Here is a 55,353-nt window from a genome sequence, read left to right as displayed (position 1 = left end):
GCCGTCTTCCCCCTGCGGGGGCTGCTGGCCTAGGTGTTGCGACGGGACGGGTTTCCGCCCCCTCCGCCCCTGCCCGTCCCGTTCCCGGGAGCTTCGCCCCCGGACCCCCGGACCCCCGGACCCTTGCATCGCGCCGCGCGCTCGCCTTCAAGTGCCGGACGGGCCAACGTCCCACCGGTCGGGCTGTTACGCCAACTGTGCGGTGTTTTCGGGGTTTTCGGGGTGTGGTGGGTGGCGATGCGTCAGCATCGCTGGCGTGTTGAGCACCGGAGCATTGCGTGCGCATCTGCTGGCCGCCCGGCTGGCCGGACCCGTCGCCACCTCGCGTGAGGAGAGCCTGCGCAGCTATCGGCTCTTCGCGGCCCGCGACCCCCGGGTGCTGATCGGACTCGATCCCGAAGGGACGTGGGGGCAGCGGGAGTTGATCGGGCTGATGGCCGACAAGTGCGGAGTGTCGGCCGATCCCGGAGACACTTCAGGGCATGATGTGATCGACCCGGAGCGGACCCTGGCCGCGCTGCAGGCGTTCGCCGAGCGGCTCGGGAGGGCCGCCGAGCGCCGGGCACCGGTGCTGTTCGGCACCGGGCACCCGCACCGGCTGATGGATTTCTACGCCACGTTGGCGGACGCCCTGTCGGCGGCGGGATGTACTGTCCTCACCCCGGCGCAGGGTAGCTCTGTCGACATAACGACCCGGTTCGGCCTACGCACGCACCGCGTGGACTACGTACGAGGAGTCGCGCTGGTGCGGGAACCCGGGCCGCAGGCCCCCGGGCGCACGACCGGCGCACACACGCACTCACCGCTGCCGGTCCGGACCGTGCTGGCGGCCGCGGCGGAGGCTGGGGGCCCGCTTCCCGAACTGGTCGTCGGCGACCACGGATGGGTCTGCGGGGCAGGTCAGCTGGGGTTCGAGGCCATCGGGCTGGCGGATACGAACGATCCCGCGCTGTTCGTCGGGGAAGCCGAGGGGCGGGTGTCCGTCGCCGTCCCCCTCGATGACGCTGTGCGGTCTCATTACTACCGACCGCTTACTCGCTATGTACTCAATCGAGCGTGTCTGTCACAGTAGGCCGCCGATGGCAGCTCCTCTTCCCCACTCGCATCACCCGCCCCTACTCTGGGGAGTGAGCACGCAACGACGAAGTGTCACCGGAAGGGGAAGCCGGTGGCCGTCGAGTGCGGAAGGTTCAGGTGTGTCATGGCTGCAGCTGGCGAGAGGCCTCTGAACGAGGTTCAGTTCCTGACCGTGGCGGAAGTCGCCTCGGTGATGCGAGTGTCGAAGATGACCGTGTACCGACTGGTGCACAGCGGTCATCTGCCGGCGATCCGGGTGGGGAGGTCCTTCCGGGTGCCGGAGCAAGCGGTTCATGAGTACCTCCGCGAGAGCTACGTGGGGGTGGAGACCGCCTGACGGCGGCCCCGCGGGTTCCCCGGGAGGCCCTCGCGGCCCCGCCGGGGAGCCCCGGGTGACCTCGATTACGACCTCAGCGCTCGGACGGGTAGGCTAGCCCCTCGTAGGTCGTGTGGGCCCCGGCGCCCAGCACCGAGTGAAGAGAAGTGAGCGAGGGTAGTCGTGGGCTCTGTTATCAAGAAGCGGCGCAAGCGGATGGCCAAGAAGAAGCACCGCAAGCTGCTCAAGCGCACTCGCGTTCAGCGTCGCAACAAGAAGTAAGGCCGTCCCCGCACCCGCGGGGGATCGTCCTTACGGTTGCGCGACCGCTGCAACAGCGCGCTCTGTGGCCCCCCACCGTCAGGTGGGGGGCCACAGTCATGTCCGGATGTCCGGGCCGTGGAGGGGTGCCTGTGCGGCAAATGGCTGGGTCCGGTCGCACGTGCGGGGCTGTCGTGACGTGACGCATCGGGCGGTCGTCACAGCGCGACACCGACCCGCTAGGTTGGCGGCACACGGGGAACCCGGCAGGGTACGAGCAGCGGTACGCGGCGCGGGACGAGGCGGGAAGGAAGGCGCTGATCTTGGGGAAGGTCGTGCTGGTGACCGGAGTGGCCCGTCAGCTGGGGGGCCGGTTCGTCCGGCGGATCCAGCGCGACCCGGAGGTGGAGCGGGTGATCGCCGTGGACGCGATCCCGCCCGAGCACCACCTGGGAGGCGCCGACTTCGTCCAGGCGGACATACAGCAGCCCTCGATCGCGCGCCTGCTCGCGGAGCACTCCGTCGACACGGTCGTCCACCTGGACGTGACCGGCACCCCGCTGGGCAGCGGCAGCCGGACCTCGGTCAAGGAGACCAACGTCATCGGCACCATGCAGCTGCTCGGTGCCTGCCAGAAGTCCCCGACCGTCAAGCGCCTCGCCGTGAAGTCCAGTACGAACGTGTACGGGTCCGCGCCGCGCGATCCCGCCGTCTTCACCGAGACGACCACACCCAAGTCGCTGCCGAGCGGCGGCTTCGCCAAGGACACCGTCGAGGTCGAGGGCTACGTAAGAGGCTTCGCACGCCGCCGGCCCGACGTCGCCGTGTGCGTCCTGCGGTTCGCCAACATCCTGGGCCCGAGCGCGGACTCACCGCTCGCCTCGTACTTCTCGCTGCCCGTGCTGCCCACCGTCCTCGGCTACGATCCGCGGCTGCAGTTCGTGCACGAGGACGACGTGATCGAGGTGCTGCGCCTGGCCTCGCACGAGGCCGAGCGCGGGACGCTCAACAGCGGTACGTTCAACATCGCCGGGGACGGCGTCCTGCTGCTCTCGCAGTGCGCGCGGCGCCTCGGCCGGCCCACGGTGCCGCTGCTGATGCCCGCGGTCAGCTGGGTGGGGACGGCGCTGCGTACGCTGGGCGTGACGGACTTCTCGCCGGAGCAACTGCGGCTGCTCACACACGGGCGGGTCGTGGAGACGGACCAGATGCGCGACACCCTCGGGTACCGGCCGAAGTACACGACGGCGGAGACCTTCGCGGACTTCGCCCGGAGCCGGGGACCCGGACTCCTGCCTCCGGAGGCCCTCGCGGGGGCCGTCGACCGGATCGCCGCGCTGCCTGCCCTGGGCGGCGGCTCATCCCCGACGCAGAGCGCCAACTGAGGAGCGCATCAACGATGGCGGACGCCAAGGTCATTCCGTTCGACGACGACCGGTCACGCGGCGGCGCTGTGCAGCGCCCGCCGCGCCGCAGGAGCGCCGGGAGCAGGCACAAGGGCGAGCCCTCGGCGGTCCACGAGGTCCAGCCCCTGCCCGGCCCGGCGCCCGCGCGGGATGATGATCCCGTGACGCGAGAGAGCCCGCAGGCGCCGGAGCAGGCACCGGGCGGTGGTCTGGAGCGGCGGATCGCCGGCGGTCTGGCCTTCCTGCGCCGCCGGCTGACCGGTGACTACGAGGTCGACGACTTCGGCTACGACGCCGAACTCACCGACCAGGTCCTGATGTCCCTCATCCGCCCGGTCTACGAGAAGTACTTCCGGGTCGACGTGAAGGGCATCGAGAACATCCCGTCCGAGGGCGGGGCGCTGATCGTCGCCAACCACTCCGGGACGCTGCCGCTGGACGGCCTGATGATGCAGGTCGCCGTCCACGACAACCACCCCACGGGCCGTCACCTGCGGCTGCTCGCGGCCGACCTGGTCTTCATGCTGCCGGTCGTCAACGAGCTGGCCCGCAAGGCCGGTCACACCCTCGCCTGCGCCGAGGACGCCGAGCGGCTGCTGGCACGCGGCGAACTGGTCGGGGTGATGCCCGAGGGCTTCAAGGGCATCGGCAAGCCGTTCAGTGAGCGGTACAAGCTCCAGCGCTTCGGCCGCGGCGGCTTCGTCTCCACCGCGCTGCGGCAGGGCACCCCGATCATCCCGTGCTCGATCGTGGGGGCGGAGGAGATCTACCCGATGATCGGCAACGCGAAGACGCTCGCCCGGGTGCTGGGCTTCCCGTACTTCCCGATCACGCCCACCTTCCCCTGGCTCGGGCCGCTCGGCGCGGTACCGCTGCCGACGAAGTGGACGATCCAGTTCGGCGAGCCGATCCGCACGGACGGCTATCCGCCCGAGGCGGCCGAGGACCCGATGCTGATGTTCAACCTGACCGACCAGGTCAGGGAACAGATCCAGCACACCCTGTACAAGCTGCTGGTGCAGCGACGGTCGGTGTTCTTCTGACGGATACGGCGAGGGGGCACCCCCGGTGAACAGGGGCGCCCCCTCGCCGTACGCGCGTTACCTGTCGTCCTCGCTGTCGATGCCCAGTCCCGGGAGGAGACCCGGGAGGAGCGGGGGCAGCGTGACGTCCGGTTCGGCGGCCGGGGCGGTCCGGCCGGCCGAGGGGGACGAGCTGGTGTCGTCCTCGGGCGGGTCGAGCAGACCGCCCGTGTCGCCTCCGAGCAGGCCGTCGCCCTCGCTGTCCGACGTGGACGGCTTGGGCTTGCCGCTGCTGGAGTGGCGGCTGTCCGCGGAACCGCCGGTGGCGCTGGGCGCCGGACGGCCCGTGTCCGACGAGCCCGTGGAGGTCTCGCCGGGGGTCCGCCTGTCCGGTCCGTGCTTCGCGGGCGGCTGCGGCAGCAGCGCGCGCAACGGCTCGACCTCTTCGTCCATGGCGTCGAAGACCGACGACACCTGGTCGCTGACGTCGCCGAGCTGCACGGGCAGCCGGTCGCGCAGCGCGCCCCAGGCTTCGCGATGCGTCTGGGAGAAGGCGGACAGGGCCTGGATGGGGGCCAGCGAGCCGTCCCGCTCGTACTCCTCGTGCAGCAGGCGGTGTCCTTCGGACGCGTCGTGCTGCATGAGGGACAGGGCCCGCCGGATCTCGCCCAGTGACTCGTGGTCGAGCGGACCGGAGCGGTCCCGCTCCATCAGCCGACGTGCCTCGTTCAGCCTCGTGGAGGCGTGGTCGAGGTAGATCTGTCCGCGGTCGCCGGCGTCGTCGGCCAGCCCCAGCTTGATGTCCTCCATCCCGCGCTTGAGCCCGTAGAGCGAGTCTCCGGGCAGGGCATCGGAGCTGGCGGCGGCGACACCGCCGAACGCTCCGGCGGCCACGCCGACGGTGAGCCCGCCCGCGGCAAGGCCCTTGGACAGCCGGGACCGGGGTCGCAGCTTCCCGAGGCCGGTCGCCCGATGGGCGCCCCGGCGGTGGGAGCGCTGCTCGGGTACCGAAGAATCCCTCGCTTCGCCCAGCGGAGCCGTGCCGTCCAGCAGCATGGCCTCCATCGCGGCCACGAGCTGAGCCCGCTGGACGACCTTGACCTCAGGGTCCAGTACGGGTTTGGGCAGCTCGCCGAGACCCGTGGCGAGGGCCAGCATGAGGCCCTGCCCGGTCTGTTCCGCAGCAGCCGGGGGCGGTGCCGATCCATCTGGCTGCTCGGCCGCCGTGCCCCGGTCGGACTGCTCCTCCAGGGCCTGGGCGAAGGCGTTCGCCCGCCGGTGCGCCGATACGTTCGCGATCACTGGCGGCACCTCCTCTCGTCATGACGGTCGGCTCCCCAGGGGGTCCTGAGGGTCGCACGCCCTGAGCGCACCGACACGATCGGGTGATCGGCGGAGGTCAGGGTGTGACCACAGGGAGCCTGTATCCCGCACAACGAGCGTCGCGGCACTTGGGTTACGGACGACGGATGACCGGACCGCGAAGTCAACGGACTCTTACGGAAAGTCAGTTGACCGTTGCTGAACGTGCGGGATCGCTGGGTGATCTTTCCGGGTCAGCGGGCGTCGTCCGGGAGGAGCCGTGCGAGGGTGCGCACGGCCCGGTACTGGAGGGTCTTGATGGCGCCCTCGTTCTTGCCCATCACGCGCGCGGTCTCCGCGACCGACAGGCCCTGGAGGAAGCGCAGGGTCACGCACTCCTGCTGCTGGGGGTTCAGTCGCCGTACGGCGTCGAGCAGTGCGGCGTTGGACAGCGACTCCAGGACGGAGTCCTCGGGGCTGCGCTCGACCTCGTTCGCGTCGAGCATCTCGCCGGTCGTGACCTCGAGCCGGAAGCGGCTCGACTTGAAGTGGTCGGCGACCAGGTTGCGCGCGATGGTGACCAGCCAGGCGCCGAAGTCGCGGCCCTGCCAGGTGAACGTGCCGATGCGCCGCAGGGCCCGCAGAAAGGTCTCGCTCGTGAGGTCCTCCGCGGTCGCCTTGCCCCCGACGCGGTAGTAGATGTAGCGGTACACGGTGTCGCTGTACTGGTCGTAGAGGCGTCCGAAGGCGTCGGCCTCGCCGGCCTGGGCCCGCTCGACGAGATCCATCATCCGGGCGCTGTCACTGTCCGCGGCCGGGCGGCGCGCGGTGGGCGTGGCGGCCGAGCGGCCTCGTCTGCCCACCGCGGCGCTGCCCTCGGCCAGTGCGTAGCACGGGCCGACGGGTGCGGCGGAGACAGCGAGGGCGGGGACGGCGTACGCGGTGGGGACGAAGCCGCGCAGGCGGTCGAGGACCGTCGCGCGCAGCGTAGCCAGGCCCGAGGCGTCAACCCCGACGTGTGGGTACACGGGACTCCCAGAGGCAGAGCTTCCATCACGTGCAGTGCCGGATCTTTCACCCGTCGTAGCGACTGGTGGCGTCCGTCATGCGTTTGAGGAGAATAACGCTTCGTACAGGCGGCACTACACCCAGTTGCTCAAATCATCGATTACGTCGCTTCTCTAACTGATCGACGTCTGATCAAGTAGCGAAAACTGATCAGTTGTTGACCGAGTGAGTTCGACTTCCGCCTGGGTGCGGGGCGTGTTGTGCTCGTGTGCGTACGTCGGGACTGGCGGGGACGCTGCGGGGGTAGAACAGGCGGATTGCCACTTCCCGCACCCGTCCGGAACCCGGGTTCGCGCGCACTTCCGCACGGCGGCGTCAACGCGGCCGTGTCGGGAGGGGGAGTGAGGCGCGCTAGCGCCGGCGCCGGCTCAGGGCGATCGCCGCGACCGTGCCGCCCGCGACCGCGCCGACCCCGGCGGCCGCCGGAATGCCGACCTTGGCGGCCTTGCGTGCCGTGCGGTAGTCCCGCAGCCGCCACTCGGAGGACCGGGCGTGCTTGCGCAGCTTGGCGTCCGGGTTGATGGCGTAGGGGTGGCCCACCAGGGACAGCATGGGGATGTCGTTGTGGGAGTCGCTGTAGGCGGCGCAGCGGGAGAGGTCCAGCCGCTCCGCGGCCGCCAGCGCCCGGACGGCCTCCGCCTTCGCCGGTCCGTGCAGCGGCTCACCGACCAGCTTGCCGGTGTACACGCCGTCGACGGACTCCGCGACGGTACCCAGCGCCCCGGTCAGCCCGAGCCGCCGGGCGATCACCGTGGCGATCTCCACGGGCGCGGCCGTGACCAGCCACACCTTCTGGCCGGCGTCGAGGTGCGCCTGGGCCAGTGCCCGGGTGCCCGGCCAGATCCGCTCGGCCATGTACTCGTCGTAGATCTCCTCGCCGATCGACATCAGCTCGGCGACCCGGTGGCCCTTGACGATGGAGAGGGCCGAGTCGCGGGCGTCCTGCATGTGCTCGGGGTCCTCGATGCCGGCCAGCCTGAACCACGCCTGCTGCCAGGCGAACCGGGCGAGGTCGCGGGTCTCGAAGAACTTCCGCTTGTACAGCCCGCGGCCGAAGTGGAACAGCGCGGCGCCCTGCATGACGGTGTTGTCGAGGTCGAAGAAGGCGGCGGCTCGCACGTCGCCGAGCACCGGGAACGCCGGTTCCTCCACGGCGGCGCCGGGCGCGACCCCGTGCGTGAGGTCCGCGAGGTCTCCCAGCTCCTGGGAGGTCTTGCGTGCTGCCTCCGCCGAGGCCTCGCCTGCCAACACGCTCCGCGCCGTGGCGGAGCGCCTACGGGGAGTGAGCCATCCGAGAGCGGCCATGCCGTGAGCATAGCCAGTCTGTTCGGTCGTTCCGGAGTCGAGAGGATGCGGGGCTGTGAACTCTCCACGACCGTGCCGTGAAAGGGGAGGGCGTTCCGGCGCGCCGCGGCCGCGCCCTCGCGCCGGCGGGGGTACGGGGGCCTGGTCGGGGGCGTCGGGGCCGCGGCGGGGCGACAATGGCCGGCATGAGTCCCCTGTTCCGGCGCAGTGACCGCCCCAAGGAGAAGACGGACATGACGAAGGCGCCGCGTGAGCGGTTGGTCACCCTCATCAGGAAGCCCGGGTGCCATCTGTGTGATGACGCACAGGTGGTGGTGGAGAAGGTCTGCGCGGAGACCGGGGTCCCCTGGGAGGTGAAGGACATCACCCAGGACGAGGAGCTGAACCGTCAGTACTGGGAGCAGATCCCGGTCGTGCTGGTGGACGGCGCCCAGCACACCTTCTGGCGGGTGGACGAGCAGCGTCTGCGCAGGGCCCTGACCGCGTAAGAGATGGCGGGTTCCCGCGGGTTCCGCCGGCCGGAGCGTGACTGACTGATCAGTCCAAGTGGTCCGGAAAGTCGCTTAGGATCGAGGGTGGTTCAGATCTCGGGGGCGGGACGCGTAAGGAGTGTGTACGGTTTTGCCCCCATCCAGCGAGGAACGAAGGTGCGCGCGCGCCGGTTCCGTACGCAGCCCCGGGGGCGCGTGACCCCGGTCACGTTGGCCGGGCAAATCGGACACCATCTTTGTGCACGCGTTCACAAAGACATAGCCTGCTTTCGACGGGGCGGTCCGGGAACGTGTGACCGCCTGCAGCCCCGCTCTACCCGCAGGAGCACCGTGGCAACTGGCCGAACTCACCGACCGGCGACCCGCAGCCGAGGGATTCCCGAGGCCACCGTCGCCCGCCTTCCGCTGTACCTCCGAGCCCTCACCGCCCTGTCGGAGCGCTCGGTGCCCACGGTCTCCTCCGAGGAGCTCGCGGCCGCCGCGGGGGTCAACTCCGCGAAGCTGCGCAAGGACTTCTCCTACCTCGGCTCCTACGGGACCCGCGGTGTGGGGTACGACGTGGAGTATCTCGTCTACCAGATCTCCCGCGAGCTGGGCCTGACCCAGGACTGGCCGGTTGTGATCGTCGGGATCGGCAACCTCGGCGCCGCGCTCGCCAACTACGGCGGGTTCGCCTCCCGCGGCTTCCGGGTCGCCGCGCTGATAGACGCCGACCCCGCGATGGCCGGCAAGCCGGTCGCCGGGATCCCCGTCCAGCACACGGACGAGCTCGAGAAGATCATCGACGAGAACGGTGTCTCGATCGGCGTGATCGCGACGCCCGCGGGCGCGGCCCAGCAGGTCTGCGAACGCCTCGTCGCCGCCGGAGTCACCTCCATCCTGAACTTCGCGCCGACCGTCCTGTCCGTCCCGGACGGCGTCGACGTGCGCAAGGTCGATCTCTCCATCGAACTGCAGATCCTCGCGTTCCACGAGCAGCGCAAGGCCGGCGAGGAAGCCGCGGCCGAGGCCGTCGCCACGGCCCCGACGGAGACCGAGAAGGGACCGGACGGGGATCTCCCCGCCGTGATGCCGGCATGAGTCTCCTCGTCGTCGGGCTGAGCCACCGCAGCGCTCCGGTCAGCGTCCTGGAACGGGCCACGCTGCCCGCGGACACGCAGGTCAAGCTGCTCCAGGACACCCTCGCCGCCGAGCCGGCCACCGAGGCCGCGGTGCTCGCCACCTGCAACCGCATCGAGCTGTACGCCGACGTGGACAAGTTCCACGCGGGCGTCGCCGAGCTGTCCACCCTGCTCGCCAGGCACAGCGGCGTCGGGCTCGACGAGCTCACCCCCTATCTGTACGTGCACTACGAGGACCGGGCCGTCCACCACCTCTTCTCCGTGGCCTGCGGCCTGGACTCGATGGTGGTCGGCGAGGGCCAGATCCTCGGCCAGATCAAGGACTCCCTCGCCACCGCGCAGGAACTGCACACCGCGGGCCGGCTGCTGAACGACCTGTTCCAGCAGGCCCTCAGGGTCGGCAAGCGCGCCCACTCCGAGACCGGCATCGACCGCGCGGGCCAGTCCCTGGTCACCTTCGGCCTGGAGCAGCTCTCGTCCGGCGCCGCCGTCGACAGCTGGGCCAAGGGCAAGCGGGCACTGGTGATCGGCGCGGGCTCCATGTCCTCGCTGGCCGCGGCGACGCTGGCGCGCGCCGGAGTCGCCGAGGTCGTCGTGGCCAACCGCACGCTGGACCGCGCCGAGCGGCTCGCGCAGATACTGGCGCAGGGCGACGACACGGACGTGCTGGCCCGCGCGGTACCGATCGACTCGGTGCCGCGCGAGCTGACACGTGCCGACATCGCCGTCTCCTGCACCGGCGCGACCGGACTCGTCCTGACGGCGGACACGGTCGCGACCGCCGTCGAAGGGCGCACGGGCACACCCGCCGGACTCCGCGAAACCGCCCCCGCCGGGCCGGCCCGCGGAATCGCACCCGCCGGCGCGGGCACCGAGGAGGGCTGCCCCCTCGACCTGCCGGCCGTGCAGGGCGCCACCGGCTTCTCCGTGATGGGGGAGGCCGCGGTGGCCGGTCTGGACGCCGCCACCCTGGAACAGCACGCGGCCTGGGTGGACAACGCCCCCGGGGAGCGGCGCGACAACCGCCGTACACCCGAGGCCGAGGCCGCGCTGATCACCGCGCTGGCCGCCACCGCCGCCACCATCGGGCGGGTGCCCGAGCGGCGCAGGCTCGAGCCGGTCGAGGCCACCCGGCCCGCGCCCGTGCTCGCCCTGCTGGACCTCGCGATGCCGCGCGACATCGACGCCGCCGTGCACCGGCTGCTCGGCGTGCGGCTCGTCGACATCGAGTCGCTCGCCGAGGCGTCGGCGGACGCGCCGATGGCCGCCGACGTGGACCAGGTGCGCCGGATCGTGTCCGACGAGGTGGCCGCCTTCGGCGCCGCCCAGCGGGCCGCCCACATCACCCCCACCGTCGTCGCCCTGCGCACCATGGCCGCCGACGTCGTCGCGAACGAGATCGCGCGGCTCGACGGACGGCTGCCGGACCTCGACGACAAGCAGCGCGGGGAGATCACCCAGACCGTACGGCGGGTGGTCGACAAGCTGCTGCACGCGCCGACCGTACGGGTCAAGCAGCTGGCCGCCGAACCCGGCGGCGCCGGGTACGCGGACGCGCTGCGCACCCTCTTCGACCTGGACCAGGAGACGGTCGCCGCCGTCTCCCGGGCCTCCCAAGACATCAGCACCGAGAACGCCGAGAACCGAGGGCGACCATGAGTGAGCCGCGTGAGCCGAAGGGGCCGGCCGCACCGTCCCCCGGGCGAGCAGACGAAACAGGGCCACTGAGGCTCGGGACCAGGCGCAGCAAGCTCGCCATGGCCCAGTCCGGGCAGGTGGCCGAGGCCGTGAGCCGGGTGACCGGGCGTGCCGTCGAACTCGTGGAGATCACCACGTACGGCGACACGTCCCGCGAGAACCTCGCGCAGATCGGCGGCACGGGTGTCTTCGTGACCGCGCTGCGTGAGGCGCTGCTGCGCGGCGAGGTCGACTTCGCCGTGCACTCCCTCAAGGACCTGCCGACCGCGCAGCCCGACGACCTCGCCCTGGCCGCCGTGCCGGTGCGCGAGGACCCGCGCGACGTCCTCGTCGCCCGCGACGGGCTCACCTTCGCCGGGCTGCCCGACGGCTCGCGGGTCGGCACCGGTTCGCCGCGCCGCATGGCGCAGCTGAACGCGTACGCCCGCAGCCACGGGATGTCGATCGAGACGGTCGCCATCCGCGGCAACGTCGACACGCGGATCGGGTTCGTGCGCGACGGCGAGCTCGACGCCGTCGTGCTGGCCGCCGCCGGCCTGAACCGGATCGGCCGCAGCGACGAAGTGACCGAGTACCTGTCGGTCGACACCGTTTTGCCCGCCCCCGGCCAGGGGGCCCTCGCGATCGAGTGTGCCGCGGACCACGCGGACCTCGTCGCGGCGCTCGGCGAGCTCGACGACCCGTTCACCCGGGCCGCCGTGACCGCCGAGCGATCCCTGCTCGCCGCCCTGGAGGCCGGCTGCAGCGCACCCGTGGGTGCGCTCGCCGACCTGCTGGCCGACGGGCAGACTGTCAAGGAGATGCGCCTGCGCGGCGTCGTCGGCACGACCGACGGTTCCTCGCTGGTGCAGCTGTCCACCACCGGTCCCGTGCCCGGGACGTACGAGCAGGCAATGGAACTCGGCCGTGAACTCGCCGCCGAGATGCTCGCCAAGGGCGCGGCCGGTCTGATGGGGGAGCGAGCACTGTGAGCCCCACCAACCTTTCCGCCGGACTCGATCACGGGCACGTCACCTTCCTCGGTGCCGGACCCGGGGATCCGGGACTGCTGACCCTGCGCGCCGTGGAGGCGCTGGCGAACGCGGACGTACTCGTCGCCGAGCACGAGGTGCTCGACGTGGTGCGCACGCACGCCAGGCAGGGCGTCGCCGTGCTGGACACGGACGCCGCCGACGCGCCTTCGGGGGTGTCCGTGGCCGCGTCCGCAGGCGCGTCCCCGGATGCCCGATCGGGCTCAGGCACGCCTAGGCTGGCGGTGGTTGACGGCTCGTCAACGACCGCTGGTGCCCCTGCTTCGAGGGGTGCTGCCAATCTTGTCATGGAGGCCGCACGGGGCGGCAAGCGGGTCGTGCGTGCGGTGTCCGGAGACCCGGGCCTCGACGCGTACGCCGCCGAGGAGATGCTGGCCTGCGTCGCCGCGGGTGTGCCTTTCGAGGTCGTGCCGGGTGTCGCCGCAGCCGTGGGCGTGCCCGCGTACGCCGGTGTGCCGCTGCGGGACGCGCAGGGCGCGGACGTGCGCTTCGTCGACGCGCGTACGGCTTCGGACCGCTGCTGGACCGAGGTCGGGGTGTCGGACGGCACCCTCGTGGTGTCGGCGACGCTGGACTCGGTCGGCGCGGCCGCGAGCGAGCTGGTCGCCGCCGGGCGCAAGCCCGATACGCCGATGAGCGTGACGGTCGCCGGTACGACGACCCGGCAGCGGACCTGGTCCGCGACGCTCGGGACGATCGCGCAGACGCTGAAGCAGGCGAAGGTGCTGCCGTCGCCGGACGGCGGACGCCCGGTCATAGCAGTGGTCGGTGAGCGTTCCGCCGCCGCCCAGCGCGACCAGTTGTCGTGGTTCGAGTCCAAGCCGCTGTTCGGCTGGAAGGTGCTCGTGCCGCGGACGAAGGAGCAGGCGGTGTCGCTCTCCGACCGGCTGCGTTCGTACGGAGCGGTGCCGCACGAGGTGCCCACCATCGCCGTCGAGCCGCCGCGCACGCCCCAGCAGATGGAGCGCGCGGTCAAGGGCCTGGTGACCGGGCGGTACGAGTGGATCGCCTTCACCTCGGTGAACGCGGTGCGCGCCGTGCGCGAGAAGTTCGAGGAGTACGGGCTCGACGCCCGCGCCTTCGCCGGGATCAAGGTCGCGGCGGTGGGCGAGCAGACCGCCAAGGCACTCGTCGCGTTCGGTGTGAAGCCGGACCTGGTGCCGAGCGGTGAGCAGTCCGCGGCCGGGCTGCTGGAGGACTGGCCGCCGTACGACCCGGTCTTCGACCCGATCGACCGGGTGTTCCTGCCGCGCGCCGACATCGCCACCGAGACGCTGGTCGCGGGGCTGATCGAGCTGGGCTGGGAGGTCGACGACGTCACGGCCTACCGGACCGTGCGGGCGTCGCCGCCGCCGGCGGAGACGCGTGAGGCGATCAAGGGCGGCGGGTTCGACGCGGTGCTGTTCACCTCGTCGTCGACCGTGCGGAACCTGGTCGGCATCGCCGGCAAGCCGCACAACGTGACCGTGATCGCGTGCATCGGCCCGGCCACCGCGAAGACCGCGGAGGAACACGGGCTGCGGGTCGACGTGATGGCTCCCGAGCCGTCCGTGCTCAAGCTGGCGGAGGCGCTGGCGGACTTCGGGCTCCGGCGGCGGGCTGCCGCGCTGGACGCCGGGGACCCGGTGACGCGGCCCAGCGAGCGCCGGCCGGGGTCGCGGCGGCGGCGCACCACGTAACGGCGGCACGTGACAGCGACTCGCTGCGCGGGAGGCGACATCGCCCGTCACGCACCGGGCCGTGGGCCGGCCCGACGCAAGGGGCGGCACCGGAATCCTCCGGTGCCGCCCCTTGCGGCTCCCCGGGTCGTGGGCGCGGCCGTACCGGTGGACGTCCCTGTGCCGGGCGGCGCGACGGACCGCCGGTGAGGGGCCCGGACTGCTCCCGACCGGCCCGGCGTGCCGCGGGCCGGGTACCGGCACGGTGTCGGCAAGGGCATGCCGGGGGCGGGCGTAGCGTAGGTCCATGACCAAGTACGGATCCTTCCCCGGTACGCGGCCGCGGCGGCTGCGTACGACGCCCGCCATGCGGCGCATGGTCGCCGAGACCCGCCTGCACCCCGCCGACTTCATCCTGCCCGCGTTCGTGCGGGAGGGCGTGAGTGAGCCGGTGCCGGTCAAGGCGATGCCGGGGGTCGTGCAGCACACCCGCGACAGCCTGAAGAAGGCGGCCGTCGAGGCGCTGGAGGCCGGGGTCTCCGGGATCATGCTCTTCGGTGTGCCGGAGGACGGGAAGAAGGACGCCCAGGGCACGGCCGGGACCGACCCCGACGGGATCCTCCAGGCCGCCCTGCGCGACGTGCGCGCGGAGGTCGGGGACGACCTGCTCGTCATGTCCGACCTGTGTCTCGACGAGTTCACCGACCACGGGCACTGCGGTGTCCTCGACGAGCAGGGGCGCGTCGACAACGACGCCACGCTCGAGCGGTACGCCGAGATGGCCCAGGTCCAGGCCGACGCCGGTGCCCATGTCGTGGGCCCGAGCGGGATGATGGACGGTCAGATCGGGGTCGTCAGGGACGCCCTCGACCAGATCGGCCGGGAGGACGTCGCCGTCCTCGCGTACACCGTCAAGTACTCCTCCGCCTTCTACGGCCCCTTCCGGGAGGCCGTCGGCTCGTCCCTGCAGGGCGACCGGAAGACGTATCAGCAGGACCCGGCCAATCTGCGGGAGTCCCTGCGGGAGCTTGCCCTCGACCTGGAGGAGGGGGCCGACATGGTGATGGTCAAGCCGGCGGGCCCCTACCTGGACGTCCTCGCCCGGGTCGCGGACGCCGTCGACGTGCCCGTGGCCGCCTACCAGATCTCCGGCGAGTACGCGATGATCGAGGCCGCCGCGGAGAAGGGCTGGATCGACCGCGACAAGGCGATCCTGGAGGCCCTGACCGGCATCAAGCGCGCCGGAGCCCGGAACATCCTCACGTACTGGGCGACCGAGGTCGCCCGGCAGCTGCGGTGACGGCCGGACCACCGCCGGGCCGGTGACCGCCGCCCGGTAGCCGAGCGCGTCGTCCGGTGGCGGCCGCGGTGTCGTCCGGATCCCGGAATTACCGGTGCAGACGGCACGCAGTTGCCTAGGGTGCGGGCACGAGCCGCATCAAGGACAAGGAGCCGTCCTCGTGACCGTCACCGATCCCGTCTCCGCCCCGATCGCCGCCCCTCTTCCGCCGCTCGCCGCGCGGGCCGCGTCGGCCAAGGGGTCGGCGGTACGGGACATCCTCGCGGTCACCACCCGCCCCGGGATGATCAACTTCGCCGGGGGGCTGCCCGCGCCCGAGCTGTTCGACGCGGAGGGGATCGCCGCCGCCTACCGGGACGTGCTCGCGGAGACGCCCGGGCGGGCGCTGCAGTACTCCACGACCGAGGGCGAGCCCGCGCTGCGTACGGCCCTCGCGCAGCGCACCTCCGCGCGCGGGCTGCCGACCTCGGCGGACGACCTGCTGGTCACCACCGGGTCGCAGCAGGCACTGTCGCTCCTCGCCACCGCCCTGCTGGAGCCCGGCGACGCCGTGCTCGTCGAAAGTCCCTGCTACCTGGCGGCACTTCAGGCGTTCTCGCTGGCGGGCGCACGTGTGGTGGCCGTGCCCGGAGACGACGACGGGCTCGACCCCGACGCGCTCGACGCCCTGGTGCGGCGCGAGCGGCCCAAGCTGCTCTACACCGTGCCGACCTTCCAGAACCCGACGGGACGCACGCTGCCGGGCGCGCGCCGCGCCGCCGTCGCGCGGGTCGCCGCCCGGCGCGGGCTGTGGATCGTCGAGGACGACCCGTACGGCGAACTGCGCTTCGAGGGGGAGCGGGTGCCGTGGATCGCCTCGTACGACGGAGCCGGGGACCGCACGGTACTGCTGGGCTCCTTCTCCAAGGTGATGGCACCGGGGATGCGGCTGGGCTGGCTGCGGGCGCCGGCCGTGCTGCGCCGGGCCTGCGTCGTCGCCAAGCAGGCCGCCGACCTGCACACCCCGACCGTCAACCAGCTGGCCGCCGCCAGGTATCTGGCCGACCGGGACCTGGACGCGCACGTGGCCCGGGTCGCGGACGCGTACCGCGAGCGGCGTGACGCGATGCTCGCGGGGATCACCGACGCCCTGCCCGACGGCTCCACGTGGACGCGTCCCGCGGGCGGCATGTTCCTCTGGGCGCGGCTGCCCGGCTCCTGCGACACCACGGACCTGCTCCGCCGGGTGGTGGAGCAGGATGTGGCCTACGTGCCCGGGGCGCCCTTCCACGCGGGTCCGCCGGACCGGGCGACCCTGCGGCTGTGCTTCGTCACCCAGACCCCGGAGGAGATCGGCGAGGGCCTGCGGAGGCTGGGGCGGGGCCTGCGGAGCTGACGGCCCGGCAGGCCTGCGGGGCCTGCCGGCCTGATGGCCCGACGGGGTGCGGGGACCGCCCGGGCCCCGGTGCGGGCCTGTCAGTCCCAGTGGAAGGACCAGACCCGCTTGCCGAGCACCTCGTGCGCCGCGTACGCGCGCAGCGTCTCGTGGCCGCCCCGGGTGACGTTGTCCGGGCAGAGGGCGAAGTGCTCGGCGGCGACCGCCTCGGCCTCGGCCGTGGTGGCCGGCGGGGCCGCCACGGACACGGTCAGCCGGTCGGCGGCGAGCGCGACCACCCGTATCCCGAAGCGGTCCTCCCACGAGCGCAGCACCGCCGAGAGCCGCGCGACGTCGTTCTCGTGATTCACCGCGCCCGACCAGCCGATGGCCGCCGGGAGGTCCGCGCTGCGGCGGGCCGGGACGAGTGCCGGACGGGGCTCCTTCAGCCAGGAGTCACCGCCGGCGAGGGAGTCGGCGACCTCGCCGGCCCGGGCGTCCGGATCGGCGTCCAGCGGGCCGGCCGGCGCGAGTCCGGGCCACAGGGGGCCGAAGGGGGCGACCGTCTCGTCGTAGGTCGCGGGGGGACCGAAGACCTCCTCCACCCTGTCCCGGCCCGGGTAGTCCGTGACGTCGGCGAGCGCGTCCGCCGCGTACTCCTCCCAGAGGTCCGCCAGCACGTCCTCGGCGTCGTGGTCGCCCGCGTACGACGTCCTGGCCGGGCCCAGGTCCCAGGCGGCGGGGCCGCCCTCGTCCTTCTCCCCGGAGGCGATGAGCACGGGGTGCAGCCCCACCGTCCGCCGCGCGGCCGACAGCCGCAGCCAGTCGCCGGGGGCGGCCGGCCCGTCGGCGCACCACAGAAGCGGTTCGTGCCAGGGGCCGTCGACCGTCTCGTCGACCAGGGTCCCGGGCGGGAGTTCGAGCCCGAGCGCGCGACCGCTCGGGTCGGCCTTCAGCTTCGGCAGCGGATTCGGAAGAGTCGCCATGCCGGTGACTGTAGGGGGAGCCACTGACAACGGCCCGGGGGCCGGTCAGAGACGCTCGGGGGTCCTGATGCCCAGGAGCGCCATGCCCTGGTGGAGCGTGCGGGCCGTGACGGCGCAGTAGAACAGGCGGTTCTCGATCCGGGCGGGGCTGTCCGCCTTCAGGACCGGGCACTTGTCGTAGAACGTCGTGTACAGCGAGGCCAGTTGGTACAGGTATGCCGCCAGCTTGTGCGGGGCGTACTCGGCGGCGGCCTCGGCGACCGTCTCCGCGAACCGGTCCGCGTGCAGGCCCAGTTCACGCTCGGCCGGGGCCAGTTCGAGCTCCGGGTGCGCCGCCGGGGAGATGTCGCCCGCCTTGCGGAGGATCGACTGGATCCGGGCGTACGCGTACTGGAGGTAGACGCTGGTGTCGCCGTTCAGCGAGACCATCTGGTCCAGGTCGAACTTGTAGTCGCGGTTCGCGGACGTCGACAGGTCCGCGTACTTCACCGCGCCGATGCCGACCTGGGTGCCGCGCTCGGCGATCTCCTCCTCGGACAGCTGCCCCTGCGTGTCCTTCTCGCGGACGACCGCCGTCGCCCGCTCGATCGCCTCGTCCAGCAGGTCGACCAGCCGGACCGTCTCGCCCTCGCGGGTCTTGAACGGCTTGCCGTCCTTGCCGAGCACCGTGCCGAAGGCGAGCTGGACGGCGTCCACGCCGTCGTTCAGCCAGCCGGCCCGGCGCGCGGTCTCGAAGACCATCCGGAAGTGCAGCGCCTGACGGGCGTCGACCACGTAGAGCAGGGTCGAGGCCTTCAGGCGGAAGACGCGGTCCCGGATCGCCGAGAGGTCGGTGGCCGCGTACCCGTAACCGCCGTCGGACTTGCGCACGATCAGCGGGACCGGGTTGCCGTCCGGGCCCTTGACGTCGTCGAAGAAGACGCACAGGGCGCCCTCGGAACGGACGGCGACACCCGACTCCTCCAGCAGACGGCACGTCTCGTCCAGCATGTCGTTGTAACCGGACTCGCCGACCACGTCGGGGTCGCGGATCTCCATGTCCAGCTTCTCGAAGACCGAGTAGAAGTAGATCTTCGACTCGTCCACGAACTTCTGCCACAGCGCCAGCGTCTCGGCGTCGCCCGCCTGGAGGTCGACCACCCGGCGACGGGCCCGCGTCTTGAACTCCTCGTCGGAGTCGAACAGCGCCCGCGAGGCCTTGTACAGCCGGTTCAGGTTCGACATGGCCTCCTCGCCGGAGACCTCGCCGCCCTTGTGGTCCAGCTCGTGCGGGTGCTCGATCAGGTACTGGATGAGCATGCCGAACTGGGTGCCCCAGTCGCCGATGTGGTGACGCCGTACGACCGACTCGCCCGCGAACTCCAGGAGTTGCACCACCGCGTCGCCGATCACCGCGGAACGCAGGTGGCCGACGTGCATCTCCTTGGCCACGTTCGGCTGCGCGTAGTCGATGACCGTGGTGCCCGGGTGCTCGGCGCGCGGGACGCCGAGGCGGCCCTCGGTGTCCGCGGCGCGGGCCGCGAGGTTCCCGGTGATCGCCGCGTCGGTGACCGTGACGTTCAGGAAGCCCGGCCCGGAGACCTCGATGTCCTTGATCACGGCACCGGACTCGACCCGCGCCACGACCTGCGTCGCCAGCTCGCGCGGGTTGGCCTTGGCCTTCTTCGCCAGCGCCAGGATCCCGTTGGCCTGGAAGTCGGCCCGGTCGCTTCGTCGCAGCAGCGGGTCCGCGGAACCCGCCTCCGGCAGTGCTGCCGAGAGGGCGTCCGCGAGGCGCTGGTGGACGGAAGCGGTGAGGGACGTGACCGAGGCCATGGAGTGACGCCGTTCTGCTCGGGTTCCAGGAGGTGCTGAGGACGGAAAGCCCCAGTATCCCATGCGGTGAAAAGCCGTTTTCGCGGTTCCGGCCCGAGCTGGGAGAATGGTGGCGTCAGCCGTACTGGCGTATGAGAAAGAAGGACGTGCCGATCGTGGCTCAGAGCACCGAGACCACCGACTGGGTCTCCCGTTACGCGGATGAGGTCATCGCCGAGTCGGAGCGTCGGGCCCCGGGCAAACCAGTGGTCGTCGCGTCCGGACTCTCCCCCTCCGGCCCGATCCACCTCGGCAACCTCCGCGAGGTCATGACCCCGCACCTGGTCGCCGACGAGATCCGCCGCCGCGGGTACACCGTGCGCCACCTGATCTCCTGGGACGACTACGACCGCTACCGCAAGGTCCCGGCCGGCGTCGCGGGCGTCGACGCGTCCTGGGCCGAGCACATCGGCAAGCCGCTCACCTCCGTACCCGCGCCCGCCGGCTCCGCGCACCCGAACTGGGCCGCGCACTTCAAGGCCGCGATGACCGACTCGCTCGCCGAGCTCGGCGTGGAGTACGACGGGATCAGCCAGACCGAGCAGTACACCTCGGGCGTCTACCGCGACCAGGTCCTGTTCGCGATGAAGCACCGCGGGGACATCGACGCGATCCTCGAGCAGTACCGCACCAAGAAGGCCCCGCCGAAGAAGCAGCAGTCGCAGAAGCCGGTCGACGAGGCCGAGCTGGAGGCCGCCGAGGGCTCCGGCGCGGCCGACGAGGACGACGGCAGCGGTTCCGCCGCCGGGTACTTCCCGTACAAGCCCTACTGCGGGCAGTGCGAGAAGGACCTGACGACGGTCACCTCCTACGACGACGACAGCACCGAGCTCGCCTACACCTGCTCGGCCTGCGGCTTCGCCGAGACCGTCCGGCTGAGCGAGTTCCACCGCGGCAAGCTCGTCTGGAAGGTCGACTGGCCCATGCGGTGGGCGTACGAGGGCGTCGTCTTCGAGCCCAGCGGCGTGGACCACTCCTCGCCCGGGTCGAGCTTCCAGGTCGGCGGGCAGATCGTCGGGATCTTCGGCGGCAAGCAGCCGATCGGCCCGATGTACGCGTTCGTCGGCATCAGCGGCATGGCGAAGATGTCGTCCTCCAAGGGCGGCGTGCCGACCCCGGCCGACGCGCTCCAGATCATGGAACCGCAGCTCCTGCGCTGGCTCTACGCCCGCCGTCGGCCCAACCAGTCCTTCAAGATCGCCTTCGACCAGGAGATCCAGCGGCTCTACGACGAGTGGGACAAGCTCGCCGCCAAGGTCGCGGAGGGCACCGCCCTCCCGGCGGACGCCGCCGCCCACACCCGGGCCGTCGGCACCGCCGCCGGGGAGCTGCCGAAGACCCCGCGTCCGCTGCCGTACCGCACCCTCGCCTCCGTCGCCGACATCACCGCGGGCGCCGAGGACCAGACGCTGCGGATCCTGAGCGAACTCGACCCGGGCAACCCGCTCACCTCGCTGGACGTGGTCAGGCCCCGGCTCGACAGGGCCGAGGCGTGGATCAACACCCAGGTCCCCGCCGAGCAGCGCACCGTCGTCCGCGAGGAGCCCGACGCCGAGCTGCTCGCCTCCCTCGACGACGAGGGCCGCGAGTCGCTGCGCCTGCTCCTGGAGGGCCTCGACGGCCACTGGTCGCTGGACGGCCTGACCCACCTGGTCTACGGCGTCCCGAAGGTCCGGGCCGGCTTCTCCGCCGACGCCACCCCGAAGGAGCTGCCGCCGGAGATCAAGGTCGCCCAGCGCACCTTCTTCGCCCTCCTGTACCACCTGCTGGTCGGCCGGGACACCGGGCCGCGTCTGCCCACGCTGCTGCTCGCGGTGGGCCAGGACCGGGTGCGCAAGCTGCTCGGGGCCTGACCGGCCCGTACGACGAGAGGGGGGGGCCCGGGGGGACCCGGGGGCCCCCCCCCGCGGGGGGGGGGCCCCCCCCGGGGGGGGGGCCCCCCCCCCCCCCGCGGGGGGGGGCCCCCGGGCCCCCCCGGGCCCCCCCCTCTCGTCGTACGGCTGTCCTACGCGATGTGGTCCTCCTCCAGCTCCGCGTTGAAGCGGTTCTGGAAGCGGTTCATGTAGCGCTTCAGCTCGCTGTCGGTGAGGGTCACGCCGTACGTGGCCTCGACGTTGTTGCCGAACTCGCCCTTGGTGGGCAGCCCCTGACCGTTGATCGACTGCCGGAACACCTGGTAGAGGCCCTCCTCGCGGGACTTCTCGTCGTTGAGCGGTGCCCGTTCCTCGCGCGGCGCGGGGATCGGCAGCTGCTCCGGGTCCGGGCCGCCGCCCTCACCCAGCTGCCGGGTCCGGCCCGGGCCCGACGGGATCGGGAAGCTGCCCGTCTCCTCGGGACCGGGCTCGTACTGCTGCGACTGCTGCTCCTCGTACCACTGCTCGTACTGCTCCTCGGGCACGTACGTGGGGTCGTATCCGCCCTCGTAGACGACCTCCGTGGGAGCGGGGGCGGCGAACCAGGGGCTCTCCTCCGGCTCCGGCTCCGGTACGCGGTCCGGCCGGCCGCCGCTGCGGGGGGCACCCTCGGGCTGGTGGTACGGCCCGTCCTCGGGCGCGGCCGGCTCCAGGGCGGGGGCGGCGACGGCCGGCCGGTCCGCGGCCACCTCGGCCGGGGCGTCCTGCCGCGGCCGCTGCGGGGCCGGGGGCAGCAGGACCGGCTCGATGCCCGCGGCGGCGAGGCCGGCGGGCGCGGTCTCGGCGAGCGGGACGCCGTAGCGCGCCAAGCGCAGCGGCATCAGCGACTCCACCGGGGCCTTGCGGCGCCAGCCCCGGCCGAACCGGGACCGCAGGCGGGCCTGGTAGACGAGACGTTCCTGCTCCAGCTTGATCACCTGCTCGTAGGAGCGCAGCTCCCACAGCTTCATCCGGCGCCACAGCAGGAAGGTCGGCAGCGGGGAGAGCAGCCAGCGGGTGAGCCGGACGCCCTCCATGTGCTTGTCGGCGGTGATGTCCGCGATCCGGCCGATGGCGTGCCGGGCCGCCTCCACCGACACCACGAACAGGATCGGGATGACGGCGTGCATGCCGGTGCCCAGCGGGTCGGGCCAGGCCGCCGCGCCGTTGAACGCGATCGTCGCCGCCGTCAGCAGCCACGCGGTCTGGCGCAGCAGCGGGAAGGGGATGCGGATCCAGGTCAGCAGCAGATCGAGGGCGAGCAGCACACAGATGCCCGCGTCGATGCCGACCGGGAAGACGTAGCTGAAGTTTCCGAAGCCCTTCTCAAGGGCCAGCTCGCGGACCGCCGCGTACGAACCGGCGAAGCCGATTCCGGCGATGACCACCGCTCCGGCGACGACCACGCCGATGAGAATGCGGTGCGTCCGTGTGAGCTGCAGTGGCGCGGCCACCCGTGATCCCCTCCCCTTGCGTGTTGTTGCGCGCAACAGGGTGGCACATGTGTACGGCGAACGGGTGGCCGGTCCGGCGGGGGCCCGGCCCGCGCGGGGCACGGGCTCCCGCAACTGCCCGGTCCGGCCGACGAGTTGAGCGACAGGGGGCGGCCCGGCACGCGGATCGCGGACCGGGAGCGGATCAGCGCCCTGTCGCCGGGCTCGTCAGGCCTTCCTGGCGGCGGCCTTGCTCACGGACCTGGACGGGGCGGGCGACTTGGACGCCGACTCGCCCGGCGTCTTCGACGCGGACTTCGAAGGCGACTTCGACGCCGGCTTGGAGGGCGACTTCGAGGCCGACTTCGAGGCCGACTTCGACGGAGCGGCGCTCGCCCCGTCCCCGTCCCCGTTCGCGGCGGCCACCGCGGCCACCGCCTCCTTGGCCGCCTTCTGCGCGTCCTTCACCAGGCCGGCGGCGTCCGGTGCCTTGTCACCCGCGAGGCCCGCGCCGTTGTAGTCGAGGGTGATGACGACGTTCTCCACGCGCGTCACGACCGTCTGCTGCCTGAACGAGCCTTCCTTCTTCTTCAGCTCGTACCGCACGGCCGTCGCCTCGTCGCCCGTCCCGGACACCGGCTCCGACTTCGTGTTCTTGGCCCCGGACACCGCCTGCGCGCCCGCGACCTGCTTCTCGTAGTAGTCGTGCGCGAGCTTGTCGCCCTCGCCGCGCGCGTCCGAGTCGAAGCGCAGCATGGCCACGTTCAGCCAGCGGTACTGAGAGCCCTTCACACCGTTGCTGTCCAGGCTGTCCCAGTAGCAGTTGCCGCGCACCGACAGGTCGTCCGACTTGCCTTCCCTGCCCGACTTCCCGGCCTCGGGGACCAGATCGCCCAGGGTCTTCTTCGACACCACCGAGCACGGCTCGGGCAGCTTCGCGTACGCGGCCGGCTCGATCGCGTCCGCCGAGGCGCTCGCCGACGGCTTCGCGCTCTGCCCGGCACTCTGCTTCGCGTCGTCGCCGGAGCCGGAGTCCGAGGAACAGCCGGCGGCGACGAGCATCACCGGGACGGCGGCGGCGCACACAAGGATGCGGGGAAGTCGCAGTACTCGCTGGTCTCGCGGGGCTCGCTGTGCTGTTCGGTGCATGCTTCCTTCACTCATGACGCTCGTGGTGCGGACGCACATGGGTCGTGCGACCGTCCGGTCCGAGGGGCCACGGTACGCGGTGAGCGTGGAGCGCGGCCCGCTTCACGGAGTTCGGCGGGAAGGACGCGGGGCGCGCGCCGCACGCTAGGAGTTGAGCGATTCGGCGAGGCGCTCGGCCAGTTTCCGGGCCCTGTCCTGCATTTCCTCGCTGTCCGGGACGACGCCCACCCCGGCCGGCTGCTCCTCGTACCGGATGGTCACGACCACGTTGGACGTGCGGAACACCACAGTCACCGTGCGCTGCCGGACCGTCGAACCGGCCGCGCTCAGCTCGTCGTCGAGGAACGCCTCGTCGCCCAGACCGTCGAGCGTGCGGGGCGGGAGGGCGGCCGGGGTTCCGGTCGCCGTGGCGGACCCGGAGGGGGTGTCGTCCGCGGAGCCGGCCGCGGTGTCCTCGTCGCCGGAGTTCCCGGACGAGGGGGCGTCCGACGAGGCGCCCTTCGACGCGGCGTCCCCGGACGCGGACTTCTCCGGCGCGGCGTCCTCCGTCGTGGCGTCCTCCGACGTCGATCCGGAGCCGGACGCGTCCGGGGAGGACGGCTCGGGAAGATCCGCCGCCTCCTCCAGCGCGCCGTAGACCTTCGCGGCCCTGCTGTCGTCGCTGACGGTGCTGTCGTAGGACACCACCCGCTCGAAGTCGACGAGGAGGTGGTCCGTGGCGTCCGCCGACTCGACCTTCCAACGGCAGCCGACCTTGCGGTCCGTGTCGAACGTCAGCGTCGCCTCGCCCGCGTACGCCTTCTCGCGCCGCTGCGCGTCCGTGATCTCCGCGATCCCCGGGAGCAGCGCGTCGAGGGTCTCGTGGCCGATCGCTCCGCACGGCTCGGGGAGCGTGCGGTACCTGCCGGGCTGGGCGGCCGCCCTCGTCGCGGTGGAGTCGCCGGCCTTCGAGTCGGGGGGTGTGCCACCGTCGTCCGAGCCGCCGGTGCAGCCGGCCAGCAGTGTCGCGAGGAGCACGGCGGCGCCCGGTACGTACGCCTTCCGCTGCACGGTCAGACTCCTCTCGACGGCGCCCGCGATCCGGTGCCGGGCGGTGTCCTGTGGTTATTCGCTTGCCGCACGGGGGCGGCCGCTGGGAACAATGTGTATCGCACGCACAGCCGTGGACGCTGGTCCGTTGTCCCATACGTCGACCTAGGCGCCGGTTTTGCGATCTGAGACTTCTGTTGGTTTTCCGGGGGAATGAGGACGATATGTCGTACGTGGAAGTGCCGGGCGCGAAGGTTCCCATCCGTATGTGGGCCGATCCCGCCTCGGTCGAGGACGGCGCACTGCGCCAGCTCCAGAACGTGGCGACGCTGCCGTGGATCAAGGGCCTCGCCGTGATGCCGGACGTGCACTACGGCAAGGGCGCGACGGTCGGCTCCGTCATCGCCATGCGGGACGCGGTGTGTCCGGCGGCGGTGGGGGTGGACATCGGCTGCGGGATGTCCGCGGTCAGGACCTCGCTCACCGCCAACGACCTGCCGGGGGACCTGACCCGGCTCCGGTCGAAAATCGAGCAGGCCATTCCGGTGGGCCGCGGGATGCATGACTCCGCGGTCGGGTCCGGCGGCTTCCACGGTCTGGCGACGGCCGGGTGGGACGACTTCTGGGGGCGCTTCGACGGCGTCGCCGAAGCGGTGAAGTTCCGCCGGGAGCGGGCGGCCAAGCAGATGGGAACGCTCGGCTCCGGAAACCACTTTGTGGAACTCTGCACCGATACATCCGGTTCTGTCTGGCTGATGCTGCACTCCGGCTCGCGGAACATCGGCAAGGAACTGGCCGAGCACCACATCGGTGTCGCGCAGAAACTCCCGCACAACCAGGGTCTGGTCGACCGTGACCTCGCGGTCTTCGTCGCGGACACCCCGCAGATGGCGGCGTACCGCAACGACCTGTTCTGGGCGCAGGAGTACGCCAAGCACAATCGCACGATCATGATGGCGCTCCTGAAGGACGTGGTCCGCAAGGAGTTCAAGAAGGCGAAGCCGGCCTTCGAGCCGGAGATCTCCTGCCACCACAACTACGTGAGCGAGGAGCGGTACGACGGCATGGACCTGCTGGTGACCCGCAAGGGCGCGATCCGCGCGGGGTCCGGCGAGTACGGGATCATCCCCGGTTCCATGGGCACCGGTTCGTACATCGTGAAGGGCCTCGGCAACGACAAGTCCTTCAACTCGGCCTCGCACGGCGCCGGCCGGCGGATGAGCCGGAACGCCGCGAAGCGCCGCTTCACGGCGAAGGACCTGGAGGAGCAGACGCGGGGCGTGGAGTGCCGCAAGGACTCCGGTGTCGTGGACGAGATCCCGGCCGCGTACAAGCCGATCGAGCAGGTGATGGAGCAGCAGCGCGATCTGGTCGAGGTCGTGGCGAAGCTGAAGCAGTTCATCTGCGTGAAGGGCTGACGCACTCGCGGCGGGGACCCCGGCACGGCCCGGGGACCCCGCCCGGTGCGTCAGGCGTCCCGGTGGATCTTCGTGTTCGAGGCCTGGGCGCGGGGGCGGACGACCAGCAGGTCGATGTTGACGTGGCTGGGGCGGGTGACCGCCCAGGTGATGGTGTCCGCCACGTCGTCCGCCGTCAGCGGCTCCGCGACGCCCGCGTACACCTTGGCCGCCCGCTCCGCGTCCCCGCCGAAACGCGTCAGCGCGAACTCGTCCGTCTTCACCATGCCCGGCGCCACCTCGACGACCCGGACCGGCGTGCCGACGATCTCCAGGCGGAGGGTCTCGGCGAGCACGTGCTCGGCGTGCTTCGCGGCGACGTAGCCGCCACCGCCCTCGTACGTGCTGTGGCCGGCCGTCGAGGAGAGCACCACGACCGTGCCGTCGCCGCTCGCCGTGAGGGCCGGCAGCAGGGCCTGCGTGACGTTCAGGGTGCCGATCACGTTCGTCTCGTACATCCGGCGCCAGTCCGCGGGGTCACCGGTGGCGACCGGATCCGCGCCGAGCGCGCCGCCCGCGTTGTTGACCAGGACACCGATCGTCTTGAACGCGCTCGCGAACTCGTCGACCGCCGCGCGGTCCGTGATGTCCAGCGCGTACGCCGTCGCCTGGTGGCCCGCCGCGGTGATCTCCTCCGCCAGCGCCTCGATACGGTCCTTGCGGCGTGCCGTCAGTACGACGCGGTAGCCCGCCGCGGCGAGTTGGCGGGCCGTGGCGGCACCGATGCCGCTGCTCGCGCCGGTGATGACGGCGATACGTGACGCGGCGGCGGGGGTCATACGGCTGCTCCTCGGTGCGGTGTGCGGTGTGCGGGTTGCTGTTCGGTGTGCGGCCAGGATAGGCGGGCGGTGTGGGGGGCGGGCCGGGGCCCGCCCCCTTCCCGTTGATCGCGTGGACCGGTGTCAACTGCCGCCACGGGGGGCGTACATGATGATCGCCATGCCGGCGAGGCAGACCAGGGCGCCGGCAACGTCCCAGCGGTCGGGGCGGTAACCGTCCGCGGCCATGCCCCAGGCGAGTGAGCCGGCGACGAAGACTCCGCCGTACGCGGCGAGGATGCGGCCGAACTCGGCGTCCGGCTGGAGTGTGGCGACGAAACCGTAGGCGCCGAGGGCGAGCACGCCGGCGCCGGTCCACAGGGCGCCGCGGTGCTCGCGTACGCCCTGCCAGACCAGCCAGGCGCCGCCGATCTCGAAGAGGGCGGCGAGGAGGAAGAGGGCGCCTGAACGGAGCACGGACATGCGATCACTCTGGCATGCGGTGGGCTCGCCCGACGGGTGGGCGCCTGCTGCGGTGGGCGTCGGTGCGCCCACGCTCCGGTGGGTGGGTCGGGGCCGCGCCGGTGCATCCGCCCGTTGCAGGTCGGGCCTGCACGCTGGTGACGGGGGTGAACCGGGGTTGTCCGCCCGACCTGCAACGGGCATTTGATGTACCGGCACGGCCCCTTCGGCCGGATGGCGGGTGCGGGTCGTTCCGGCTGGGGTGCGGGCGGGCGGGTGCGGGTTGTTTCGGGCACGGGGGAGTCGACCTGCCCGGCGGCGCTCCGGATCGCGCGGAGCCCGGGGAGGTGCCGGCCCTCGGCGGCGTAGCATGTGCGGTCGTGCGGAAGGCGGGCGTGATGGGCGGGAACGGGCGGGAGCGGCTGACGGCGGATCTGTCGGTCGAGTCGCGGCGCTACATGGCCTCGTACGCCCTGTTCAACCAGGCCGTCGCCGACCACCTGAAGCTGCACCCCACGGATCTCCAGTGCCTGAACCTGCTCAGCCTGGAGGAGGGGCCGGTCACGACGGGCCGGATCGCGGAGCTGACGGGGCTGACGACCGGCTCGGCGACGCGGCTCGTGGACCGGCTGGAGAGGGCGGGCTACGTCGTGCGGGAGAGGGACGCGGCCGACCGCAGGCGTGTCCTCGTGGCGACCGTGCCCGAGAAGCTCGCCGAGTTCGGCCGGATGTGGGACCGGCTGGGCGCCGGCTGGTACACCCTCTTCGAGGGACTGGACGACGCCGAACTCGTTCTGATCATCGGCCACATGCGCCGGACCGTCGAGTTCACCGGGAAGCAGATCGCCCGGCTCAGGAGCGGCGCGCTCGACACCCCCCGGTGACCCGGACCTGCGGCTCGGGTCACTGGTGCCTGTCCGGTGCCCTGCGCGGCAGGAGCCGTACGAGGGGACAGCACACGAGCGTGCCCGCGGCGACCACGGCGAGGGCCACCGTGGTGGCGTGCTCCTCCCCGCCGCCCGCGGTGAAGTAGACGGAGGTCACCGCCGCCGCCCCGGCCGCGTTGGCGAGCTGCTGTGCCGCGCCGAGCGAACCGCCCGCGCTGCCCGCCTCGTCGGGGGCGATGTCGCCGAGCGCGACGTCGTAGACCGTGCCGAAGCAGGTGCCCATGCCGATCCCCACGACGAGCAGCGGCGGGACGAGGGCCCAGCCGCCGGTGTCCGTGCCGGCGGCGGCGACGAGAGCGAGCAGCCAGGACGTGCCGGCCAGGGTGATCAGCAGGCCGGCGAGGACGAGCCGGCGGCCGAACCTGCCGATCAGGCGGTAACAGGCGATCGACGCGACGACGATGCCCGCGGACAGGGGCAGCAGGCCGAGTGCGGCGCCCGTGGGGGAGCGGCCGAGTCCCTGTTGCAGGAAGAGGGAGACGACGTAGAGGAGCCCGGCGACGGCGGCGAAGAAGACGGCGCCGACGAACAGGCCCGACGTGAAGCCGCGGTTGTGCAGCAGTGAGGGCTGGATCAGCGGGTTCGCGGCGGTGCGCTGGCGGTGGCAGAACGCGGTGGACAGGGCGAGTCCGGCGACGAGGAGGAGGGCCGGGGCCGCGGTCCAGCCGTCGGCGGAGCCCTTGATGAGGCCGGCCAGGAGGCCGAGCATCGCGCCGGCGAGCAGGGCGGCCCCCGGGCCGTCGACGGAGACCGTGCGGTCGCCGGTGTCGCGGGGCAGGAGCCGGATGGCGGCGAGGAGTGCGGCCCCGCCTAGCAGCAGGTTGATCAGGAACATCGGGCGCCAGCCGAGTCCGCCGATGTCGGCGTCGACCAGGAACCCGGCGAGGACCGGGCCGCCGACCGCGGAGAGCCCCATGACCGGTCCGAAGAGGCTGAAGGCCTTGCCGATCTGGTCGCGGGGCCAGGCGGCGCCGAGGATTCCGAAGCCCTGTGGGATGACGAGCGCGCCGAAGGCGCCCTGGGCGAGCCGGGCGACGACGAGCGTCCCGGGGTTCACGGCCAGGCCGCAGGCGAGGGAGGCGGCGGTGAACCCGGCGAGTCCGGCGAGGAAGAGGCGGCGCCGCCCGTACTTGTCGCCGAGCCGGCCGCCCACGACGAGCAGAACACCCAGCGCGAGCGCGTAGGAGGCGCCGAGCCACTGGATGAGGGCGGGACCGCCGCCGAGATCCCGGGCGATGGTCGGGGCGGCGATGTTGGTGATCGTGGCGTCGAGGAGGTCCAGGACGTCGGCCGCGAGGACGACGGCGAGGATCGCCCAGCGGGTCCTGGCGGATGGATGGTCCATTTTAGTTGCGTCAGGAAGAATCTGTGTCACGCAGATAAATGTGCGGCAGGCGGGAGGGTCGCGTCAACCGGATTGCCGAAAGCCTGTTACGTCGGCCGGCCGCCGACCGCGTACGCGGTCGGTGGCACTCCGACCGTCGCTGTGAAGTCCCTGATCAGGTGGGCCTGGTCGGCATAGCCGAGCTCGGCCGCGAGTGCCGCCCAGTCCACGTCCCGGGAGGTCTCCGCGCGCTCCAGGGCCTCGTGGATGCGGTACCGGAGGATGATCCACTTGGGGCCGACGCCGACCTGGGCGGCGAACAGCCGCTGCACGGCACGGACCGACATGCCCTCCGCGCGGGCGAGGTCCGCGACGCGGCGGACGGTGCGGTCGTGCCGGACGCGGTCGACCAGGGCCGTCGCGAGCTCGGCCCGGAGGTCCGGCCGCGGACCGAGTCCCAGCAGGAACGCGTCGAGTGCGGCCACCCGGGCCCGCTCGTCGTCCGGGGTCAGTACGGCCTCGGCGGCACCCTCCGCCGGGCCGAACACCGCGTCCAGCGCCAGTCGCCGGCCGGTCAGCGAGGCCAGGGGCCGGTCCGGCGCGAAGGGACGGAAACCGCCGGGCCGGAACTGGATCCCGCACACCCGTCCGCGCCCCTCCAGCTTCTGCGTGAACAGTCCGAGCCCGATGCCGGAGACCTCGCCGAAGGGCTCCCGGTCCGCGTACCGCTGGAAGACCACGTTCACCGAGGGGTGCGGCACGACGTGCGAGGCGTACGGCTCGGGGAGGTCCCAGTCGATCAGCCAGTAGTGCTCCAGATAGGGGCGCAGCGGCTCGGCGGGCTCGTGGCGGCGGAAGCGTACGTGCGAGAACAGCTCCGCCGCGTCGACGATGCCGCGCGTGTCACGGCGTGGGGCGGCCATGACGCGATCGTAGGCCGGGGGTACGACAGTGGCCGGGCCCGTGGTGGCGGGGTGAGGAATACGTACGGGGGGTGCACCGTTTGCAGGTATAGTTGAATCATAAACAACCTGTGGAGGGTGAGCGACCATGCAGTTCGGGATCTTCAGCGTCGGCGATGTGACACCGGACCCGACGACCGGCCGTACGCCGACCGAGCACGAGCGCATCAAGGCCATGGTCGCCATCGCGCAGAAGGCCGAGGAGGTGGGCCTCGACGTCTTCGCGACCGGCGAGCACCACAACCCGCCCTTCGTGCCCTCGTCGCCCACCACGATGCTCGGCTACCTCGCCGCCCGCACCGAGAAGCTGGTGCTGTCCACCTCCACCACGCTGATCACCACCAACGACCCGGTGAAGATCGCCGAGGACTTCGCGATGCTCCAGCACCTCGCGGACGGCCGCGTGGATCTGATGATGGGCCGCGGCAACACCGGCCCGGTGTACCCCTGGTTCGGCAAGGACATCCGTGAGGGCATCAACCTCGCCGTGGAGAACTACGCCCTGCTGCACCGCCTGTGGCGCGAGGACGTGGTGACCTGGGAGGGGAAGTTCCGCACGCCGCTCCAGTCGTTCACGGCGACGCCGCGCCCGCTGGACGGCGTACCGCCCTTCGTCTGGCACGGGTCGATCCGCTCGCCCGAGATCGCCGAGCAGGCCGCGTACTACGGCGACGGCTTCTTCCACAACAACATCTTCTGGCCGGCCGACCACACCAAGCGGATGGTCGAGCTCTACCGGGAGCGGTACGCCCACTACGGGCACGGCACGCCGGAACAGGCGATCGTCGGGCTCGGCGGGCAGGTCTTCATGCGGCACAACTCGCAGGACGCGGTACGGGAGTTCCGCCCGTACTTCGACAACGCGCCGGTGTACGGGCACGGTCCGTCGCTGGAGGACTTCACCGACCAGACACCGCTGACCGTCGGATCGCCGCAGCAGGTGATCGAGAAGACGCTCGCCTTCCGCGAGTACGCCGGCGACTACCAGCGACAGCTGTTCCTGATGGACCACGCGGGGCTGCCGCTGAAGACCGTGCTGGAACAGCTCGACCTGCTCGGCGAGGAGGTCGTCCCCGTGCTGCGCGAGGAGTTCGACAGAAGGCGCCCGGCCGGGGTGCCGGACGCCCCGACGCACGCGGCGCGGCTCGCCGCGGCCCGTACCCGGGAGGAGGTGCCGAGCGCATGAAGCTCGTCGTCGTCTCTGCGGGACTGAGCGTCCCGTCGTCCACCCGGCTGCTGGCCGACCGGCTGGCCGCCGCGACCACGGGACGGACCCCGGCGGCCGTCGAGGTCGTGGAACTGCGCGACCTGGCCGTGGAGATCGCTCACAACTTCACCAACGGATTCCCCGGGCGGGCACTCGGCGCCGCCTTCGAGGCGGTGAGCACGGCGGACGGCCTGATCGTCGTCACGCCCGTCTTCTCGGCCTCCTACAGCGGCCTGTTCAAGTCCTTCTTCGACGTGCTGAGCGCCGGCGACCAGGAGGCGCTCGCCGGAAAGCCGGTCCTCGTCGCGGCGACCGGCGGCACGGCCCGGCACTCGATGGTGCTCGACCACGCGCTGCGCCCGCTCTTCGCGTACCTGCGGGCCGTGGTCGTGCCCACCGGGGTGTACGCGGCCTCGGAGGACTGGGGTGCCGAGGGACTGTCCGAGCGGATCGAGCGGGCGGCGGGCGAGCTGGCGACGCTCATGGGCGCGGTCGGCGGCCGGGCGGGCGCCGGGCCCGTGTCCGACGGACCCGCTCACCACGGACCGGTGGCCGGCCGGTCCGGGGACGCCGGGCCGGTCCGGGCGGCGGGGGCCACGACGGTGATCCCCTTCGAGGAACGGCTCGCTGCCCTGCGCACGAGGTGAGGGCACCCGGCAGGTCACGGGGTCTCCGTGACCTGCCGGGGGCAGGCACCGGCAGGCCTACCGGCCCGGGGGTGCCGAGGGTGGGGCGGGGCCCCTGCCACGGGCGGGACGGGGGCCTCACCCGTGGCCGGTGCCGTCGTGTTCCGCGCGCTGCGCGTCGGGGGACCGGCCGACGGGAGGGGGCGAGGGAACGCGGCCTCCGGCTCGCCCCCGCACTCGTGTCGTACGGGGTGGCGGCGGCCTGCCGGGGCCCGCGCGCCCGTCGTACGGGCCGCCGTCTCCTCGTACCGGGCTCGGCGTCCTGCCTACGGCCGCCGGCGACCGGCGGTGACTCGGCAAGTGGGGCAGGTGAGCAGGCGCAGGTGAGCCGGAGCTCAGGGGGCGGGCATGCGGGCCGGGGCTCCGGGTCGGGCGGGCGCGTCGGCCGGGGCTCAGGGGCGCACGGGCCGGGTTCCTGGGCCGGCGGGGGCCGGCGCGGTGCGGGCCGAGGTGCTGGGCCAGGGCCGGGGATCGCCGAGGGCGACGGAGCCCGTGTCTTCGACCGCTCCTACCGGGCCGCCGACGCCTGCGGTCGGCCGGGCTCGGGGCTCGGACTCTCCATCGCGCGGGAGGTCGCCGCGTCGCTCGGCGGGACGGTATTCGCCCTCCGCGGGGAGGGTGGCGGTGCGGTGATCGGGTTCTCGGTGGACGCCGGTGGCTCCGAGGACGACGGCCGCGGCTGACTCCGCCCACCGGCCGACGGCCCCGGAGTCAGTGGGCGGCCTTCGGCGAGCCGGCCGCGGAGCGGCGGTACTCGGCGTTGATGCGCTGGGCCTCCTCGAGCTGGTCCTCCAGGATGACGATGCGGCAGGCGGCCTCGATGGGCGTGCCCTGGTCGACCAACTCGCGCGCCCGGGCGGCGACCCGCAGCTGGTAGCGCGAGTAGCGCCGGTGGCCGCCCTCCGAGCGAAGCGGCGTGATCAGGCGGGCCTCGCCGATGGCACGCAGGAATCCGGGCGTCGTACCGAGCATCTCGGCGGCCCGTCCCATGGTGTACGCGGGGTAGTCGTCGTCGTCCAGACGATTACCGAGCGGGTTGTCTGCTGTCATCTCACCTCGTAGTACAACGCCTCGAGGGGCCCTGGCGCCGTACGGCACCAGGGCCCCGAAGGAAATTCAACACCATCTGTCGGCCCTATCGCGGTGCCGACCTTCTGTTACCGCCGTCCGGCCCGGGAGAGGGGCCGAGGAGCGGGGATCGTGGATGCGTGACCGGGGACCACCTTCCGTTCCGGGGTCTTGCGGTACCCGAGCCGAATCCGTCTCACGCCCGGGCGATCCTGATGGCGTCAGGTCCTCCGTCCGTTCGCTGGATCTTGCATGTGCCAAAACCGGTACGACTACCAGGCAGTTCGTGTCTGCCGGGTCTTGCTCGACTGTGACTACGCAAGAAATCGTAGCCAGGCAGCCGGGCAATGTCTACTCCCGTCAGAGTAGATTTTGCCGAGCCCGCGGCCGCGGTTTTGTGGGGCGTGCACGTTTTCCCCGGTCCAGGGTGGGGCGCGGCCGGGCCGCTGCATAGAATCCGCACTCATGTCGAACCCTGACGAACTCCTCATCGGCATCGCCGCCCTGGTGGAGGCCGAGAAAAGCACGCAGATGTCCCTGACCGTGGTCTCCGGCGGCGCTGTCATCACCGGCCGGCTGGCCCCCGAGGCCGTATGGCGGCAGCGGGTGGCGGAGGTTCTGGTGGACTCGGACCAGCTGGGCCCGTTCTCCGCCATCTTCACGGGGGGCGAGGAGCAGAGCCCCTCCGGCCCCGGGGAGAAGCCCACCCATCTGCACTTCCACGTCGCCCGCATCCTGCAGGGCACCATGGGGATCCCCGAGACGGGGGGGATGTACCGCGTCGCGATCCAGGACGTCACCGCCTGGACGGTCGGCGACTTCAGCTACTCCGACCACTGAGCCGACCGAGCACAGCGATGAGGGCCCCGCCGGCACATGCCGGCGGGGCCCTCATCGTGATGCTGTCCGGGTCACACGGCCGCGGGGGCACCCAGCAGTACCGACGCGTTCTCGAACGGGGAGAGGGCGCTCTCGGGCGCGGCCTCGGGCAGGTAGGGACGGCACGTGAAGCCGAGCTGGGTCATGGCGCGGGTGACCTCGGCGGCCGTGAAGTCGCGGCGGTCCTGCCGGGTGACGACCTGGCCCACCTGCTTGACGGGGTAGTGCCGGCGGCCGACGATCACGGACTCGCCCGTGATCGGCTCGGGCTTGACGCCCTTCATCGATTCCAGCACGGAGGCCTTGGAGAGGTCGAACGGGAAACGGGCGATGATGCAGCGCATGAGGGCCTCACAGGGAGAGGGAGAAGGAGAACGGTCCGCCCGGGTGACGCCGGGCGGTCGGAGAGGCCGGGGTCGCTCCGCGGTCCCCGCGGTCTCCCTGGCATGCGGGGCCCGGGTGTCCCGGGCGGCTCGCGTGGTCTTCGCAGACGTCCCGCAGGCGGACCCGGTCCGTGTAACCGGGGCTCTCGCGGACGATGGTGAGCCGGGCGCGGGTGACCCGGCCGGTGAGCTGGTCGTCCTCGTCGCAGATGAGCAGATGGCCGGTACGGGCACTCGCCATGACGGACAGGGCGACCTCGACGGTCATGTCGTCACGGACGTGCGGTGCGGACGCCTCCTGGGGGGCGGCCGTATGCCCGACGGCGCAATCCGTCGGTCGCGACTGTGTGTCAACCAGCGTCAAAGGTGTCTCCTGCGAAGAGGGGATGACGGACGACCGCGCCCGCCGGCGGACGAGCGCGTCCGCCGGCGCACGAGGAACCTCAGGCGGCCGCGTCGAAGGCGGCCGGCGGCCGCTGGGCCGACGACCGGCGCGGAGCCTGTCCGGCACGCGCGCCCTGGGTGCCGCGGCCGTCCTGGCCGGTACGGCTCCGGCGGCCACGGGGCGACGAGGACGTGCTGCGCCGGGAGCGCTCCGCGGGCGGGTTGGTGATGACGACGGGGATCCCGGACGGGGCCTGGGCACCGGTGATCCGGTTCAGCTCGTCCTCGCCGGACCGTACCTGCGCCGTGTGGGCGACGATGCCCGCGGCGGTCACGAGGCGGCTCATCTCGCGGCGCTGGTTGGGCGTCACCAGCGTGACCACGCTGCCGGACTCGCCGGCCCGGGCGGTACGGCCGCCGCGGTGCAGGTAGTCCTTGGGGTCGCTCGGCGGGTCCACGTTCACCACGAGGTCGAGGTCGTCGACGTGGATGCCGCGTGCCGCGACGTTGGTGGCCACCAGCACCGTCACGTGCCCGGTCTTGAACTGGGCCAGGGTGCGGGTGCGCTGGGGCTGGGACTTGCCGCCGTGCAGGGCCGCGGCGCGGACGCCGTTCTCCAGCAGGTGCCCGGTCAGCCGGTCCACCGCGTGCTTGGTGTCCAGGAACATGATCACGCGGCCGTCGCGGGCCGCGATCTCGGTGGTCGTGCGCTGCTTGTCGGCACCCTGCACGTGGAGGACGTAGTGCTCCATGGTGGTCACCGCGCCCGCCGACGGGTCGACGGAGTGGACCACCGGGTCGGACAGGTACTGGCGGACCAGCAGGTCGACGTTGCGGTCCAGGGTCGCCGAGAACAGCATCCGCTGCCCGTCGGGACGCACCTGGTCCAGGATGCCGGTGACCTGCGGCATGAAGCCCATGTCCGTCATCTGGTCGGCCTCGTCGAGGACGGTGACGGCGACCTGGTCGAGGCTGCAGTGGCCGCGGTCGACCATGTCCTTCAGGCGCCCGGGGGTGGCGACGACGATCTCCGCGCCGGAGCGCAGCGCGCCGGCCTGACGGCCGATCGACATCCCGCCGACGATCGTGGTCAGCCGCAGCCGCACGGAACGGGCGTAGGGGGTGAGCGCGTCCGTCACCTGCTGGGCCAGCTCACGGGTGGGCACGAGGACCAGGGCCAGCGGCTGGCGCGGTTCGGCGCGCCGGCCGGCGGTGCGGGCCAGCATGGCGAGGCCGAAGGCGAGCGTCTTGCCGGAGCCGGTGCGGCCGCGGCCGAGCACGTCACGGCCGGCCAGCGAGTTCGGCAGGGTCGCCCCCTGGATGGGGAACGGGGTGGTCATGCCCTCCGCGGTCAGCGCGGCCAGCAGCGGCGCCGGCATGTCGAGGTCGGCGAACGCCTCGACGGCGGGAAGTGCGGGGGTGACGGTCACCGGCAGTGCGAACTCGCCCTGCGGGGCGGACCGGCGTCCGTAGCCGCCGGAACGGCTCGGGGCGCTGGAGCGGCTCGGGCCACCGGTGCGGCCGGAGGTGCTGGAGCCGCTGCGGCCGGCGTAGGCCGTACCGAAGCGCGCGCCGCCCCTGCTCGCGGCGGCGGCACCGGCGCGATTGCGGGCGGTGGTGGAGCGGGTGTTCGTACGAGTGCGGTTCAAGGGGACCTTCCATGACGCGGCACGCATCAAGGAATTCCCGGCATGAAAAGCAGCACGGAGAATCGCGAGGACGCGCCCAGTGAAAAACGGAGGCGAATCCAGCCGCGGAGAGGAACCCGGGGCCTGCGCCTTTTGGATAACAGTCCTCAGACCGTGTCGCGGAGAAGATTCCACGACAGGAGGGAGGATTTCATGCACGGCCGCCGCGCTCCGGGAGCGAGCGGCAACGAGCTGGGGCCCGCACCCCAAGGTGCGGGCCCCAGCTGCGAAGTGAGCGTCGCGTCAGGCGAGAACGATGTTCTCGGCGGTCGGGCCCTTCTGGCCCTGCGCGATGTCGAAGTTCACCTTCTGGCCTTCCAGCAGCTCGCGGAAGCCCTGGGCGGCGATGTTCGAGTAGTGGGCGAAGACGTCAGCGCCGCCACCGTCCTGCTCGATGAAGCCGAAACCCTTTTCCGCGTTGAACCACTTCACGGTACCAGTAGCCATGTCAAATCTCCTTCGGGGCATTCCCGGAATTCGCACTGTGCGGACTCCGTGTTGTCGCGATGATTTGCCCCGTCCGGAAATGACCGGAAATACAAAAGCACTTCCCACCCGGCGCGTTCGAGCCGCCGGGGGCGCTTGAATTTTTGGGAATCACAACTTCAACTTTGACCGACAGTAGCACGTCCGGCCCCGGCATGCACGCTAAGTAATTCCCTTCCGCCGGGCGGACGTGAAATCCTCACGGCGTGTTACGGCCAATTCTTGTATCGCCGGCACAGATATTGTCGGCGCGAAGAGGAGTCTTTGGGCCGAAGGTGCCGGTCACGGCGATTCCGCGGCGCGTCCCCCGGGCCGGCTGCCACCGTCGCCACGAGACTCCCGGGCCAGAGGGCCCGTCCCGTCCCCCGCCGGGGAACGGCGGCCCAGCGCCAGCCGGGCCACACGAGGCCAGTCGGCCATGGACCCGCCCGCCCGAGGCGCACCGGGCCGTCGGCGCGGCACGCGGACCCGCAGTGCCCCGGGCACGCTGCGGCACACGACGGGTGAGGGAAGGGCTACGTGCTCCCCGTCGATGCCGACCGGGATGGTGTCCGTGTCGCCCTCGACGACGACTTCCCGGCAGCTCAGCCGGACCAGTCCCCCCGAGCGGGAACCGCGCACCACGCGCGCCGCCTCGACGGTGTTGCCGATCCGTACGCACACCACGCCGAGCAGCCCCGAGTCCAGCCGCTGCCTGCGCCCCGGACGGGCCGCGTCGACGGCGCGTCCGTAGGGGTTGTTGCTGACGAGCAGTGCCTGGAGCCGGTCGAGGTGTCTCCGGTCGGCCCGCGCTCGGAGCCGGGGCGCGTCCTCGCCGGTGAGGAGGCCGGGGAGGGTGCGCAGGGTGGTGCGTGCCTTGGCGTCCCGGTAGGCGGGTTCGGTAACGACGGACGCGTACGTTCCGAACGAGGCGTTGTTGACGAAGACCCGGTCCGCCGCGTACCCGAGGTCGATCCGGAGTTCGACCGCGTCCACCAGGGCTTTCAGGGCCGACGCCGGATCGTCGCGGTCGAGGCCGAGGTCGAGGGCGAAGTGGTTGCGGGTGCCGGCCGGGATCACTACGAACGGCAGGTCGTGGCGTGCCGCGACCTCGGCCACCAGTGCCTGGGTGCCGTCACCGCCCGCCACCGCCAGCAGATCGGCTCCCTCGGTGACGGCCTGCCGGGCCAGCTCGGTGACGTCCCGGCCCGGCGTGAGCAGGGCCACCCGGCAGCCCGCCGCCCGGGCCTTCTCCACCAATTGGAAACGGTCCACCTTGCCGCCGCCGGAGTACGGGTTCATGAGGATCCAGGGAGCGCGGGGCCTCTCGCTGACGGCTTTCTCCCCGGATCGCCCGGAGGCGAGGGCCGTACGTGCCGCCGTGACGGCCAGCAGCCACAGGGCCAGGGAGATCAGGACCGGTCCCAGGACGCCGAACGCGGCGTACAGGGCGAGGACCGTGAGCGGGGCGGTCACCGCCAGGGTGGCTCCGAGGGCACGGAGCACACCGGTGTGCGCCAGGGTCCACCAGAGCCCGACGGCGGCGAGTGCCACCCCGCCGACGCCCACCAGCACCCACAGCACGCTGTGCAGACCGGCGGCGACGAGCGGCACCAGGACGCTCGCCAGCAGGGCCAGCACGGCGATGCGGGCCCGTCCGGTACTTCCCTCACGCGGGGCCGCGGTCGCTGCCGCGTCCGATGCTCCGGTGTGCCTGGGGTGCAGTCCCAACTGTCGGCCCCTCTCCTCGTGGGCCCGGGTTCGGGCCGGGACCGTCCTCCTGTGCCGTGCGGGGTGGTGCCGGCCATGTGCCGGGCTCGTCCCGCACCTGGCTCCGTCGCGGGCGGTGTTCAGCGGCGGGGTCCCGCGGCGGATTGTTCAGCGCCCGGGGGTGCCGGCGGTCGAGCCCGTGTGGGCCGCCGGAGCGTGACCGGTCAGGACCAGTTCCTTCGCCCTGCGGAATTCGTCGTCCGTGATGTCGCCCCGGTCGCGGATCTCCGACAGCCTGGCGAGTTCGTCCACGCTGCTGGGCCCGACGCCGGCCGCGGTCTGCCTGATGTACGAGTTGAACTCCTCCTGCTGGGCCCTCGCCTGGGCCACCTCCCTGCGGCCCATGTTCCTGCCGCGGGCGATCACGTAGACGAACACTCCCAGGAAGGGCACGACGAGGCAGAACACCAGCCAGCCGGCCTTCGCCCACCCACTCATCCGGTCGTCCCGGAAGATGTCGGTGACGATCCGGAAGAGCAGGACGAACCACATGATCCACAGGAAGAACAGGAGCATGGTCCAGAAGGCGTTGAGCAGCGGGTAGTCGTACGCCAGATACGTGGTCTGCGCACTCATGTCCGTCCTCCGTCCCGGGACCGCTCCCGGCAGCCGTTCGGGCTTCCTTGTCCCCTCAGCGTGCCCGCGGCGAGCGCCGTGCGCCTCACCCGGCGCGGATGACTGACCCGGTCTCGGCGCGCTGCTCGTTCACTCGCGGGTTGCGGTCTGTTTCCTGGACCAGGCGGTGGCGTCGGCCCCGTATCGCGTCAGGAGCCGTGCGAACTGGGTCCGTTCCTCCGGTGACCAGGCGACGGTGATCTCCAGGAACGCTTCTCGCTGTTCGGCGGCGAAGCGGTTGCGTTCGGCCTCGCCGTGCTCGGTGAGTTCGAGCACGGTGCGGCGTCCGTCGGACTGGGATGCGGCCCGCCGCAGCAGACCGTCCGCTATGCAGGCCGCGACGGTCCGGCTGGCCACCGGCTGCGCGACGCCCATCTCGGCGGCGAGCCCGCCGACGGTCGTCTCGCCCGGGGCGTCGGCGATGACGTTGAGCACGAGGTTGCGGGAGAGGTCCTTGCTCGATGCCGGTGTGCGTCGCCGCAGACGGGACAGCGCCGGGCCGATCTGATCCAGCGCCGGATCGTCGGGGGGCTGTTCGGAAGAGGGCGTGCTGCTCATGTGCCGAGTCTAGGCCCGGCCGGGACGTTTGCATACCACTGGATAAGTGCATAGCATCAGGTATGTAAATCGTGAACGAGCTAGGAAATGAGGCGGACCGCCATGGCGCTCACCGCGATCACCAACGCGCAGATCTTCGACGGGGAGAAGGCGGTCGGCGTGCGGACCGTGGTCATCGACGGCGGGAGGATCGCCCGCGTCGGCGGCGACGCTCCCGAGGGCAGCGAGATCGTCGACGGCAGCGGCGCCACACTGCTGCCGGGACTCATCGACGCCCACGTCCACTCCGCCCCGGGCTCCCTGGCGCTGGCCCTGCGGTTCGGGGTGACGACCGAACTGGAGATGCAGGGGATGAACACCCGGGAGAACCGCGGGGCCGTCACCGACGACGACACCCAGGCCGACGTGCGCTCCTCCGGCTTCGCCATCACACCGCCCGGTGGTCACCCGAGCGAGCTGATGCCCGAAGGGTTCCGGCCCAAGTGGGACCTTCCTCCGGTGATGCCCCTGATGCCGTTCTCCACCACTCCCGAGGAGGCCGCCGCCTTCGTGCCGCAGCTCCTCGCCCGGGGCTCCGACTACATCAAGTTCATGATCGACGACGGCAGCGTGGAGGGACACCCCGGGCTGCCCGTGCTCGACCGCGCCACCGTGCGCGCCGGTGTCGCCGAGGCCAAGAAGTACGGCGCACTGACCGTCGCCCACGCGCTGACCCTGGAGGCCACCAGGACGGCCGTCGAGGCCGGCGTCGACGGCCTGACCCACGTGTTCATGGACCAGCCGCACACCGCCGAGATCATCAGCCTGATCAAGGACTCGGGCACGTTCGTCATCCCCTGCGTCACCCTCAACGCCTCGATGATGGGGATCACCGGCAGTGAACTCGCCGACGACCCCCGGGTCGCCGCCCGCCTCGACGCCGCCTGGGACCGGACCCTGCGCTCCAGCTTCAACCGCTACCCGCAGGGCAAGCTCCACGACGTGTACGACACCGTGCGCGCGCTGGACGCGGCCGGTGTCGACGTGCTGGCCGGCAGCGACGTCTCCATACCCGAGACGTTCTTCGGGGGCCTGGCACACGGAGCGAGCCTGCACCACGAACTGCAGTACCTGGTGTCGGCCGGCCTCACACCCGCACGGGCCCTGCGCGCGGCCACGGCGACCACGGCCCGCCGCTTCCGCCTCAGCGACCGGGGGCGTATCGCCGAGGGCCTCCGCGCCGACCTCCTGCTGGTCGACGGCGACCCGACCAGCAACATCGGCGACACCCTCAACACCCGTGCCGTCTGGCGCCGAGGCACCCGCCTGGCGGCATGACCGCCCCCTAGGGCTTGTCTGACAATTCCCGTCGTCGCGCGGAGGGAGGCAGACGGGGATTGTCAGACAGGCCCTAGCCCGGCAGCTGCCGCATCTCCACGACGCGCAGGCCCAGCGACTGGCAGCGTGCCAGCAGCCCGTACAGGTGTGCCTCGTCCACGACCGGGCCGAACAGGACGGTCTGGCCGGACATCACCACGTGGCCCAGTTCCGGAAAGGCCTGGGCCAGCGTTTCCGACAGGTGTCCCTCCACCCGGATCTCGTAGCGCACAAGCTGTCCTTCCACGGACCTCCCGGACGGGCGACGCCCTCGCGGCCCGGCGTCCGTCCCGGGGTTCCTCCGGTGTTCGCTGTTCGCCCCGTGCAGGTGACCGGCCGGCGGCCACCCGCGACCAGTTCCTCCTCAGTGCGTCAGAAAGATCTTGAAGGAGATGATCAGCAGGCCGAGCAGCAGGTTGACCGATGCGGTGACGGCAATAAGCCGCGGCGAAGCACCGGCGCGGCGTGCCGCGGCCACGGACCAGCCCACCTGGCCCGCCACGGCGACCGAGAGGGCCAGCCAGAGCGCGCCTCGCACGTCCATGCCCAGGAGCGGGCTGACGGCCACCGCGACGGCCGGCGGAACGGTGGCCTTGACGATGGGCCATTCCTCGCGGCACACGCGCAGCACGACCCGGCGGCTGGAACCGTGCTGCGCCAGGCGCGCTCCGAACAGCTGGGCGTGCACGTGCGCCACCCAGAACACCACGCCGGTGAGCAGCAGCAACAGCACCAGCTCGGTGCGGGGGAACGTGCCCAGCGAGCCGGCGCCGAGCACCACCGAGGCCGCGAGCATGGATCCGTAGACACCGCCGGTGTAGTCCGCGTGCGCACGGCGTTCCTCCCGGCGCATCCCACCGGCGGTGGCCGGACCGGTCCTGGCCCTGGTCATCGTCGACGCCCGCCGGATTCGTCCCGCCGCCCCGGCTCTTCCGCGGGAGCGGCACCGGCGCCCCGATGCCGCGGACGGCTTTCCCGGCCGGTCGGCAGGTGCGGGGTGACCAGGAAGCTGGCGAGGGCTACGCCGCCGGTGGCCAGGATCGCCGCTTTCAGGCCGTTCAGCTGCGCCGAGGCGTAGGAGTCCGTGACGGCGTCGACCTCGGAGGGCGGCAGCCCCGCCCGCTCGGCCGCGGAGCGCACCTGCTCGGTGGGGACGAACGTGACGCCGGCTTCGAGAGCGACGCCGACCTGCTCGCGGGCCTGCTCGGACAGCCGAGGGTCCTCCTGCACCCGGGTGGTGAAGGCGTGGGCCAGCGCGCCGATGAGGATCGATCCGATGAGTGCGGTGCCCAGTGCCGAGCCCAGGTTCTGCGCCGTGAACTGGAGGCCTCCGGCCTCACTGCGTTCCTCCTCGCCGACACCGGACTGCACGACGTTGCCCAGCTGCGAGGCGAGCAGGCCGACGCCCACGCCCAGCACGGCCATCGCTCCGGCGAACTGCGCGTCGTCGATGACCGGGTCGACGGTGGTCAGCAACCAGCCGACGGCCGCCGCCAGGATCAGCAGGGCCAGCCGGACCACCCGGCGGGGCCCCATCACCCGCCCCAGCGCGGACCCGCACAGGGAGGTCACCAGCATGGTGACGGACACCGGGAGCAGACGCAGCCCCGTCTGGAAGGCATCGAAACCCTGCACCACCTGGAGATACAGCGGGATGGTGAAGAACAGCCCCAGCAGGATCAGGTTCTGGCTCAGCAGTGTCAGCAGACCGGACCGCAGGACGGGTCTGCCCAGCAGTGACAGGTGCACGAGGGGGTCGGCCCCCTGGCGCTCCCGCCGGCCTTCCCAGTGCCGGAAGGCGGTCAGGACGGCCACCCCGGCGCCCACGACGAACAGGGTCGGGGCGAAGCCGAGCACGGTGAAGGGAGGGTTGCGCGGCTGTACCCACCCCCACGTGCTGCTCTGCAGCACCCCGAGCACGCCCAGCCCCAGCCCGGACGCGGAGAGCACCGCTCCGACCACGTCCAGCCGGGGCCGCGGCCCGGTCCTGGCGGGTGTCGTGATCACCCGGTGGCACAGCAGGATCGCCACGACGACGAGGACCTCACCGGCGAAGACCAGCCGCCAGGTCAGATACGTCGTCACCCAGCCGCCCAGGAGCGGGCCGACCGCGATTCCGGCGCCGGCGAGCCCGCCGATGACCGCGTAGGCGACGGCCCGGTCCTTCCCGCGGTACGACTCCGCCACGAGGGCGGCCATGGCCGGCAGCACCATGGCGGCGCCCAGCCCCTCGATGACGGACCAGCCCAGCGTGAGGACCCACAGCGTGGGCGCCACGGCGGTCAGGGCCGACCCCGCGCCGTAGACGGCCAGTCCCAGGAGGAACATGCGGCGGCGCCCCAGGATGTCCCCGAACCTCCCTCCGATGAGCATGAACGCCGCCATGACCAGCGCGTACAGGGTGATGACGGCCTGGATGGCGGTGACTTCCGTGTCGAAGTCCGCCACCAGCTGACTGATGGAGACGTTCATGACGGAGGTGTCCAGGACCATCAGGAACTGGGCCGTACCGAGCACGGCCAGAGCCCGCCAGTGCTTCACGCGTCCACCTCGCGGAGGTCGGCCCGGCACGCCGGTGAGGTCAGCCGGACGGCGGCCGGCGCACGCCCGCCGCTCCGTCCATCAGACCCGAGACACGTGCCCCGTGCCTCACCCGCCGCGGGGGAAGGAGCCGGCTCCGGCGGGAAATGCCGCCGTACGGGGGAGTGCGGGCGCCGCCCCTGGCACCGGCGCGCCCTTCACAGCAGCCCGAAGTCGCGCGCCCGGCGCACGGCCTCGCTCCGCCGGTTCACCGCCAGTTTCCGGTAGACGCTCTTGAGGTGGGTCTTCACCGTGTTCACCGACACGAAGAGCTCGGCTGCGATCTCCTCTGTCGACATCATCCGGGCCAGTTGCTCCAAGACGTCTCGCTCACGTCCGCTCAGCTCCACCGCGACGAGATGCGGGGGCCGCCGCGGCCCGGCCGGTTCACCGCGGTGGGGCGGGCCGGGCGTGAGCCAGCCCGCCGCCAGCCCGTGCAGCGGCGCCGTGGCCAGGAGGGGCCGGATCCACGTTTCGGCCTCGAGGAACGGACGCCGTAGCCGCTCGCGCCGGGCGTCGAGGAGCGCCTGCGTCACGAGCCTACGGGCGGTGGCGGTGTCTCCCGCCTCCGCTGCGGCCCGAGCCCTCACCAGTGCCGCGCCCACGGTCACCACCGGACCGGTCCGGCCCTCGGCGCGGATGCTGTCGAGCAGGTCCATCGCCGCTCCGGGACGCCCTGTCGCGAGCTGGATCGCCGCGGCCTCCGCGGCACACACCGGCTGGTCGCCGGACACCGTGCCGAGCATCTCGACGGCTCTGTCCGGCCGCCCTTCGGCCAGGTGGGCGGCGGCGACGATGAGGGCCTGGTGGCCGGCCGCCCAGGGTGAAACCACGGCGGTCGGGACGGCCGGGTCCGCCGCCTCGACGGCGGCCCGTGTCCGGCCCCGGGCCAGCAGCAGGCGGGCCGTGGCCAGGGCGCGTCCCGCCGCCGGAACCGGGTCCCGGGTGTCCGACGTGAGCCGGGCCGTCTCGTCGAGGAGGGCCTGCGCCGGGTCCAGCTCGTGGCGGTCGACTGCCACGGCCGCCAGGACCAGCCGCCCGATACCGGAACCGGACGGCTGGGGCAGACCGGCCCGCTCCGACTCGGCCACCGCCGCCAGGGCTTTGTGCTCCGCCCGGCCGAGCCAGCCGTTCAGGTAGTCGAGCAGGGCCAGGTGCCCCAGCGACTCCTCTCGCGGCAGCACGATGCCGGCCCCGCCGGGAGTGGCGACCACGGCGGTCAGGGCCGCGCGCGCGTCCTCGAAGCGGCCGGCCCACAGGCGTACCGAGCCCACGTGGGTCAGCAGCAGGGCGGTGAGTTCGGGATGGGCCTCCAGAAGGTGCTCCGGTACTTCCCGCCGCAGCCCCTCGGCCGCTTCGGCGGCTCTCTGGGCCTGCCCGGGACACCCGCTCAGCCGGGCGGCCAGCGCCTCCAGCAGCGCACAGCTCAGCAGCGCTGCCGCGGGACCGGGCGCGCCGTCGGCCAGCCCCGCCTCCGCGCGGTGCAGCCGTTCCAGCCCATGATCGAGGTCGCGCCGTGACAGGTCACGGGCCGCGCGCACGAGGTCCGTCGCCGGGCTCCCGGCCTCGGGGCCCATCCGGGAGAACAATCGCACCAGGTCACCAGAGCTGAGACCGGTGAAGAACTGCCCGATCGCCAGGTCCTCGACGAGGGCGCCCGCGGCGAGGTCCCAGTCGCCCGCGGCGGCACCGTGGGCGAGTGTCTCCGGCAGGAGACCCGACCGGCGCAGCCATCGCGCGGCACGCCGGTGTAGTTCCGGTTCGAGACCGGGCAGTCGCACGTGCAGGTGGACCCGGAGTATCTCCCCGAACAGCGGATGGAGCCGGTACCACGAGTGCCCCACGTGCTCGACGAACGCGTTCGCGCGGTGCAGCCCGGCGAGCACAGGCCCGGCGTCACCGCGGAGGGTCAGCGCGTCGGCGAGCTCGGGACAGAAGCGCTCCAGCACGCTGACCCGCAGCAGGAGGTCCTGCGTCTCCGCCGGCTGTCCCTCGAGGACCTCGGCGAGCAGGAAGTCCGCGACCGTACTGCGGGCGGCCTCGAACTCCTTCAGATAGAGCTCCGGGTCTGCGCTCTCCCGGGCAGCCAGGGCGGACAGGCTCAGACCGGCGGCCCAGCCCCGGGTGCGGTCCACCAGGGCGCGGGCGGCGGGGACCGGAAGACTCAGGCCGTGCAACTCCAGCAGCGCGGCGGCCTCCTCCGGGGTGAAGGCCAGCTCGGCGGCGCGAATCTCCGTCAGTTCGCCGGCCGCCCGGTAACGATGCAGCGGAAGCAGCGGCTCGGTCCGGGTGACGAGGACGAGGTGCAGCCCCCGTCCGCCATGGTGCAGGACGAACTCCAGCTGTTCCGCGACCTCCGGGGCGGTCACGCAGTCGTACGCGTCGAGGACGAGGACCACGGGCCGGTCGCGTTCGTTCAGCTCGGCGGCGAGCGCGGCCAGGAGCCCGCGGTCCACCCCGGCCCCGTCCACCGGGGACCCCACCGCGTCCGGTGCCAGAGCGCCGCAGGCCCGTAGGGACTGCAGGACGTACGCCCAGAAGACGCCGGGCCGCCGGTCCGCCGCTTCGGCGCTGAGCCAGGCGACCGGCCCGCGCAGTCCGCCGGCCCAGTCGGCGGCCAGCAGGGTCTTGCCTGCCCCGGCCGGACCGTTGATCAGCGTCAACGGCGTGCGGTGGGCCTGGTCGAGATGGTCGACGAGCCGCGGACGCGGCAGGAACGCGACCGGCCTCGCGGGAAGAGCGAACCGGGCACGCAGATACGGGTCTCCCATGGGGTCGGCGTACGGAACGGCCGGAACGGCCGGTCCCTGGGCGCTGTCGTAGGTTTCAGCCACGCGCTCACCGCCCTTTTCACCAGGGCCACGTCATGGGCAGCGCTTTCCTCCCCAGCATCCCAGCTCTCCGGCCCCGGCGCATGGGATGCCGCCCGCGTCGGCCGCCTCACCAGCGGCGGGGTCCATGGCAGGGCTGCGCGGCGGCCGTCCGGCGATCCGTCGGGGACATACAAGAGGCGGGGTCCGAAGACCCCGCCCGAACACGTTGCGGCCCGGTGTCAGGGCCACACCAGGCAATACGGCTGATGCCCCGCCTCATGCAACCGGTGGCTGAAGTCCTGCCACTCGTGCAGCGATTGGTGATGTGAGGCCGCTGACCTGCGGTTTGCAAGGAAATGCGCGTTGACCTGGGAAAACTCCTCTCGGTAGTTCTCACAGGTCAACGCCGTTTCCCAGGCTCATGTGCCCTGGATGTGCCCTCAGTTCCGCACGAGCGTGTGGTCCTTTCTATCTGCCGGGGAGGCGCGTCCGCGTACGCACGACTCCCTCGTACTCGGGAAGGTCGTCCTCGGGCATGGGTATTCGTCGCTGCGGCTTCCGAGAGACTGCGCGGTTGTACCGGCGCTCCCTGAACGATTCCCGGATCCGGTCCATGATGGGGCGCGGTGCGAATGTCCCTCCATCTTCGACGGCCTGTCGGCGGCGTGTCCACAACCTGAACGCCCAACTGGCCAGGCCGGAGATGAGGAGACAACCTACGGCCCCGTAGATCCACGCTGAGGCTGACGGAGCCTGCAGCAGGGGGTCTTGAGGGCTGCCTGCTGGGGGTTGCATCCTCTTGAGGAGGCGGCTCCCTGCGAGGGAGAGCGCCATGATGCCTACCACCAGCAGGGCAGCCAGATGGATTCGGAGCGCTGCCACCGCGCGCACGACATGAGTGGCGACCGTCCCCGGCCTCCTGTTCATAGCCTCGGCTGTCTCGGCGTGCGTGTACTCCAACGCCTTGGTCGCCCATACAGCGGTTCGCTGCTGCGCAGGTAGGTCGTACAAGGCTCTGTACACAGCCACGCGATTGGCAACCAGGTCGCTGAAGTCCGCGACCTGCCCGTCCGCCGACTGTGCCTGGCAGGCGGGCAGTGCGGCCAAGACCGCGCGCCGTCGGTTCCGGCGGCTTGTGGCCCGTACGTCGCTGCGTATCACGGCGTAGAGATAAGCGCGGAGATCGTGGATCTGTTCAGGGGCGCGCAAAACCTTGGCAAATGCGGTCTGCACCACGTCCTCGGCGGACAGCACGGACTCCGGCAGCCGCTCCTCGGCCAGGAGCCGGCGCGCAAGCCCCTGCATCTCACCACGATGATCCCGATACAGAGATTCCAGGGCTTCAGTCACCTGGGCCTCCGGTCTGTCAGACACGGTTCTGCCCCCGCTTGCCGAACCGCTTTGCGCCGCCGTCGTCATCCCCTTGCTGACGCTTGGCCTCAATCAGAGCTGCTCTCGCCTCCACCCGATTGCGGTAGGACACGCTGTCCACCCACCCCTTCAGACTCGGAGCCAGGACGACGACGATGGACAACAATGCGCCCGCGATCTCCACGGAACACCTCCTCATAGTTAGCGGCCTCCCGCTCTGTGGTCCAGGGCAGAGGCTGTACACGTCTGAAGAGGCGCGGCAGGCCCGATCTCATGACAAGGCCGGAGAATTTTTCCTGTTCGGCCACGGCCGGGGTCAGCACACGTGAGCTGACGACTCGGCTCGGACGCAGCAGGCACGTGGGCGGGACACTTCGGTCGGCGGCGGAAAGTTGGGCGCGGGACGGGACGTCACGGTGGCCTTGATGGTTCCGGTGAGGGCGATGCCGCCCTCGTGGCTTGGGGAGCGGGCACCTCGGGTGGGCGGATTACTTAACGTCTACAGGACCCAGTCCCGGACGCGCGCGAGATCCGCCGCCCGCTTCGACATCCCCAACTTCCATGGTGTCCGCTCCACTTCAGCAATCTCCTGCCACAGTGCCGCCGTGGCCAAGCTGAACGCCGAGAGTGCCTCGGCCCTTGCGTCCTTCCAGGACGGAAACCGACTAGCGAAGGCGAGGGCCTCCTCCATGGAATGCCCGGCGTCCATGAGCTGGAGGATAAGTGCGCCAGGGTCGATCCATGCCGCCCCTCGCGTCGGCCAGGCCCAGTCGATGATTCGTGCGCGGGCACCGGTGATCAGGACGTTGTCGGGGGCGAAGTCGGTGTGCAGGAGGGTGTTGCCCTCGAAGTAGTGCGTCGTACCTGGCGGTGCGTAGTCCGCCCACCGGTCGACGGCGTCCTTGATCTCGATGTCGGCGGGTGCTGTAACGTCCTGCAGTTCGACGAGCGCGGCTTCCACGAGCGGCAGGTCGGGCGAGCCTGGCGTGTAGTCGGCGTGGCGGCCGTCGATCACCTCGTAGCCGAGCAAGCTCCAACCGCCGAACTCCAGATGCCAGTACAGGCGTGGAGAGGATTCCGGCAGGTATGGGGCGACGGCCGCCTCGCGACGCTGTGCACCGACCTGGGGGTGGTCGGTCGGGATGCCCTTCACAAAGACCCTGCCGCTTTCGGTCTCCAGGACGGAGGCGATGCCGGAGTTCATGCCGCCCGGCGCGGTGGCCGCCTGATGGACGGCGCCGCTCTTGTCGGCGACGGCTCGGCGGACGTCGGCGGGGAGCCTCTCGAAGGGGATGCGGGACATGGACACGCGCGGTTCCTCCGGGGTGCTCGGGTACGGGGAGTGCCGCCCCGGCCAGGGTACGGCCGGGGCGGCACTGAGGGGGTGGAACGAGCGGGCGGTACGGGCGCCACCCGTGGTGGATCTAGTAGGGCTGGTCGTCACCGGCCGAACAGCTGCACTCGGCGCCCTCGGCGGCCTCGTCCAGGTCGGCGAGGATCTGGAACTCGTCGTCCTTGATCGACGCGGCGGTCAGCGGCACCGGCAGGGCGCTGGTCGGGTTATCCGCCGGGCGTCGGCCGATGGTGAGCATGACCGGTTCGCTGGGCGGGGTCAGGATTGCGGTGGGCGGAGTCATGATCCGTAACCTCCATGTTGGCAGTAGAGCTCTCGTCGGTCCCCCGCCTCTTGGTAGAGCCTGGCCAGCGGTCGGCATGTGCGGCACGTGCCGACCTTCGTGCAGCCGGAGCATCCACCGGTGCGGAGCTGTAGGGACTCGGCGACTGCGCCGAGTCGGGGGAGGGCTTCGACGCCCTCGGTGATGAGGTTCACGCTCGGGTCACGGCCGACCTTGCAGATCGACGCGATGCCGTGCGGGTTGACGTGAAAGAACGTGTGGCCGGCGTTGCAGCCGGTGAAGACGCTGCGTGCCTTGAGATGGCTCAGTGCCTGCGTCGCCAGTGGGTTCGCCTCGCCGTCGATCGTGGGCGACATGTTCGTGAAGACCTGGTGAGGGAAGCCGTACGACTTCGAGAGGCGCACCATCGCGTCTGTCTCGTGCGCGTTGCCGTCCGAGACGATCACGTTCAGGCGGACCGGCAGCCTGTCCTCGCGGGCGGCGTCCAGGCCCTTCCGGAACCGGCCGAACGCCCCGCGGTTCCGCGTCACCTTGTCGTACGTCTCGGCGGTGGCTCCGTAGACGCTCAGGGTCAGTCGGTACGGCCGGTGGCGGGCGAACAGGTCCCGAATCGGCTGCTTCCGCAGCGAGGAGCCATTGGACGAGACCTGGACCATCATCCCGAGCTGGTGGGCGTACTCGTACGCCGCGCCGAACTCTCGGTCGATCAGCGCCTCACCGCCTGTGATCTGCAACCACAGGACGCCGGCGTCCCTCAGTGCCTGGAGCAGCGTCTGCTTACCGGCCCAGTCCAGGCCCTCGAACCGCTTCTCCCCGAGGTAGCAGAACTCGCAGTCGTAGTCGCAGCCGAGGTTGATCTCCCAAGACGCCTTGCCGTACCCGTACCGTGACCGCTCGCGGACGAGGACGACGTCGCCGACCGGCGACGAGGGCAGCTCGGTCCCCCACGCATCCCTCGCCGCGTCGGCCAGCCAGACCGGGACGGATCGGCCTTCAGCGCCCGCAGTTCGCAGCTCCTCGTAGCGGACCTCCGGGATGCGCACGCCGGCCGCCCGGCCGGGCTGGACGAGGAGGTACTGGGCGAGAAACGGGCTGGCCAGGAGCTGCGGAGCTGCTTTGGGCCTCAGCCTCTTGGCGCTGGTGTTCGTCTCGATCATGGGACCTCCACGAGGTGGGTGCGGTTGGTCGGGCCTGGTGTTGGGCGGCGATCAGGTTGGCCGCCCGCTCGGCCGGTGAACCCCTTCTCCAAGCGCGAGTCAGGGCGTGATCCGTGCGGTCGAGGCGGCCACGCCGATCACGAAGCCGCACGAGGCGGACACGAGCACGATCAGCAATGGGCCGGCGTAGCGGGCGGCTCTGGATACCTGAGCGGCGACACGGCGGCTCACGGCTTCCACCAGGCCCTCCACGGGCGGGTGATGATCTCCCGGTACGTATGGTGTGAGGGGTTGCGGCCACCATGCGTGAACACCCAGCTCTGCGGTTCGGCGAAGTCGGTGCCGGACAGTGAGGTTTCGCCACAGACCGCGCACTGGATCGCGTACGTGGTGGGCTCGGCGTCGGGTTCCCGGTCGGGCTGGATGGTCCACCGCTTGCGGCACATGATCGCGCGGCTGGTCATCGAACCGACTCCAGAGTTGTGGCGACGTAAGGGTGCTGGAGAGCAGCGCGGAGGGCATGCGTGTCGGTGAGGGTGTCGTCGTCGGGTAGCTCGCACCACCCGCCGAACCAGCCGTCGAGCAGTTCCAGGCCGGGGGCGACGAGCCAGGAGTCGGTGGAGAGGTGCCGTACCGGCAGCTCGTCCCAGCTGGCTTCGGAGCCGGTCGGGACGGCGTAGTAGAGACGCCCGTTGGGCCTGTCGTAGAGCACGGGGCCGACGGAGGCACCGGTGGCGCGCAGGTAGGCCAGAGCCAAGAGGCCGATCTCGGCCGAGGTGCGCACGACGTCCCAGCCGTCGCCGACCTTCAGTAGCCGCAGTCCCGGCACGTCGTTCACCATGGGCGCACTTCGCAACGCGTCACGCACGGACATCACACACCTCCCTGCGGCCGAAGACTTTGGCTTGCGCTGAGCGAAGAGGCGGATCGCGTGGTCGGCGTGAGAGGGCGGACCACAATCAGACGAGCGCCTGTTGCTGTTATCTGCCGCTCGCGCTCGGTGCCGAGGTCCTTCGGGCCGAGGTGGCTGAGAGCCGGAACCACGGCCCCGTAGGCATCGGGGAGTTCGAGCGCGTCGCGCAGACCGACGAAGGCGGGGGAGCGGACGATCACTGTGACGTCGCGGTCGGTGAAGACGCCGCACAAGGCTAGTTCGTGCCGGTCGCAGTATTCGGTGAGGCAGTCGACGAGAGCCGTATGGCGGGGTAGGCCGCCGGTGACGTGACGCAGGTAGCCGAAGACCTGGGGGAAGGCGACGGGGTGGCGTTCGGTGATGAGGTCGTCGTCCATGCCCATAGCGTCGGCCGTCGTGAACGGCCTCGAAATGAACTGCTGTTGTACTTCCGTTGCACTTCCCTCCCCACGTCGTCACCGACAGTGCTTCCATACGTGACGGAGGGAGGTCATCCGTGGTCAGCGTGCAGCAATGGACAGGTCGGGAGGCGAGCGCCCTGCGCGCCGCGTTGCGTATGAGCACGCGCGCTTTCGCTGAGCACCTCGGTGTCGCGCTGCGCACGGTTGCGAAGTGGGAGAGCCTCGGCGCGGAGACACAGCCCCGACCGGACACACAGGCCATCCTCGACACCGCACTCGCACGGGCGGATTCCGCCGCCCAAGCCCGCTTCGAGGCAATGCTGTTCCCTGAGCGGAAGAGCGCGCGGCCGGCGGACTACGAGACCTGGACCGAGGACATCGAGCGCGCTGTTGTCTGCATCAGCCGTCAGGACTTCCAGTTCGCCTCAACCCTGTTGAACCGGTGGTTGGGTAGCCGTGCACCCCAGCAGCTGGACGACAAGGGTCTCTATTTGTACGGCCGTTCCCTCGTGCTCCTGGGCGACCTCCAGCGCGATCAGGGGGCGATCCTCGGCCCACTCTCCGCCCGCCACTCCTACCTGACCGCTCGGGGCATGTTCACCGAGCTCGACATCCCACGCCGGGTGGCTCAGATCGAGCTGTCCCTGGCCGTCGTTCAGGAGATGTCGGGCGAGTTGGAATCCTCCGCTCGCCACTACGAACTCCTCGCCGGGGACCAGCGCCTGAGCCGACGTGACCGTGCCAGGGCGCAGCTGTGGGTGGGTACCGCGCTGAGCAAGGTGGGCGACAACGAGTACGCCACCAACGCGATGACGGCCGCCACTCGTGCCTTCGAGGACCTGTGCGAGCCGGAGGACTGGTCGGTCGCCCACCAGAAGCTGGCCCTGGCCTGTCGCGGTGCCGGCGACCTGAAGCAGGCACTGCACTACATCGACATCGCGCGCACCACCGGCACGGTCGACTCCCCGATGCAGCGGGTGAGGCTGGACACCGCGTACGGGCACATCCTTCTGTCGGATGCGGCGACCCGGAATGATGGGCTGTCCGTCCTCGATCAGGCGGCACAGGTGGCCCGGCAGTACGGGCTGAGCCACCAGCTGCGCAGTATTGAGGGCATCCGAAAGGGCCAGCAAGGATGAGCCAGGGAGTGCCAGTGCCGGAGCACCAGCAGCGCCAGATCACCGACGAGCAGTTCCACGACGCGACGCTGATCTGGAATTACCACCAGATGGGCCACGAGCTGCGGCCCTGCTCGGCGGCGATCGGCCTGGGCAGCCACGACCTCGGGGTCGCGACTACTGCGGTCGACCTTTATCGCGCTGGCCTTTTCCCGGTCGTGGTCTTCAGCGGCGGCAACAGCCCCACCACCCGCGCTCGCTTCCCGCGCGGCGAGGCCGTCCACTACCGCGAGCATGCGCTGAGCCTGGGGGTGCCAGACGAGGCGATCATCGTGGAGTCGAAGGCCGCAAACACCGGCCAGAACATCACCTTCTCCCGCGAACTGCTGGCCGAGGCCGGGGTGGAAGTGCAGTCGCTGCTGCTGATCTCCAAGCCGTACATGGAGCGCCGCTCGTATGCGACCTGCCGCGAGCTGTGGCCCGATACTGAGGTCGTGTGCGCCTCCGAGCCGCTGGAGTTGGACGACTACATCAAGTCCATCGGCGACGAGAAGCTCGTCGTCGACATGCTCGTCGGTGACCTGCAACGGGTGATCGAGTACCCGAAGCTCGGCTTCGCCGTCGAGCAGGACGTACCGGGGGATGTGTATGACGCTTACGAGCGCCTCCTGGGCGCCGGCTTCGACAGCCGCCTCATCAGCACCTGAGTCGCCCAGCGCCGATGCGTCGTACGGGCTGTGCGCGATCCACCAACCGAGCCTGTTTCCCCGGCTGTCCACGCTGGCGAAGCTGTTCTCCGCCGACCTGTGGGTCGTCCTGGACGACGTGCAGTTCGCCCGGCCGACTACCAGCACCGCGCCCGTCTCGCCGCCCTGGACGATCCATCCCGACAGCAGTGGCTCACGCTCCCGACGCACCTTCCCCACGGGCGCCCGTCGCTGATCAGCCAGGCACGGCTCGTTGATCCGCGTCGCTCGCGCCGGACGGTCCAGCTTCTCGTCCGCCAGTACTACGGCCGCAGCGCCTACTGGGGTGCTGTGTCCGAGGTACTGGACGTGCTCGACGAGTCGGACCGTGTGGCCGACCTGGCGAGGTCATCGACGATCGCCCTGCTCAGCGCTCTCGGCTGGTCGGGGAAGGTGCGGGACAGCAGTGAGATCCCAACCCGGCAAGGCCGCTCCGAGCGCCTCGCCGACCTCGCGGCAGCCACCGGCAGCACCCACTATCTGTGCGGCACCGGTGGCCTGCGTTATCTCGACGCTGGTCCATTCGACGCCCACGGCATTCCCGTGCTGCCCTTCCACACCCCGGTGGACAACCCGCTCTGGCGGTGGGCACGTCGATCCAGCAGCCTGTGGGCCCTAAGCAAGATCGGGCCCGATGCGCTGGCCGATCAGCTGGCCGCCCAACGAGAAGCCCACCATCCTGGAGCCCACGCGTGACCGAGCCCACCACCAAAGAACCGGCCAAGAAGCCCTTCCTGTACGTCGTCGTTTGCGCGTGCGGCATAGCCGATGATGTCGGCGAGCTGATCACCGCCGCGTAGGAACGGGACTGGGACGTCGGAGTCGTCGCCACCGCAGACCTTGCCCGAGGTTGAGACGGAACGGCTCTACCTGACGTCACGGATCCCATCACTTG

At 71.5% G+C, this 55,353-nt stretch carries 57 protein-coding genes and 1 pseudogene (1 of these 58 running past the window's edge); 25 read left to right on the top strand and 33 right to left on the bottom strand.

From position 1 onward, the window contains the following. From ACFYP4_RS25160 to ACFYP4_RS25135, 6 genes are all read left to right on the top strand, one after another. Positions 1-33, top strand: the 3' portion of a protein-coding gene (locus ACFYP4_RS25160) for an acetoin utilization protein AcuC (RefSeq protein ID WP_388788192.1). 1,140 nt of this gene lie to the left of the window's left edge; only the last 33 of its 1,173 coding nucleotides appear in the window; its start codon lies beyond the left edge, outside the window; it ends in the stop codon at positions 31-33. Between the two features lie 223 nt (positions 34-256). Further along, a complete protein-coding gene (locus tag ACFYP4_RS25155) occupies positions 257-1,072 on the top strand; it encodes a phosphatase (protein ID WP_358855291.1) in 816 nt (271 codons plus the stop codon). Positions 1,073-1,201: 129 nt separating this feature from the next. Then, a complete protein-coding gene (locus ACFYP4_RS25150; protein WP_004984898.1) occupies positions 1,202-1,414 on the top strand; it encodes a helix-turn-helix domain-containing protein in 213 nt (70 codons plus the stop codon). Between the two features lie 162 nt (positions 1,415-1,576). Further along, on the top strand, positions 1,577-1,675 hold the full coding sequence (locus ACFYP4_RS25145) for a 30S ribosomal protein bS22 (protein WP_003948845.1): 99 nt from the start codon (positions 1,577-1,579) through the stop codon (positions 1,673-1,675). Positions 1,676-1,977: 302 nt separating this feature from the next. Next, entirely contained in the window at positions 1,978-3,039 is a 1,062-nt protein-coding gene (locus tag ACFYP4_RS25140) for an NAD-dependent epimerase/dehydratase family protein (RefSeq protein WP_358855292.1), read from the top strand. 14 nt (positions 3,040-3,053) lie between these two features. Beyond that, positions 3,054-4,103, top strand: a complete 1,050-nt coding sequence (locus tag ACFYP4_RS25135; RefSeq protein WP_358855293.1) for a lysophospholipid acyltransferase family protein — start codon at positions 3,054-3,056, stop codon at positions 4,101-4,103. Between the two features lie 57 nt (positions 4,104-4,160). Here ACFYP4_RS25135 and ACFYP4_RS25130 read toward each other — a convergent pair whose 3' ends face one another. The 3 genes from ACFYP4_RS25130 to ACFYP4_RS25120 all read right to left on the bottom strand — a co-directional run bounded on the left by ACFYP4_RS25130 (position 4,161) and on the right by ACFYP4_RS25120 (position 7,757). Further along, entirely contained in the window at positions 4,161-5,384 is a 1,224-nt protein-coding gene (locus ACFYP4_RS25130) for a DUF5667 domain-containing protein (RefSeq protein ID WP_388788187.1), read from the bottom strand. 254 nt (positions 5,385-5,638) lie between these two features. Further along, entirely contained in the window at positions 5,639-6,412 is a 774-nt protein-coding gene (locus ACFYP4_RS25125) for an ECF subfamily RNA polymerase sigma factor, BldN family (protein WP_358855295.1), read from the bottom strand. A gap of 391 nt (positions 6,413-6,803) precedes the next feature. Next, positions 6,804-7,757 (bottom strand): HAD family hydrolase, encoded by a 954-nt coding sequence (locus ACFYP4_RS25120; protein ID WP_388788184.1) that lies wholly within the window; start codon positions 7,755-7,757, stop codon positions 6,804-6,806. Between the two features lie 176 nt (positions 7,758-7,933). On the opposite strand from ACFYP4_RS25120, the gene ACFYP4_RS25115 reads away from it, so the two are divergent. From ACFYP4_RS25115 to ACFYP4_RS25085, 7 genes are all read left to right on the top strand, one after another. Beyond that, entirely contained in the window at positions 7,934-8,245 is a 312-nt protein-coding gene (locus ACFYP4_RS25115) for a glutaredoxin family protein (protein WP_358855297.1), read from the top strand. 333 nt (positions 8,246-8,578) lie between these two features. Further along, entirely contained in the window at positions 8,579-9,328 is a 750-nt protein-coding gene (locus tag ACFYP4_RS25110) for a redox-sensing transcriptional repressor Rex (RefSeq protein ID WP_358855298.1), read from the top strand. Beyond that, positions 9,325-11,028, top strand: a complete 1,704-nt coding sequence (locus tag ACFYP4_RS25105) for a glutamyl-tRNA reductase (protein ID WP_388788180.1) — start codon at positions 9,325-9,327, stop codon at positions 11,026-11,028. Before ACFYP4_RS25110 ends, ACFYP4_RS25105 begins: the two co-directional genes overlap by 4 nt. Then, positions 11,025-12,038, top strand: a complete 1,014-nt coding sequence (hemC, locus tag ACFYP4_RS25100; RefSeq protein WP_388788177.1) for a hydroxymethylbilane synthase — start codon at positions 11,025-11,027, stop codon at positions 12,036-12,038. Before ACFYP4_RS25105 ends, hemC begins: the two co-directional genes overlap by 4 nt. Continuing rightward, positions 12,035-13,777, top strand: a complete 1,743-nt coding sequence (locus ACFYP4_RS25095; RefSeq protein ID WP_358855300.1) for a bifunctional uroporphyrinogen-III C-methyltransferase/uroporphyrinogen-III synthase — start codon at positions 12,035-12,037, stop codon at positions 13,775-13,777. Before hemC ends, ACFYP4_RS25095 begins: the two co-directional genes overlap by 4 nt. Positions 13,778-14,063: 286 nt before the next feature. Further along, complete coding sequence (gene hemB / locus ACFYP4_RS25090; RefSeq protein WP_358855301.1) at positions 14,064-15,056, top strand: porphobilinogen synthase; 993 nt, start codon at positions 14,064-14,066, stop codon at positions 15,054-15,056. A gap of 160 nt (positions 15,057-15,216) precedes the next feature. Beyond that, a complete protein-coding gene (locus ACFYP4_RS25085; RefSeq protein WP_388788173.1) occupies positions 15,217-16,431 on the top strand; it encodes a PLP-dependent aminotransferase family protein in 1,215 nt (404 codons plus the stop codon). 80 nt (positions 16,432-16,511) lie between these two features. On the opposite strand, the gene ACFYP4_RS25080 is transcribed toward ACFYP4_RS25085, so the two are convergent. Both ACFYP4_RS25080 and argS read right to left on the bottom strand, forming a co-directional pair. Further along, positions 16,512-17,396 (bottom strand): DUF4253 domain-containing protein, encoded by an 885-nt coding sequence (locus tag ACFYP4_RS25080; protein WP_358855302.1) that lies wholly within the window; start codon positions 17,394-17,396, stop codon positions 16,512-16,514. A 45-nt stretch (positions 17,397-17,441) separates the two neighbouring features. Continuing rightward, positions 17,442-19,211: an arginine--tRNA ligase gene (gene argS, locus ACFYP4_RS25075; protein ID WP_358855303.1), complete on the bottom strand. Its 1,770-nt coding sequence runs from the start codon at positions 19,209-19,211 to the stop codon at positions 17,442-17,444. 146 nt (positions 19,212-19,357) lie between these two features. Here argS and lysS point away from each other — a divergent pair, with 146 nt between their 5' ends. Beyond that, positions 19,358-21,103: a lysine--tRNA ligase gene (gene lysS, locus ACFYP4_RS25070; protein WP_358855305.1), complete on the top strand. Its 1,746-nt coding sequence runs from the start codon at positions 19,358-19,360 to the stop codon at positions 21,101-21,103. A 152-nt stretch (positions 21,104-21,255) separates the two neighbouring features. On the opposite strand, the gene ACFYP4_RS25065 is transcribed toward lysS, so the two are convergent. The 3 genes from ACFYP4_RS25065 to ACFYP4_RS25055 form a co-directional block, all read right to left on the bottom strand. Next, entirely contained in the window at positions 21,256-22,596 is a 1,341-nt protein-coding gene (locus ACFYP4_RS25065) for a DUF2637 domain-containing protein (protein ID WP_358851026.1), read from the bottom strand. Positions 22,597-22,803: 207 nt separating this feature from the next. Then, positions 22,804-23,724, bottom strand: coding sequence for a DUF3558 domain-containing protein (locus ACFYP4_RS25060; protein WP_358851025.1), 921 nt, complete (start codon positions 23,722-23,724; stop codon positions 22,804-22,806). 144 nt (positions 23,725-23,868) lie between these two features. Beyond that, positions 23,869-24,774, bottom strand: coding sequence for a DUF3558 domain-containing protein (locus ACFYP4_RS25055; RefSeq protein ID WP_358851024.1), 906 nt, complete (start codon positions 24,772-24,774; stop codon positions 23,869-23,871). Between the two features lie 203 nt (positions 24,775-24,977). Here ACFYP4_RS25055 and ACFYP4_RS25050 point away from each other — a divergent pair, with 203 nt between their 5' ends. Beyond that, complete coding sequence (locus ACFYP4_RS25050; protein WP_388788167.1) at positions 24,978-26,171, top strand: RtcB family protein; 1,194 nt, start codon at positions 24,978-24,980, stop codon at positions 26,169-26,171. 50 nt (positions 26,172-26,221) lie between these two features. On the opposite strand, the gene ACFYP4_RS25045 is transcribed toward ACFYP4_RS25050, so the two are convergent. After that, positions 26,222-26,989, bottom strand: coding sequence for an SDR family NAD(P)-dependent oxidoreductase (locus ACFYP4_RS25045; protein ID WP_358851022.1), 768 nt, complete (start codon positions 26,987-26,989; stop codon positions 26,222-26,224). Between the two features lie 123 nt (positions 26,990-27,112). Continuing rightward, positions 27,113-27,451, bottom strand: a complete 339-nt coding sequence (locus ACFYP4_RS25040; protein WP_388788163.1) for a YnfA family protein — start codon at positions 27,449-27,451, stop codon at positions 27,113-27,115. Positions 27,452-27,828: 377 nt separating this feature from the next. On the opposite strand from ACFYP4_RS25040, the gene ACFYP4_RS25035 reads away from it, so the two are divergent. Next, a complete protein-coding gene (locus ACFYP4_RS25035; protein WP_388788234.1) occupies positions 27,829-28,314 on the top strand; it encodes a MarR family winged helix-turn-helix transcriptional regulator in 486 nt (161 codons plus the stop codon). 19 nt (positions 28,315-28,333) lie between these two features. Here the strand turns inward: ACFYP4_RS25035 and ACFYP4_RS25030 are convergent, their stop codons facing one another. Beyond that, positions 28,334-29,722: an MFS transporter gene (locus ACFYP4_RS25030; protein ID WP_388788159.1), complete on the bottom strand. Its 1,389-nt coding sequence runs from the start codon at positions 29,720-29,722 to the stop codon at positions 28,334-28,336. Between the two features lie 86 nt (positions 29,723-29,808). Then, entirely contained in the window at positions 29,809-30,624 is an 816-nt protein-coding gene (locus ACFYP4_RS25025) for a helix-turn-helix transcriptional regulator (RefSeq protein ID WP_358851019.1), read from the bottom strand. Positions 30,625-30,751: 127 nt separating this feature from the next. Between ACFYP4_RS25025 and ACFYP4_RS25020 the strand changes: the two genes are divergently transcribed. Genes ACFYP4_RS25020 through ACFYP4_RS25010 form a run of 3 tightly spaced genes read left to right on the top strand, consistent with a single transcriptional unit; the run spans position 30,752 to position 33,239 of the window. After that, positions 30,752-31,849 (top strand): LLM class flavin-dependent oxidoreductase, encoded by a 1,098-nt coding sequence (locus ACFYP4_RS25020; protein ID WP_358851018.1) that lies wholly within the window; start codon positions 30,752-30,754, stop codon positions 31,847-31,849. Then, positions 31,846-32,517, top strand: coding sequence for a CE1759 family FMN reductase (locus tag ACFYP4_RS25015; RefSeq protein WP_388788155.1), 672 nt, complete (start codon positions 31,846-31,848; stop codon positions 32,515-32,517). The genes ACFYP4_RS25020 and ACFYP4_RS25015 overlap by 4 nt, the downstream gene beginning before the upstream one ends. Then, positions 32,514-33,239 (top strand): ATP-binding protein, encoded by a 726-nt coding sequence (locus ACFYP4_RS25010; RefSeq protein WP_388788152.1) that lies wholly within the window; start codon positions 32,514-32,516, stop codon positions 33,237-33,239. The genes ACFYP4_RS25015 and ACFYP4_RS25010 overlap by 4 nt, the downstream gene beginning before the upstream one ends. Before the next feature lie 28 nt (positions 33,240-33,267). Here ACFYP4_RS25010 and ACFYP4_RS25005 read toward each other — a convergent pair whose 3' ends face one another. Next, positions 33,268-33,606: a MerR family transcriptional regulator gene (locus ACFYP4_RS25005; protein WP_358851016.1), complete on the bottom strand. Its 339-nt coding sequence runs from the start codon at positions 33,604-33,606 to the stop codon at positions 33,268-33,270. Positions 33,607-34,089: 483 nt separating this feature from the next. Between ACFYP4_RS25005 and ACFYP4_RS25000 the strand changes: the two genes are divergently transcribed. Then, on the top strand, positions 34,090-34,464 hold the full coding sequence (locus ACFYP4_RS25000; RefSeq protein ID WP_358851015.1) for a hypothetical protein: 375 nt from the start codon (positions 34,090-34,092) through the stop codon (positions 34,462-34,464). Between the two features lie 71 nt (positions 34,465-34,535). Here the strand turns inward: ACFYP4_RS25000 and ACFYP4_RS24995 are convergent, their stop codons facing one another. From ACFYP4_RS24995 to ACFYP4_RS24965, 7 genes are all read right to left on the bottom strand, one after another. Then, positions 34,536-34,847 carry an SCO5918 family protein gene (locus tag ACFYP4_RS24995; protein ID WP_358851014.1) on the bottom strand — a complete coding sequence of 104 codons (312 nt, stop codon included), beginning with the start codon at positions 34,845-34,847 and terminating at the stop codon, positions 34,536-34,538. 7 nt (positions 34,848-34,854) lie between these two features. After that, positions 34,855-35,244, bottom strand: a complete 390-nt coding sequence (locus ACFYP4_RS24990) for a CBS domain-containing protein (RefSeq protein WP_358851031.1) — start codon at positions 35,242-35,244, stop codon at positions 34,855-34,857. An 85-nt stretch (positions 35,245-35,329) separates the two neighbouring features. Next, the gene (locus ACFYP4_RS24985) at positions 35,330-36,919 is read right to left on the bottom strand and encodes a DEAD/DEAH box helicase (protein ID WP_388788147.1); all 1,590 of its coding nucleotides are present in this window, start codon (positions 36,917-36,919) and stop codon (positions 35,330-35,332) included. Positions 36,920-37,201: 282 nt separating this feature from the next. After that, the gene (locus ACFYP4_RS24980; protein ID WP_003974279.1) at positions 37,202-37,405 is read right to left on the bottom strand and encodes a cold-shock protein; all 204 of its coding nucleotides are present in this window, start codon (positions 37,403-37,405) and stop codon (positions 37,202-37,204) included. Positions 37,406-37,726: 321 nt separating this feature from the next. Continuing rightward, positions 37,727-39,148 carry a diacylglycerol/lipid kinase family protein gene (locus ACFYP4_RS24975; RefSeq protein WP_388788231.1) on the bottom strand — a complete coding sequence of 474 codons (1,422 nt, stop codon included), beginning with the start codon at positions 39,146-39,148 and terminating at the stop codon, positions 37,727-37,729. A gap of 153 nt (positions 39,149-39,301) precedes the next feature. Then, on the bottom strand, positions 39,302-39,769 hold the full coding sequence (locus ACFYP4_RS24970) for a PLDc N-terminal domain-containing protein (protein ID WP_358851011.1): 468 nt from the start codon (positions 39,767-39,769) through the stop codon (positions 39,302-39,304). A 129-nt stretch (positions 39,770-39,898) separates the two neighbouring features. Next, positions 39,899-40,366 carry a MarR family winged helix-turn-helix transcriptional regulator gene (locus ACFYP4_RS24965; protein WP_358851010.1) on the bottom strand — a complete coding sequence of 156 codons (468 nt, stop codon included), beginning with the start codon at positions 40,364-40,366 and terminating at the stop codon, positions 39,899-39,901. 102 nt (positions 40,367-40,468) lie between these two features. Between ACFYP4_RS24965 and ACFYP4_RS24960 the strand changes: the two genes are divergently transcribed. Beyond that, positions 40,469-41,683, top strand: a complete 1,215-nt coding sequence (locus tag ACFYP4_RS24960; protein WP_388788228.1) for an amidohydrolase family protein — start codon at positions 40,469-40,471, stop codon at positions 41,681-41,683. 73 nt (positions 41,684-41,756) lie between these two features. On the opposite strand, the gene ACFYP4_RS24955 is transcribed toward ACFYP4_RS24960, so the two are convergent. From ACFYP4_RS24955 to ACFYP4_RS24895, 13 genes are all read right to left on the bottom strand, one after another. Then, positions 41,757-41,954, bottom strand: a complete 198-nt coding sequence (locus ACFYP4_RS24955) for a hypothetical protein (RefSeq protein WP_358851029.1) — start codon at positions 41,952-41,954, stop codon at positions 41,757-41,759. A 132-nt stretch (positions 41,955-42,086) separates the two neighbouring features. Then, a complete protein-coding gene (locus ACFYP4_RS24950; protein ID WP_358851009.1) occupies positions 42,087-42,614 on the bottom strand; it encodes a hypothetical protein in 528 nt (175 codons plus the stop codon). After that, a complete protein-coding gene (locus tag ACFYP4_RS24945) occupies positions 42,611-44,263 on the bottom strand; it encodes an MFS transporter (protein WP_388788142.1) in 1,653 nt (550 codons plus the stop codon). Before ACFYP4_RS24945 ends, ACFYP4_RS24950 begins: the two co-directional genes overlap by 4 nt. A 197-nt stretch (positions 44,264-44,460) precedes the next feature. Then, complete coding sequence (locus ACFYP4_RS24940; RefSeq protein ID WP_388788139.1) at positions 44,461-47,136, bottom strand: LuxR C-terminal-related transcriptional regulator; 2,676 nt, start codon at positions 47,134-47,136, stop codon at positions 44,461-44,463. Positions 47,137-47,583: 447 nt separating this feature from the next. Further along, positions 47,584-48,465, bottom strand: a complete 882-nt coding sequence (locus tag ACFYP4_RS24935; protein WP_388788136.1) for an RNA polymerase sigma factor — start codon at positions 48,463-48,465, stop codon at positions 47,584-47,586. A gap of 16 nt (positions 48,466-48,481) precedes the next feature. Continuing rightward, entirely contained in the window at positions 48,482-48,670 is a 189-nt protein-coding gene (locus ACFYP4_RS24930; RefSeq protein WP_388788134.1) for a hypothetical protein, read from the bottom strand. Positions 48,671-48,985: 315 nt separating this feature from the next. Beyond that, positions 48,986-49,789, bottom strand: a complete 804-nt coding sequence (locus ACFYP4_RS24925) for a phosphotransferase family protein (protein WP_388788224.1) — start codon at positions 49,787-49,789, stop codon at positions 48,986-48,988. A 121-nt stretch (positions 49,790-49,910) separates the two neighbouring features. After that, positions 49,911-50,123, bottom strand: a complete 213-nt coding sequence (locus ACFYP4_RS24920) for a hypothetical protein (RefSeq protein WP_388788131.1) — start codon at positions 50,121-50,123, stop codon at positions 49,911-49,913. Next, a complete protein-coding gene (locus ACFYP4_RS24915; RefSeq protein ID WP_388788128.1) occupies positions 50,120-51,280 on the bottom strand; it encodes a radical SAM protein in 1,161 nt (386 codons plus the stop codon). The genes ACFYP4_RS24920 and ACFYP4_RS24915 overlap by 4 nt, the downstream gene beginning before the upstream one ends. Before the next feature lie 99 nt (positions 51,281-51,379). Continuing rightward, positions 51,380-51,520 (bottom strand): hypothetical protein, encoded by a 141-nt coding sequence (locus tag ACFYP4_RS24910; protein WP_388788125.1) that lies wholly within the window; start codon positions 51,518-51,520, stop codon positions 51,380-51,382. Continuing rightward, a complete protein-coding gene (locus ACFYP4_RS24905) occupies positions 51,508-51,744 on the bottom strand; it encodes a hypothetical protein (RefSeq protein WP_388788122.1) in 237 nt (78 codons plus the stop codon). The genes ACFYP4_RS24910 and ACFYP4_RS24905 overlap by 13 nt, the downstream gene beginning before the upstream one ends. Then, positions 51,741-52,154 carry a hypothetical protein gene (locus ACFYP4_RS24900; protein ID WP_388788119.1) on the bottom strand — a complete coding sequence of 138 codons (414 nt, stop codon included), beginning with the start codon at positions 52,152-52,154 and terminating at the stop codon, positions 51,741-51,743. The genes ACFYP4_RS24905 and ACFYP4_RS24900 overlap by 4 nt, the downstream gene beginning before the upstream one ends. Next, entirely contained in the window at positions 52,154-52,570 is a 417-nt protein-coding gene (locus ACFYP4_RS24895) for a hypothetical protein (protein ID WP_388788116.1), read from the bottom strand. Before ACFYP4_RS24895 ends, ACFYP4_RS24900 begins: the two co-directional genes overlap by 1 nt. A 119-nt stretch (positions 52,571-52,689) precedes the next feature. On the opposite strand from ACFYP4_RS24895, the gene ACFYP4_RS24890 reads away from it, so the two are divergent. From ACFYP4_RS24890 to ACFYP4_RS24875, 4 genes and pseudogenes are all read left to right on the top strand, one after another. Continuing rightward, positions 52,690-53,733, top strand: a complete 1,044-nt coding sequence (locus tag ACFYP4_RS24890; protein ID WP_388788113.1) for a helix-turn-helix domain-containing protein — start codon at positions 52,690-52,692, stop codon at positions 53,731-53,733. After that, complete coding sequence (locus tag ACFYP4_RS24885; protein ID WP_388788110.1) at positions 53,730-54,419, top strand: YdcF family protein; 690 nt, start codon at positions 53,730-53,732, stop codon at positions 54,417-54,419. The genes ACFYP4_RS24890 and ACFYP4_RS24885 overlap by 4 nt, the downstream gene beginning before the upstream one ends. Before the next feature lie 30 nt (positions 54,420-54,449). Then, positions 54,450-55,154 carry a WbqC family protein gene (locus ACFYP4_RS24880; protein WP_388788107.1) on the top strand — a complete coding sequence of 235 codons (705 nt, stop codon included), beginning with the start codon at positions 54,450-54,452 and terminating at the stop codon, positions 55,152-55,154. Then, a pseudogene (locus ACFYP4_RS24875) lies at positions 55,151-55,255 on the top strand (flavoprotein); the annotation flags it as partial. The gene ACFYP4_RS24880 and the pseudogene ACFYP4_RS24875, both read left to right, overlap by 4 nt. Positions 55,256-55,353: the final 98 nt, after the last annotated feature.

It is taken from the genome of Streptomyces sp. NPDC005551, from assembly GCF_042871785.1.
Lineage (GTDB): Bacteria > Actinomycetota > Actinomycetes > Streptomycetales > Streptomycetaceae > Streptomyces.
This window is presented reverse-complemented; position numbering and strand designations above follow the sequence as displayed.

What these genes read in the sequence shown, in the direction of transcription:
- ACFYP4_RS24995 (WP_358851014.1), bottom strand. Translation starts at nt 34,847, where the DNA reads ATGCGCTGCATCATCGCCCGTTTCCCGTTCGACCTCTCCAAGGCCTCC.
- ACFYP4_RS25080 (WP_358855302.1), bottom strand. Translation starts at nt 17,396, where the DNA reads ATGGCGACTCTTCCGAATCCGCTGCCGAAGCTGAAGGCCGACCCGAGC.
- ACFYP4_RS25150 (WP_004984898.1), top strand. Translation starts at nt 1,202, where the DNA reads ATGGCTGCAGCTGGCGAGAGGCCTCTGAACGAGGTTCAGTTCCTGACC.
- ACFYP4_RS25000 (WP_358851015.1), top strand. Translation starts at nt 34,090, where the DNA reads ATGTCGAACCCTGACGAACTCCTCATCGGCATCGCCGCCCTGGTGGAG.
- ACFYP4_RS25060 (WP_358851025.1), bottom strand. Translation starts at nt 23,724, where the DNA reads ATGCACCGAACAGCACAGCGAGCCCCGCGAGACCAGCGAGTACTGCGA.
- ACFYP4_RS24965 (WP_358851010.1), bottom strand. Translation starts at nt 40,366, where the DNA reads ATGAGCAGCACGCCCTCTTCCGAACAGCCCCCCGACGATCCGGCGCTG.
- ACFYP4_RS25045 (WP_358851022.1), bottom strand. Translation starts at nt 26,989, where the DNA reads ATGACCCCCGCCGCCGCGTCACGTATCGCCGTCATCACCGGCGCGAGC.
- ACFYP4_RS24925 (WP_388788224.1), bottom strand. Translation starts at nt 49,789, where the DNA reads ATGTCCCGCATCCCCTTCGAGAGGCTCCCCGCCGACGTCCGCCGAGCC.
- ACFYP4_RS25135 (WP_358855293.1), top strand. Translation starts at nt 3,054, where the DNA reads ATGGCGGACGCCAAGGTCATTCCGTTCGACGACGACCGGTCACGCGGC.
- ACFYP4_RS25020 (WP_358851018.1), top strand. Translation starts at nt 30,752, where the DNA reads ATGCAGTTCGGGATCTTCAGCGTCGGCGATGTGACACCGGACCCGACG.
- ACFYP4_RS25005 (WP_358851016.1), bottom strand. Translation starts at nt 33,606, where the DNA reads ATGACAGCAGACAACCCGCTCGGTAATCGTCTGGACGACGACGACTAC.
- ACFYP4_RS25115 (WP_358855297.1), top strand. Translation starts at nt 7,934, where the DNA reads ATGGCCGGCATGAGTCCCCTGTTCCGGCGCAGTGACCGCCCCAAGGAG.
- ACFYP4_RS25105 (WP_388788180.1), top strand. Translation starts at nt 9,325, where the DNA reads ATGAGTCTCCTCGTCGTCGGGCTGAGCCACCGCAGCGCTCCGGTCAGC.
- argS (WP_358855303.1), bottom strand. Translation starts at nt 19,211, where the DNA reads ATGGCCTCGGTCACGTCCCTCACCGCTTCCGTCCACCAGCGCCTCGCG.
- ACFYP4_RS24950 (WP_358851009.1), bottom strand. Translation starts at nt 42,614, where the DNA reads ATGACCAGGGCCAGGACCGGTCCGGCCACCGCCGGTGGGATGCGCCGG.
- ACFYP4_RS24885 (WP_388788110.1), top strand. Translation starts at nt 53,730, where the DNA reads ATGAGCCAGGGAGTGCCAGTGCCGGAGCACCAGCAGCGCCAGATCACC.
- ACFYP4_RS25025 (WP_358851019.1), bottom strand. Translation starts at nt 30,624, where the DNA reads ATGGCCGCCCCACGCCGTGACACGCGCGGCATCGTCGACGCGGCGGAG.
- ACFYP4_RS25035 (WP_388788234.1), top strand. Translation starts at nt 27,829, where the DNA reads ATGGGCGGGAACGGGCGGGAGCGGCTGACGGCGGATCTGTCGGTCGAG.
- ACFYP4_RS25015 (WP_388788155.1), top strand. Translation starts at nt 31,846, where the DNA reads ATGAAGCTCGTCGTCGTCTCTGCGGGACTGAGCGTCCCGTCGTCCACC.
- ACFYP4_RS25030 (WP_388788159.1), bottom strand. Translation starts at nt 29,722, where the DNA reads ATGGACCATCCATCCGCCAGGACCCGCTGGGCGATCCTCGCCGTCGTC.
- ACFYP4_RS24970 (WP_358851011.1), bottom strand. Translation starts at nt 39,769, where the DNA reads ATGAGTGCGCAGACCACGTATCTGGCGTACGACTACCCGCTGCTCAAC.
- ACFYP4_RS24905 (WP_388788122.1), bottom strand. Translation starts at nt 51,744, where the DNA reads ATGACCAGCCGCGCGATCATGTGCCGCAAGCGGTGGACCATCCAGCCC.
- hemB (WP_358855301.1), top strand. Translation starts at nt 14,064, where the DNA reads ATGACCAAGTACGGATCCTTCCCCGGTACGCGGCCGCGGCGGCTGCGT.
- ACFYP4_RS24960 (WP_388788228.1), top strand. Translation starts at nt 40,469, where the DNA reads ATGGCGCTCACCGCGATCACCAACGCGCAGATCTTCGACGGGGAGAAG.
- ACFYP4_RS25050 (WP_388788167.1), top strand. Translation starts at nt 24,978, where the DNA reads ATGTCGTACGTGGAAGTGCCGGGCGCGAAGGTTCCCATCCGTATGTGG.
- ACFYP4_RS24895 (WP_388788116.1), bottom strand. Translation starts at nt 52,570, where the DNA reads ATGGACGACGACCTCATCACCGAACGCCACCCCGTCGCCTTCCCCCAG.
- hemC (WP_388788177.1), top strand. Translation starts at nt 11,025, where the DNA reads ATGAGTGAGCCGCGTGAGCCGAAGGGGCCGGCCGCACCGTCCCCCGGG.
- ACFYP4_RS24980 (WP_003974279.1), bottom strand. Translation starts at nt 37,405, where the DNA reads ATGGCTACTGGTACCGTGAAGTGGTTCAACGCGGAAAAGGGTTTCGGC.
- ACFYP4_RS24920 (WP_388788131.1), bottom strand. Translation starts at nt 50,123, where the DNA reads ATGACTCCGCCCACCGCAATCCTGACCCCGCCCAGCGAACCGGTCATG.
- ACFYP4_RS24915 (WP_388788128.1), bottom strand. Translation starts at nt 51,280, where the DNA reads ATGATCGAGACGAACACCAGCGCCAAGAGGCTGAGGCCCAAAGCAGCT.
- ACFYP4_RS25040 (WP_388788163.1), bottom strand. Translation starts at nt 27,451, where the DNA reads ATGTCCGTGCTCCGTTCAGGCGCCCTCTTCCTCCTCGCCGCCCTCTTC.
- ACFYP4_RS25120 (WP_388788184.1), bottom strand. Translation starts at nt 7,757, where the DNA reads ATGGCCGCTCTCGGATGGCTCACTCCCCGTAGGCGCTCCGCCACGGCG.
- ACFYP4_RS24900 (WP_388788119.1), bottom strand. Translation starts at nt 52,154, where the DNA reads ATGTCCGTGCGTGACGCGTTGCGAAGTGCGCCCATGGTGAACGACGTG.